Consider the following 57,289-nt stretch of genomic DNA (forward strand, 5'->3'; position numbering starts at 1 on the left):
TGCGGATCTCCGCAGCCGGCGTGACGGAACGCGGTCAACAAGGTGTCGAGCGTGATCTCGACCGGGCGCGCGAGCACCACGTGCCTCCCTCCCCTGGGACGGTGGTGCTACTTCTTCTTCTCGCCGATCACCGGCGGCATCGGCTTTTCGGTGTAGCCACCGAAGGTCTCGTCGGGATCCGGGTTCTGGAGGTACGCCGGAGCCTTCTTCTCCTTGTCCTCCTCGCCCTTTCCGCGGGCGGCTCCGGGCGCCATCGGCATCCCGTTCGCCCCGCCACGACCGCTCGAGCCTGCCGCGCCCGCCGCGCCACGACCGGCCATGCCCTCGCCGGGCATCCCGGCGCCGCTTCGGCCACCCATACCGGGCTGCTGGCCGGGCCCGCCTACTCCACCTGTCCCGCCTGGCCCGCGGAAACCGCCGCCGCCCGGCCCACCTGGTGACCTGACGCCCGAACCCGGGACCCCGGGACCGGTCGTTCCCGGGCCGTACCCGGGCGGGAAGGCGCCGGGCGTGTTGTACGTGGGGTTCGGCTTGCCGGTCGGCCCGAAGTCGGCGTTCGCCGCCGGTGGCACGACCGGAGTGGTCTGGGGCGGCGTGTACGAATTCGCGCGGGTCCCGTCGTCCGGCTGCTGATAGCCGGGATGGTGCTGACCCGGCTGGGGCCCTTGCCCAGGCTGCGGGCCGCTGTCGGCCGCGCCCGGTGCGCTCGGCCCGTTGGGGCCACTCGGCCCGCCGGGACCGCTCGGTCCGCTGGGGCCTCGGTAGGGCTCGCCGACGCCGTATTGGCGTCCGTCGGAGCCGTCGCCGAACCCCCGCGCCGCCGGCTTCCCACCGCCGCCCTCGTCCAGGCTGACGCTGCCACCGGGGTCGGTGAGCTGCGCGTACTGGGCGGGCAGCACGTCGCCGTTGGCGGTACTGGCGGAGTGGTAGCTCGAGAAGGTGTCGATGTTGTGCTGGCTGTCGGCCTGGTAACTCTGGACCTTGCTCCAGTAGCTGACCAGGCCGCCACTCATGGCAGACTTGACGTCCTCGGCCGTCGGGGCGGGCTGCTCGGGCGGAACCGGCTTGACCGAGTTCCTGGCCGTGCCGAACGCGTCCATCTGCGCGCTGATCGCCGACTGCGCCACGGCCACATGCATGGTGTCATCCATGGCGGCTTCGACGAGAGGCTTGGTTGCGGCAACGGCCGCATCGCTGGCACCGCCTTGCCAGCCGCTGGCGGTCTTCTGGCTGAGGGTTGTGATCCTCTGTATGCGCTCCTGATGCCGGGAGGCCAGGCTCAAGGCACCCGCTTGTGCCCTGGACAGCGAGTCGGTGCCTTCACCGGTGGTCACCATTTCGTAGATCTGGCTTGCTGTGAGCGGTCCAGCCGTCATCAGTTGCCCCCGCGAATGGTGGCCAGGACCCTGACCGCGGCTTCACGGGCAGCGTCGCACGGATCCTTCGTGCCGATGTTCGCCGATGACTGCAGCATGGGGATGCCAATCGTCTGGGTGTCGCTGATTCCGAGCGCTACTGAGCACTCGCCTTCAGCACGTTTGTCTTTGTCGCCGTAGGCAGTTACCGGATAGCCCTCAATCGCTTCCAATGGTTCAAGTAGCTGATAGGTCGTGCCCTTGGCCGCGTAGAAGGCAGCGGTACCGCTGTCCGGAATGTCGGGGAAGATCACGTCGATCCGGGGCCTCGTGGTGGAGGGGATGGACCACCTGCAGGCAGGGCCCGCCAAACCCGCCCGCGGAGCGGTCTCGGTGTTGGGGCCGAGGAGCTCTTCGACCTGGTTTTTGGCGAGAGTGGTGCAGGGGTCCTGTTTGAACCGGGTCACATCGATCGGGTGCTCAACCTTGGGAACGCCGGGGGGCGGGCTTGCCGAGGGCGACGAGCTCGGACTGGTCCCGCCACTAGAGGGTTCGGGGGAACCCTTCTGCGGGGTGGAGCAAGCACCAAGAACGAGGGCGGCCAGAGTGACGATGATGATGGTGCGTCGCATCAGAGGATGCCTTTCGGCTGTTGGTTGACGGCGGAGGCGGCACGCTCGTCTTCTGACGCGTATTTGCCGAGGGCAGCGACGTACTTGGCGGCCATGTTCTCGCAGTAGGCAACACGCTGGTCCAGCGCTTCCATGAGGGCTCTGCCGGATTGCCGTGTGATCTCGGCGTTGTCCCCGCTCGCGTACTCCCGTCCCGGAGGCTGGGCCACGGCGATCAGTTCTGCATCGAAACGGTCGTCCTGGTACTCCTTGGCCAGGTCGGTCCACTCTTTCACCAGTTCGTGGAGGGTCGCCTCGTCGTACTTGAACCCCGCGCCCTGTGCGACAGGCGTCCCGTAGGAACCCCCGCTGGGCCGGAAGCGGTCGACCTCGCTCCAACGCAACCCCGGCTCATAGGTCGGCGAACCCTCAGGCACGGCCATGCACCCCCATGGCGCCGAACCGTTCCCCGCTGAATGGCCGAAGCCGCCCCGAAGTCACCGTCGTCATATGCCCCTCCCGTGGCTACAAGGCGCGTGTCCCCGATGCACCCTGCGTAATCCGACGCCGGGAAGATTACCAGGGTTCCCCGCGTGGTGAACCCGCCTGCATAAAGTCCCGCTCCACGCTGAATAGCCTCCGCGATCATGGTGACTATCCGTGAAAATCAATCGTGTGAACCTGCCCTGGAAAACTGGGTTCCACCTGGTGAGCTACCCGGCGAATTCGCACACTCTGTGTAATGAAGTTTGGAAGAGTGATTCTCGGCGCAGTACTCCTCGGGCTGGTGGCGGCTTGTACGGATTCCGTGGATACGGCCCCGCCGCCACCGCAGTTTCCGAAATGGCAGCCGAAGCAACCACGGCCGACGGACCGTGACGAACAGGCTGTCGACGAGGCGCTGGCCGCTCTCGACTTCTGCGAGCTGATCGACCTGGCCGTCTACGACCGCAGGAAGGGCGGCGATACGCGGACTGTGACGCGCGAGCCCAAGGTGAAACACGGCAGGAAGACGTGCACCCTTTTCCGCGCTGGCTACGAGGACCTCGTCTACGTCCGGGACGTGGATCCGGCCCACACGGCGCTCCGCAACGACGGAGCCGTCGTCGACCTCGGCGGCGTGAAGGCCTACCAGGTCGAAACCCGCCGCGAGGGCTCCGTCGACGGCTGCGCGATCACCGTGCCGGTCAGCTTCCAGCGCGCGGTCAAGTTCGAGCTGGGGATCCTGAGCCGGAGCAAGGACTGCGGACTCCTCCGCGACTTCGCCACCGCCGGGGCCGCGAAGCTGCCCCGCGACCTCGTCTACCCGCCGGACGGTCAGGACAGCGCCCGGGTCGGCGCCTGCGCGAACTGGGTTTCCACCAGCAAGGGCGAGACCTGCGATCCGGCGGTCGAGGCTCAGGTGCCCGCGGGTGCCGAGATGATCCTGGCCGCCGGTGCGGCTGACCCGAACGTCGAATGCGCGGTGTTCCGGGATGCGGTCGCGAAGGCCTTCGGGCCGGAGTTCGAGCCGATCGCGACGCCGGGCGCCTGCTACTTCGTCGAACCACGCCATCGGGTGCAGATCGAGGTCGGGGCCACGGCGAACGGCGGACCGCCTGGTGAGTGGCACGCCGACCCGAACGGCACGTTCAAGGACCATCGCCGGCACTCGTTCAGCGGGAATCCGGGAGTCACCCTTCGCAACAAGGGCGAGAGCGATTTCCTCATGTACGTCTCGCCGTTCGGGAATCTCGGCTCGCGCGGGCACGTCCGGCTGCTGATTTCGTCGCAGCGGGAGCGGGGGATCGACGATTGGACACGGTCCAGGGCGCTCCCGGCCGTGGAGGTCGCCAAGGCGCACGCCGTGATGGAGCTCGTGATGGTGACCCACTTTCGGGGGCCCAGGTGACGTCCGCGTCGTCGTAAATGTCCGCGATAGCGGAGCCTTCGGCCAGGCGGGTTCACGCGTATGGTCCCTTTCCGGCCACATCTCGGCTCCGCCAACAGGCATTAAGCTTTCTCCATGTACATCGAGCGGGTCCGGCTGGAGAACATCCGCGGCTTCAGCGGCGCCCGCGCCGTCGACCTCAAGCTTCCCGGCCCGGGCTGGGTGGTGCTCGCCGGGCGCAACGGTTCCGGCAAGACCTCGCTGCTGCGCGCCATCGCGGTCGCGGCGGCGCCCGACGTCGCCTGGGGGCTGCTGTCGGACGCCGGCAGCTGGATCTCGAACGATCAGACGTCCGGGTCGATCGAGCTGTCGGTGATGCGCGAAGAGGGCCCGGCACCGGTCGAGGTCCGCTGGCTCGACTCCGGCCTGCTGCCGATCTCCGGACTTCCGCCCGGCCAGCCGTTCTGCGCGGCGTACGGGCCGTTCCGGCGGCTCGCGGGCGGGAGCGGTGAGGCCGAGTCGTGGATGCGCGGCGCGGGATCGCTGGCGCGGATGGCCAGCCTGTTCCACGAAGACGCCTCTCTCGCCGAGGGCGTCACCTGGCTGATCAACCAGCATCTCCGTGCCCTGGAAGGAAAAGCGGGCGCTCGCGAGCTGAAGGACGCGGCGCTGGAGATCCTCGGCGACGGCCTCCTGCCCGGTGGCTACCGGATCCGGGACGTCGATTCGGACGGGCTCTGGGTCGAGTACCGGGGCGATCGCTTCCCGCTGCGCGAGATGAGCGACGGCTACCGCACGGTGACCGCGCTCGTGGTCGACCTGCTCAAACAACTCGACAGCGCGGGCCTCGACCACGAGAGCCCCGGTGTCGTGATCATCGACGAGGTGGACGCGCATCTCCACGTGTCGTGGCAGAAACGCATGGGATCGTGGTTCAAGGCGCATTTCCCGCGGATCCAGTTCATCGTCACCACGCACAGCCCGTACGTCTGCCAGGCCGCCGACCCGGGTGGCCTCATCCGGCTTTCGGGTCCCGACGAGGACGTCCCGCCGCGTGTGGTCTCCGAGGAGCTGTACGAGCGGGTCGTGTTCGGCTCCGGCGACGACGCCGTGCTCTCCGACCTTTTCGGCCTGGACACGCCTTATTCGCCGCAGGCGGTCGAACTGCGGGAGCATCTGGCCGAGCTCGAGTTCCAGGTGGCTTCCGGTCGCGCGGACGCGAACGGCGTCCGGGAATGGGAACGCCTGCGGGGCATGCTGAGCAGTTCGCCGCCGAGCCGGGTCGACGAGGTGGCCAGGCGGTTCGAGGCCGACGATCGGTGATCGCGATCCGCCGGGTCGCGCTGCCGGAGCGGGTGGTGACCGATCTCGAAGAGCTGACGGCGCGGATCCCACCCGGTGACACGAAAGAAGCCCGGCGGCTTTGGCGGGTTTCGCGCGCTGTACGGCGTTCTCTGCGGGCGGGCCTGGACGTGATGGCCGCCGGCCGCGGCTACTGCATGTACTGCGGCGACGGCCTCGGGTCCACTGTGGACCATTTCGAGCCGATCGCGCGGAATCCGGGGCGCGCGTTCGACTGGCTCAACCACGTCCTCGCCTGCGAGTACTGCAACAGCCACCACAAACGCGACCTCTTCCCGGTGGACGAAGACGGCGGCAGCCTGCTCATCGACCCGACCGCCGAAGACCCGCTGGAGCACCTGTTCCTGGTGCTGTCGATCGGGACCTACCGCGCGCTGAGCGAAAAGGGCGAGCAGACCATCAAGGTGTGCGGGCTGAACCGCGCGCAACTGGCGCGGGGGCGGGAAACGGCGGTCAACCAGGTGAGCGCGCTCGTCATGGGCTGGTGGGCCGCGCGCGAGCTGGGCGACGACGGGAAGCGGCGCGCGATGGTCTGGACCCTGCTCGACCAGCCGCATGCGGACGTCCTGCACGCGATGCTCCGGCAGGCGGGGATGCCGGGAGCCCGAGCCGTGTTCCGCGCGGACGACGAGCTCATCGACCTGCTTCGCGCCCCGGAACTCGCCGAGGACCTTCAGCTCTCCGGCGGCGCCGTGTAGGCGGCCAAGGTGGCGTCGGCGCGGGTGCGGGCGGTGGCCGCGTCCGTCCCGTTGGCGACGTCGGCCTCGTACCAGGCCTCGTTGCTCAGCGACATGAACCGCACGCCTTCTTCGCTGGTCATCCAGGCCATCGCCGCCTCGGGATCGGCGGCTTCGCCGGATTCGAGGTGGAGCGCGAGCCCGTTCAGCATCATGTCCCAGCCGATGCCCACCGCGCCCGGCCCGAACTGGTTCCAGTGCTCGTTCGGCACCGCGGTGTGGTCGAGTTCGAACCGGGTGCGCCCGTCGGCTTCGGGGCTCAGCCGGAGCTCGATCCAGCTGACGTCGCCGCCGTACTCCCAGGTCGCCGCGAAACTCTTCGGCGGATCGCAGCGCTCGACCGTGCCGCCGGCGTTGCCTTCGAGCTGGTACTTGCCGCCGACGCGCAGATCGCCGCTGATCGGCAGGAACCAGCGCGGGATGCGCTCGGGATTGGTGCAGGCGTCCCAGAGATCGTCGAGGCCGGTGTCGTAGACCTGGCTGACGGTGGCCGTCACCGCCTCGCCCGCTTCGACCACGCGCTTGCCCAGCCTGCGCTGGACGGAGTTGATCTGGCTGGTCACGTCGACCATCGGTGCCCTCCTCGGCTCGGCTGCCGACAAGGTATCAGCCTTGGCTTATATAAGCCAGAATGGGAAAGGGGCGCCCGGTGGATCCCGGACGCCCCTTTCCCGGCGGGATGGCTTACGGAGTGGGGGAGCAGGCCGTGCGGCCGACGACCACTTCACCGGTGATGTTCGAGCCCGGGGCGAACTTGATCCGCAGCATGGTCAGCCCGATGCTGCCGTCGCCCGGCAACGTCTGCTCGTTGAAGATCGCTTCGGCGAGCAGGGTGCCGTTGGATTTGGTGATCGGCTTGACGTAGCCGGCCGGCACCGGCGACGGCAGGGTGCCGAGCCCGGTCGCGCCGCCATAGGTCCAGCTCGCGTTGGTGCTGGTCTGGGTCGCCGTGCAGCTGACCGAGTAGGACCTGATCTTGATCCGCGGCCCGCTCGACGAGACCAGCGCCGACAGCTCGAAGTTCTGCCCCTTGGCCTCCGACTTCGTCGTGGTCACGTCGTTCTCGGGGTCGACGACGGTGGTCGTGCACGTCGACGTGCCGCCACCGAACGTGACCCCGGTCCTGGTCACGACCCCGGACGAGTTGCTCGTCGGTCCCTCGACCGCGCATTCGGCGAGCGAGGCGATCGAGATCGGCGCCGAGGTCCCCTTGGTGAAGGCGGCGGAGCCGAGTGAGGCCACGCCCGCGGGGTTCGACGCGGCCGCCGGGGTCACCCCGGCACCGAGACCTGCCAGCAGCAGGGCACCGACAAGGCCTGCCCGGCTTGCGATGGTGATGCGCATTCCACGTCCTCCTCACGTGACGGAGAGCGAGCCGGTTGGCCGTTCTTCCTTTGTCATCACTATCTGCGTGTCGGATTCGCCCGTTGCGTGCGTGACGGTCGTTTCACTCGACCGTGGATCATGGACACCCATTGGATATTCGGATTCGTATCCGGATACAGGTCTGTATATTCGAACGCATGCCGACCTACCGCGTCCTCGTCAACGGCAAGTTCGACCACCCCGACGCCGGCACCCGCGCCCGGCTGCTCGCCGAGCTCGATCGGCATCAGACGATGGGGTTCACCGAGGACGGCCTGCTCACCTACAGCGCGCACCTCGGCGCGTTCACGTTCCGCATCACGCTGCGGGGCGAAGAGGAGCGCGAGGTGCTCGACGAGGCCGAGCTGAAGGTCATGGAGCTGCTGGACGCCAAGGGCTACCCGTACCGCGACGTCGCGGGCAAGGCCACCTGCATGGACGACATCAAGATCCGCCGCCGTCCAGGGTCCTGAGGATCTCCTCGGCCAGGAAGAGCCGAACGCGTCCTGGCGACTGGATTTCCGTCAGTACCCCCGCGTCGACCAGTTTGATCACGTTCTGGGTCGCGGCCCGATGGGTGACGCCGAGTACGTCCGCGGCCCTGTTGATCGTCATCGCTGGTATCTCGAACAGCGCGTCGACGAGTTGGGGGAGCAGGCTGGAAGTGCGGGCAGATGTCGTTCTCGTTCGATAGTCCTGCCGGAGGGAGTGCAGTGCGACGGCGCGATTGCGCGCGTCGATCGCCTGGTTTCCCAATGCCGAGAGGAAGAAATGGATCCAGCCGGTCCAATCTCCTTGGGTGCTGACCGCGAGCAGCCGGGCGTAGTACTCGTCGCGCCGTGGTTCCAAGTACGCGGACAGGTCCAGGAGCGGAGCGGGTAAGAGGCCCCATTCGACGAGGAGCAGGGCGACCAGAAGCCGGCCGACCCGGCCGTTGCCGTCGATGAAGGGGTGTATCGCTTCGAACTGGTAATGCAGGCAGGCGATGGTGATCAGCGGCGGCAGGGTGTGCTCGGCGTGCAGGTACTTCTCGAAGGCGTCGAGGCAGTCCCAGAGCAGTTCCGGTGGTGGGGGAACGTAGCTCGCCGTGTCGAGAACGCAGCCGGGTGGGCCGATCCAGTTCTGTGAACGACGGAACTCACCCGGCGTGGCGTACCCGCCACGGACTCCGGTGAGGAGAACCCGATGTGCTTCACGCAGCAGAGGAAGGCTCAGCGGCAGCCTGCGCTCGGGGTCGAGGACGTGCCCGAGCGCGGTCACGTAGTTGAGTACTTCTTCGACGTCGGAGCCTCGTTGCGAAGCGGTTGGCTGCAGCTCGAACAGCACGAGGTCGGACATGGTCGCCTCGGTCCCCTCGATCCGGCTGGAAAGCACGGCCTCGCGTCGCATCATCGAGTGGGCCAGGAATGCCGCACTCGGCAGGGTGCGGCCGATGCCCGCGAGTTCGCCGACGGCCCGGTCCGCGGCGGAAAGCGCACTCGCCAGGTCGAGGTCGAACTCGACGTCCGGAGGGAGTGGTGGTGGGACGAAGGCGTGGTAGCCGCGCTCCGAACGCACGAGATGGGCTCTCTGGCGTTCCGAAACGGCTGTGATCCGCATTGGTACTAACTTCTCCCACCGGGTCTACTGTGATACTTGAGCTTGAAAAAGTATCACAGTAGACCCGGTGTGCTACTTGGCTCTGATAGCGCTCGCAGATCTCGCAGGGATCCTCGTCGCGCCGGTGTTCCCCCAGTTCGAGCCGAAGCGGGGGGATACTCGGCGGGGGTGTCATATTCGTCACCGTTTCCGCAGGACAGCACGTCAACAGGCCTCAGCGGCTAGCCACTACGCTGGGAGCAACCCCGAACGGTGTCAAAGAGAGCGGAGCCGACGTGTCTGTGTCTTCACCTGCCCCAGGTGGTGCCATCGAGGACCTGCGCGCGTCCGTGGGACTCCAGATCGCCGACGAGCAGCTCCTGCGCACCCTCGCGACCGGTCTCGCCCATGTCGAGACCCTGCTCCGCGAGGTCGTCCGCAGTGACGTCAAGGCCGTCGAGGATGCCGCTTCGCACCTGGTCGAGGCGGGTGGCAAACGTTTCCGTCCGCTGTTCACGCTGCTGGCCTCGCAGTTCGGGCCGAAGCAGGGCGACCAGGTGGTCATCGCCGCGGCGGCGGTCGAGCTGGTGCACCTCGCGACGCTGTACCACGACGACGTGATGGACGAGGCGACGATGCGCCGCGGCGCGGAGAGCGTCAACGCCCGCTGGGACAACACCATCGCCATCCTCACCGGCGACTTCCTGTTCGCGCACGCTTCGCGGCTGGTCGCCGACCTCGGCACCGACGCGGCCCGGATCATCGCGGAGACCTTCGGCGAGCTCGTCACCGGCCAGATGCGTGAGACGGTCGGCCCGGCCGAGGGCGACGACGCGGTCGAGCACTACCTCACGGTCATCGCGCAGAAGACCGGCTCGTTGATCGCCACCTCGGGCCGGTTCGGCGGGATGATGTCCGGCGCGCCCGACGAGTACATCGACGCGCTTCGCCGCTTCGGCGACATCATCGGGACGGCGTTCCAGATCTCCGACGACGTCATCGACATCGCGTCCGCCTCGGACGAGCTCGGCAAGGCACAGGGAACGGACCTGCGCGAAGGCGTCCGCACGCTTCCGATGCTGTACGCGCTGGCCGACCCGGCCACCGACCCGCGCCTGGTGGAGCTGCTGTCGGGCCCGATCTCCGACGACGCGCTCGTCGCCGAGGCCCTGGACCTGCTGCGTGCCTCGTCCGGACTCGAACGCGCACGCGAAACTCTTTCCGACTACGCTCGTCGGGCGCGTGCCGAGCTCGCGGCGCTGCCCGCGTCGCCCGCCCGGGACGCCTGCGAATCGGTCGCCGACTACCTGGTCGCACGAACGCATTGACAAAGGGCAGGTTAGATGTCCATTTTCGGACAGGTTTGGCTGTGGAGTCTGCTGGCGTTCGTCGTCGGCGCGCTGCTCACCTGGCTGGTGCTGGTGCTCCCGGCGCGCAAGCGCATCCGTGAGCTGGAAAGCTCGCTGGCCACCGCGCACGCCGAGACGTCGAGGCTGCCCGCCGGGGTGAGCCTCGGTGCGGGGGCGGCGGCCGTCGCCGGCGGGACCGCGTACCTCGCGAGGCCGTCGCAGGACGAGCTGGACGAGGAGTTCGCGGCCGTCGAGGAGCCGAAGCCCGCGTACCCCGAGACGCTCACCGAGCAGGAACCCGCGCAGCAGTGGACCGAGCCTGCCGAGGAGCCCGCCAGGGACGAGCACGAGGACGTCCACGAAGACGTCCATGAAGACACTGCCGAGGAGCCGGAGCACTCCGCGACGCAGATCTTCGAGCCCGAAGAAGAGTACGAGGCCGAGTACCGCACCGCGCCCCAGCCGGACCCGGAGCCCGAGCCGGATCAGGAGCACCCGGCCGAGCGGACGCAGTACATCCCGGCGGCGTTGCCGGAGCCGGAACCCGAGCCCGAGCCCGAGCCGCAGCCCGAGAACCCGTACGTCGCCGCGGCGACCGACTACCTCCAGCCCGCCTCGAAGCTGGACGTCGAGCCCGAGCCGGAACCCGAGCCGCAGCCGTCCTTGCCGGGCGAGGGGCCGTACCGCTCCCGCCTGGAGATGCAGCTGGACCCCGAAGGCGCCGAGACGCAGCCGGAGCCGGTTTCGCTGTTCAGCCCCGCGTCGCGCGTGGAGACCGAGCAGGCCCCCGTCGAGACCAACTGGTTCGAGCGGGAGGAGGAGCTGCACGAGACGCCCGCGTACGCCTTCGGTTCCGACGAAGAAGCGAAGGCCGGCCTCCTCGACTCGGAGCCCGAGACGCCCGCCGAAGCCACTCAGGTGCTGCCCAAGCGCACGCCGAGGGGTGCGGTGCGCGGTGGTTTCGAGCCGCCGCAGCCGATCCAGCCGTCGATGCGGGCGATCGAACGTCGTGAGCCGGAGTTGTCCGGTGGGCAGAGCGGTTCGCTGTTCGAGCCCGCCGTCCAGCCCGGCGACGCGATGCCCGCTCCGGAGCCTCCGCCCGCGCGGCAGGTCGCCCCGGTGGCGGAATCCGTTCCGCCCGGTCCGTTCGGTCCCGGTTCGGCGATGCCGCGGCCGGGCGGTGGCGCTCCCGCCGACGACTTCGCGGTCAAGGCCAGCGTGACCGCCTTGCGGTACTGCACGGAGGACTCGCCGCAGTTCCCGAAGATGGTCGCTGAGGTCTGGTTCCGTTCGGCCGCCGACGCGGAGCGTGTGGGCTTCCGTCCCCTCACCTGAAGTACATGAAGGCCCCCTTCCTTGCGCCTGGCGCAAGGAAGGGGGCCTTCATGTACTTGTCGCTAGCTGACGACGGTCCAGGTGTCCTTGCCGCGCAAAAGGCCCTGCAGGTCGGGCTTGCGGGCGGCCTGGGCCTCCGCGACCTGGGCGCGCGCCTGGTCGTCGTAGGTGGGCCGCTCGACCTGCCGCAGGATGCCGGTCGGGACGTGGTTCAGGTTCTGGTCGCCGATCCGCGAAAGCGCGAAGGCGTACGACGTGTCCTCGATCGCCGGGTCGTGCACGACGAGGTTCTCTTCGCCGATGTTCGCGACCTTCCCGACCTCCAGGCCGGCCCAGCCGCTCCGCGTGACGCCGTATTCGCCCTGCGGCCCGAACTTGATCGGCTCGCCCGCCTTCAGCGGGATGAGCCGGGTCGCGGCCTCGTCCTTGTCCTTGAGGACGTCGAAGGCGCCGTCGTTGAAGATCGGGCAATTCTGGTAGATCTCCACCAGCGCCGACCCGCGGTGCTTCGCGGCGGCCTCCAGCACCTCGGTCAGGCCCTTGCGGTCCGAGTCGAGCGCGCGGCCCACGAACGACGCTTCGGCGCCGATCGCCAGCGAAAGCGGGTTGAACGGGGTGTCGACCGAGCCCATCGGGGTGGACTTCGTGACCATGCCCGGCCCGGACGTCGGCGAGTACTGGCCCTTGGTGAGGCCGTAGATCCGGTTGTTGAACAGCAGGATCTTGATGTTCACGTTGCGGCGCAACGCGTGGATCAGGTGGTTGCCGCCGATGGACAGCGCGTCGCCGTCACCGGTGACGACCCACACCGACAGATCCGGCCGCGCGGTCGCGAGCCCGGTGGCGATCGACGGCGCCCGGCCGTGGATCGAGTGCATGCCGTAGGTGTTCAGGTAGTACGGGAACCGGGACGAGCACCCGATACCCGAGATGAACACGATGTTCTCGCGTTTGAGGCCGAGCGTCGGCAGGAACGACTGCACGGCGTTGAGCACGACGTAGTCCCCGCAGCCGGGACACCAGCGGACCTCCTGGTCCGACTTGTAGTCCTTGGCCTTCTGCGGTTCGGTCTCGGTCGGCACAAGGTCCAGGCCGCCGAGGGTGGGGATCCCCAGATCGATCGCGGTCACTTCGTCCCCTCCGTACTGGTGATGATCTCCGTGAAGACGCCTTGCAGCTCTTCGGCCTTGAAGGGCAGCCCGGCGACCTTCGTGTACGACTTCACGTCGACGAGGTACTTGGCCCTCAGGAGCATCGAAAGCTGTCCGAGGTTCATTTCGGGGACGACGACGGTGTCGTACGAACGGAGTACGTCGCCGAGGTTGCCCGGGAACGGGTTGAGATGGCGCAGATGCGCCTGCGCGATGGGCATGCCGTCCTTTCGGACGCGGCGGCACGCGGCGCCGATGGGGCCGTAAGAGGAGCCCCAGCCGAGCGCCAGCACCCGTGCCTTGCCGCCGCTCGGATCGTCGACGACGAGGTCTCCGACGTCGATCCCGTCGATCTTGGCCTGGCGCAGCCGGACCATCTTGTCGTGGTTGTCCGGGTCGTAGGAGATGTGGCCGGTCTTGTCGGCCTTCTCCAGCCCGCCGATACGGTGCTGGAGGCCGGCGGCGCCCGGCAGCGCCCACTCGCGGGCAAGGGTCTCGGGGTCGCGTACATACGGCCAGAATTCCCCGGAACCGTCCTCGGCATTCGGCTCGGTGGCGAAATCCACGCGCAGATCCGGCAGATCCTCGACGTCCGGGATCAGCCACGGCTCGGAGCCGTTCGCGATCGCGCCGTCCGAGAGCAGGAACACCGGGGTGCGGTACTTCAGCGCGATCCGGGTGGCCTCCAGCGCCGCGTCGAAGCAGTCCGCGGGGGACAGCGGCGCGACGATCGGCACCGGGGATTCGCCGTTGCGGCCGAACATGGCCTGCAGCAGGTCGGCCTGCTCGGTCTTGGTCGGCAGGCCGGTCGACGGGCCGCCGCGCTGGACGTCGACGACGACCAGCGGCAGCTCGGTCATCACCGCGAGACCGATGGCTTCGGACTTCAGCGCGACACCGGGCCCGGACGTCGAGGTGACGCCCAGCGCGCCGCCGTACGAGGCGCCGAGCGCGGCACCGATCCCGGCGATCTCGTCCTCGGCCTGGAAGGTGAGGATGCCGTAGTTCTTGTGCTTGGACAGCTCGTGGAGGATGTCCGACGCCGGGGTGATCGGGTACGTGCCGAGCAGGATCTGCAGGCCGGACTGCTGCCCGGCGGCGACCAGCCCGTACGCCAGCGCGGTGTTCCCGGTGATCTGGCGGTACGTGCCCTGGTTCAGCTTCGCGGGCGCGACCTCGTACGTCGTCGCGAACGACTCCGTCGTCTCGCCGTAGTTCCAGCCCGCGCGGAAGGCCAGGATGTTGGCCTCGGCGATGTCGGCCTTCTTGGCGAACTTCTCGCGCAGGAACCGCTCCGTGCCCTCGGTCGGCCGGTGGTACATCCACGAGAGCAGCCCGAGGGCGAACATGTTCTTCGCGCGTTCGGCGTCCTTTTTGGACAGACCGGTCTCTTCGAGCGCGCCCCTGGTCAGCGTCGACATGGCCACCCGGTGGACCTGATAGGCCGAAAGTGTGTCGTCGTCGAGGGGGTCGTTGTCGTACCCGACCTTGACCAGGTTCCGCTTCGAGAACTCGTCGGTGTTGAGGATGATCGTCCCGCCCGCCGGGACGTCGGCGACGTTCGCCTTCAGCGCGGCGGGGTTCATGGCGACCAGGACGTCCGGCCGGTCGCCCGGCGTGAGGATGTCGTAGTCGGCGAAGTGCACCTGGAAGCTCGAGACGCCGGGGATGGTGCCCTGCGGCGCGCGGATCTCCGCGGGGAAGTTCGGCATGGTCGACAGGTCGTTGCCGAAGGCGGCCGCTTCGGAGGTGAACCGGTCGCCCGTCAGCTGCATGCCGTCACCGGAGTCACCGGCGAACCGGATGACCACCCGGTCCAGCTTGGCGACCTCGGTGGGCCTGACGGCCGACAAGGAGCCGTTGCCGTTCGCACTCGTGCTCATAGGTCAGGGATTCCCTCTCTCCCGACGTGCGTCGTCCCCGGCCGTGCCGGAGATCGGCGTGCCTCGCCCGGCGATGTCGGCCAGGTCACAGGTGCCATGTCCCGAGGTTAGTCCTCGGAACACTTTCCAGGTTGCCGTAAAAACGGTCTGGACCTACTCCTCGAGTGTCCTGAGCTCGCCGCTGAGCGGGGATTATCCGGTTTATCTGTTACCGATGGTAACGGTCGGCGATGCGGCCCGATTGTGAGCCGTATCTCCTTCCAGCGTAGTGAAGTCCGGTCGAGGAACGGTCATTGGCCGGTCATCGAGGCGCGCAGCTTGGCCAGCCGCTCGGTGAACGCGGGTGCGGTGAGTGACGCCAGCTGCGGCTCGATCTCGGCGTCGACGGCGGCCGAATGGTCGGTCAGTCCCGCGGTGTGCCGGAGCGTGCGCTTCGTCGCCAGAAGGACGTCTCGCGGGGCCCCGACAGCGGGTTTCGCCAGTTCACGGGCCGCCTCGACCAAATCCCCCTCGGCGAGCCGGAGCGCGAGCCCGCATTCGACAGCGGCTTCGGCGCCGACGACTTCACCGAAGAGCGTCATCGCCGCGGCCTTCTGCGGGCCGACGAGCCGCTGGATCATCCACGTCATCCCGCCGCCGGGGTGGATGCCCAGATCGAGAAATCTGGCCACGAATTTCGCCTTCGGTCCCACGATGCGGACGTCCGCGGCGAGCGCGAGGTTCAGTCCGGCGCCCACGGCGGCGCCGCCGACCGCGGCGATCGTCGGCAGGGAACACCGCGCCACCGAGAGGAAGCCGTCGTAGATCGCGCGGAGCCCGTCCTCGCGGGCACTGGCGAGCGTGTCCAGGTCCGCGCCCGCGCAGAACGCCGGCGGTGCGCCGGTGATGACCACAGCGTGGACACCTTCGTCGGCTTCGGCGCGCGAAACGGCCTCGGCCAGCTGCGCGGAAAGGTCGAGCGTCAGGGCGTTGCGGGTCGCGGGCGCGTCGATGGTGAGTACGGCGACGCCGCCGTCGTGGCTGGAGTGGATCTGATCGGTCACGGGGTCGAGGGTGTCACGCTTCGGGCGTCGGCGGGCGTTCCAGCAACCGGGAAAGGACGACGGTGGACACCGTGCGGTCGACGATCTCCAGCCCGCGGAGCCGTTCCAGCGCGGTCTCCAGATGGTGGATGTCCGACGCGCGCAGATGGACGATCGCGTCGGCCGCCCCCGACACCGTGTACGCCGCCACGACCTCCGGCAACGGCTCCAGCCGGGCGCGGATCCGGGCGGGGGTGATGTTGCCGTTGCAGGTCATCTCGACGAACGCCTCGGTGCCCCAGCCCAGTGCCTCGGGGTCCACGACCGCGGTGAACCCGCGCAGGACCCCCGTTTCGAGCAGTCTGTCGACCCGTCGCTTCACGGCGGGCGCGGACAGGCCGACGACCTTGCCGATGTCGGCGTAGCTGGACCTCGCGTTGGCCATCAGGCATGAAACGATTCGCTGGTCGATGGTGTTCACACGCAATGTTTAGCAGGTATACGCGCAGCGAACAGCGATTGATTGCGGAATTAGGTAAGCCTTACCCTTCGGGTATGCCGGAACTGGAGCAGCAGCCCCGTGTACCCACGACGCGCCGCTACCTCATGTGCCCGCCGCGGTACTTCGCGGTGGACTACGTCATCAACCCATGGATGGACCCGTCGGTCGGAGTCAGCGTCGACACCGCGATGGCGCAATGGACCGAACTCCGCGACACCTATCGGCGTCTCGGCCACACCGTCGAGGAGATCGACGCCCAGCCCGGCCTGCCCGACATGGTGTTCGCCGCGAACTCCGGCACCGTCGTCGACGGCCGTGTCCTCGGCTCGCGGTTCCGCGCCCCGCAGCGCACCGCCGAGGCCGAGCACTTCCGCCGCTGGTTCGTCGAGCACGGCTACCGCGACATCACCATGCCCGAGAAGATCAACGAGGCCGAGGGCGACTTCGCGTGGACCGGCAAGGTCCTGCTCGCCGGCACCGGCTTCCGGACCGACCCGGCCGCGCACGCCGAAGCGCAGGAGGTCCTCGGTGTCCCGGTCGTCTCGCTGCGGCTGATCGACCCGAAGTACTACCACCTCGACACCGCGCTGTTCGTGCTCGCCGAGGCCACCGACGCCACGCCGGCCCAGATCGCCTACTACCCGGAGGCCTTCTCGGCCGGGTCGCGGAAGGTGCTGGAGCGGATGTTCCCCGACGCGGTAATCGCGGACCGGGCCGACGCGGAGTGCTTCGGCCTGAACGGGGTGTCCGACGGCCGCAACGTCGTCCTGCCGGTCGAGGCGACCGGTTTGGCGTCGCGGCTGACCGAACGCGGTTACGAGGTCGTCTTCCTGGACATTTCCGAGCTCCGGAAGGCGGGCGGCGGCCCGAAGTGCTGCACCCTGGAGATCCGCAAGTAATCCATTGGTGGACACCTTGCGGGATCATGTAACTACTCCGTTCGCCAACTCGATTAATCGGGAAACAGACTCGGTCCCGAATGAGGCGCGGATGGTGATCCTGGCGATCGGCGGCGTGGGCAAACCCGTGCGCGCGCTGGATCCTGGCGAGAACGAATCCTGGGTGACCGTCGAACAGTTCGAGCGGGTGCTCGACACGGTGGCCGGCCGTGAAGACGTCGGCCTCACCTTCGACGACGGCAACGCCTCGGACGTCGAGATCGCGCTCCCGAGACTGGTGGAGCGCGATCTCACGGCCGAGTTCTTCCCGTTGGCCGGCCGGATCGGGCAACGGGGTTTCCTCGACGCCGACGGCCTTCGCGAGCTGGTCGACGCGGGGATGTCGATCGGTTCGCACGGCTGGGAGCACCGTGACTGGCGGCGGCTCGACGCCCGGAACGCCCGGCGTGAACTGGAAACCGCGCCGAAACTGCTCGCGGAATTGAGCGGGGAACCCGTGCACGCGTACGCGCCGCCGTTCGGCGCCTACGACCGGCGGGTGCTCACCAGGCTCCGGCGCTCCGGCGCGACGAGGGTCTACACGACCGAAGGCGGCGCGGCTTCGCGCGACGGCTGGTTGCGGCCGCGGATCGAGGTCCCGCACGACGTCGACCAGGAGTGGATCGACGGTGTGCTCGGTGAGCGGGAGGGCCTGTACCGCCGAGCGGGACGGTTCATGTCGCGGGTCGCCAGGCTTGCCCGCATTTGACCGGTTTCTTTGTGCAGTGGGAAAATAACCCTTGAATCGAGGCCGTCGGCGACGGCATCCTGAGCACCCTCGATAAAGAAGTTTTATTAACAAAGGGGTGGTCGGTATGCGGAAACTGCTTCTGTTCTCGGCGATGGTGGTGGCCGCCGGCCTGGCTCCAGCGGCGACGGCCGCGGCCGCCCCTTCGGCCCCGACCGCCCAGCAGTTGCTGGCGAAGACCACCAGCTGCAAGCAGGTGTCGAACGGCAAGTACAAGACCGACGACGAAACCGGCCGGACCATCGCGGTCTGCGACGCGGGGAGCGCCGTGTTCTGGAAGGCCGACCTGGACATCGACTGCGACGGGCAGCCGACCGCGCGCTGCAACAAGAACACCGACCCGTGGTTCCAGGACGGTACCGCGTACCCGCGCTCCGACGGCAAGGCGCTGATCGCCGACCAGACACCCTACGTCGTCGTGCCGAGCATCAGCAGCACGTGGAACTTCGAGAAGGCAGGCCTCAAGGGCGCCGGTTCGTGCGCGGTGATCTACAACGACAAGGTGCTCTACACCGTCATCGGTGACACCGGTCCGAAGGACATCATCGGCGAAGCGTCTTACGCGGCCGCGAAGGCGCTGGGCATCAACCCGGACCCGAAGAACGGCGGCGTCGACTCGGGCGTCACGTACATCTGCTTCAAGAACTCGAAGGTGTCGCCGATCGAAGACCACGGGAAGTCGACGTCCGTGGGGCAGGGCCTGGCGGCGAAGTTCGTTCAGTGAGGGTCAGTAGGCGGTGATGTTCCAGGTCCGTGAAGGACTCCTTGAGGGACCCAGAGTCCCTCAAGGAGTCCTTCACGGACAAACCCGGTCTCCCAGGCGTCAGCGCGGCTCCAGTTGCACCCACCACTCCGAGCCGTACGGCGGGGCGACGTGCTGGATGGTCGAGTCGTGGACCGCCTTCCAGGGGCCGACGGCACGGAACTCGTACTCGCCGGCGGCGACATGGGGGAAGGTCACGAATCCCTTGGCGTCGGTCTTGGCGAGCGAAACCAGCCTGTGGTCCTTTGTGGACAACGTGACGGTGGTGTTCGGCAGGCCTTCGCCATCGTCCGGCTGGTAGTTGCGGTTCTTGTCGACCCAGGCCAGCCCTCGGGAATCGGCGCGCTTGCCGGGTACGGCGGCCTCCGCCGACGCCCACGGGCCGCGCAGGTAGGTCTTGCCGTTGAAGCCGCAGTCGAGGACGGTCTTGCCGAAGTATTGCGCCTTCTCCGGCACCTGGCCGGTCAGGGTGAGGGTCAGTCGCTCTCCCGCGGCCAGCGTGCCCGCCTGTGCGGGACCGAAGGCACCCCACTGCTCCTGCGGGATCTTCAGGTCGATATCAGTGCCGCGCGGGTCTCCGCACGTCGCGTAGAGGCCGGAAAGCGGGGACGCGCCGCTGTTCGTGAGAGTGACCGTCACCTTGGCCGTCTCGCCGGGCGCATAGCGCGCCTTGTCGAAGGCGATCTTCGCCTGAAGGTCCTTCTCGAGCGGCTGCCTGCCTTGGACGCTCTGGTTCTGATACTTGCCGCTGCCGTCCAAGCGCATGACGTCGCCCTCCGGGAACAGCCAGCCGTCAGGGTCGTCCCTGAAGTACAACACCCGGATGGCGCCGACCGGGACGGCGTCGAAGGAGAACCGGCCGGCGGCGTCCGTGAGCACCGACAGTTCCGTTGGAATGCCGGGGCCGCCAACCAGGGCCTTGAGCCCCGCCAGTTCCTCGCCGGGGGTGAGCTGACCGTCGCGGTTCTTGTCTCCGTAGACCTGCCCGGCGACGCGTTCGGTGGTCTCGGGTGGGATCACGTTCACCGGGACGTCGACCGAGTTGTCCCCGAAGTCGGTGTCGGCCGGGGTCGCCACGTCGAGTCTCACCACGGGATTGCCCGCTTCGGCACCCCAGATCCGACCGGTCAGGCGGTAGGTGCGGCTTTCGCCCGCCTGGAAGGTCGCTCCGGGTCCGTCGTGGCTCAGCTCTCCCCAGGTGTTCGGGTCGAAGCCGTAGTAGGGGCCGGAGTAGGTACTTCCCTGCGCCTTGACCTCGGTCGCCGTGGCGTCGCCGATGTTGGTGATCGTCAGGTCGATCGGAATCGTGTCGTCCCTCAGCCAGCGCCCGTCCGGCACGGTCGCCGTGACCTTGAGGTTCGGACCGGGATCGGCATACGCGGGCACCGCGGACAGCGTGCCGGCGAGGGTGAAGGCCAAGGTCAGTGCGCCGACGGCGCGAAACGATCTTCTGGACAAGGTTCTACGCATCTGCTCCCCAGGTGTTCGTCGTTGACGAAATCAACCTAGAAGTGCCGTCGACGGCTTGACCAGTACGGAACATTCCGGAGTCGCCGGGAGGCAACCGCGAGATCGTTTCGCGCGTGTACAGCGGATCGAGACGAAACCCTTACGCGACCCTTGTAGCGTTTCGCGCCCTTCGGACGATGAGTAATTCCCTTGCCGCACAGGCATTCCGCCAAAAGCAGGCGACTTCAGGGCAGCGGTAACGAACCCGGCCCCCCGGCCGACCAACGGGCAGCGGAACGCGGCTGGAGGAATTCGTCATGAAGATCAGCGTCTTCGGGCTCGGTTACGTCGGTTGCGTGTCGGCGGCGTGCCTCGCCGGGCGTGGGCACGAGGTCGTCGGGGTCGACGTGAACCCGGTGAAGATCGAACTCGTCTCCAGCGGCAAGGCGCCGGTGGTCGAGGAGCGGATCGGGGAACTGACCGCGGAAGTGGTCGCCGCGGGCAAGCTGAGAGCCACGACCGACGTAAGACAGGCGATCGCGGACAGCGAAGTCTCCCTGATCTGCGTCGGGACCCCGTCGGCGCCGAACGGCAGCCTGTCGACCGCGTTCCTGGAGCGCGTCGCCGAGGAAATCGGCGAAGCACTCAAGACCAAGACCGAACGCCACACCGTCGTCTTCCGCAGCACCATGCTCCCCGGCACCTGCCTGGATCTGCTCGTCCCCATCCTCGAGAAGTCGTCCGGCCGCACCGCGGGCGTCGACTTCGGGGTCGCGGTGAACCCCGAGTTCCTGCGCGAGGGCAGCAGCGTCAAGGACTTCTTCGACCCGCCCAAGACCGTCATCGGCGAGCTCGACGCGGCCAGCGGCGACGTCGTCGCGGCGCTTTACGAAGGCCTTCCCGGCGAGGTCTTCCGCGTCGCGATCCCGGTCGCCGAGATGACGAAGTACGCCGACAACTCCTTCCACGGCCTCAAGATCGGCTTCGCGAACGAGCTCGGCGCCATCTGCCGCGCGCTGGGGCTCGACTCGCATCAGGTGATCGACGTCTTCCTCGCCGACCGCAAGCTCAACATCAGCCCCGCCTACCTCCGCCCCGGGTTCGCCTTCGGCGGCTCGTGCCTCCCCAAGGATCTGCGCGGCCTGGTCTACGCCGCGCACCGCGCGGACGTCGCCGTCCCGATCCTGTCGCACGTGCTGCCTTCCAACGACGAACACCTCCAGCGCGCCTTCGACCTGGTCGCGCGCACCGGGAAACGCAAGGTCGGGCTGTTCGGTCTGTCGTTCAAACCCGGCACCGACGACCTGCGGGAGAGCCCACTCGTCGAACTCGCCGAGCGGCTGCTCGGCAAGGGGTACGACCTTCGCATCTACGACGCCAACGTCAGCCTTTCGCGGCTGATGGGCGCGAACCGCGAGTACATCGAGGGCAGGTTGCCGCATCTCGGCCAGCTGCTCGCCGGCTCCGTCGGCGAGGTCGTCGACCACGCCGAGGTCTGCCTCGTCGGCTGCACCGATCCGGAGGTCCTCGCGGCGCTCCCGGCCGGCGGCGGCCACACCATCATCGATCTCGTCCGCGTACCCGACGCCGACCGGCGCCGGTCTGAAGAGGGATATGTCGGTCTTGCCTGGTAAAGCTCTCATCCTCGTCGAGAACCTGTCCGTCCCCTTCGATCGCCGTGTCTGGCAGGAGTGCCAGACCCTTCGCGACGCCGGCTGGGAAGTCCACGTCATCTGTCCACAAGGGACGAAGCGGGACACCGAAGCCGAAGTCACCATCGACGGCGTCCACATCCTGCGGTACCCGCTGAAGGCCGCCACCGGTGGCCCGGCCGGGTACGTCCAGGAGTACGGCTCCGCGCTGTGGCACACGCTGCGCCTCGCCCGCAAGGTCGGCCGGGTGGACGTCGTGCACGCCTGCAACCCGCCGGACCTGCTGTTCCTGGTCGCGCTGTACCTCAAGCGCCAGGGCGCGAAGTTCATCTTCGACCAGCACGACCTCTGCCCCGAGCTGTACCTCTCGCGTTTCGACCGCGACGAGGACTTCCTGTACCGCGCGGTCCGCGCGCTGGAGCGCCGCACGTACAAGACAGCCGACGTCGTCATCGCCACCAACGAGAGCTACAAGGACGTCGCCGTGAAGCGCGGCGGCAAGTCGCCGGACGACGTCTTCGTCGTGCGCAGCGCGCCGGTGGTCGAGCGGTTCCATCAGGTCCCGGTCGAGCCCGAGCTGAAGCAGGGCAAGCCGCATCTGCTGGCGTACCTCGGCGTGATGGGTCCGCAGGACGGCGTCGACTACGCCTTGCGCGCGCTTGCTTCGCTGCGTGACGAGGTCGGCCGCGATGACTGGCACGCCGTGTTCATCGGTTCCGGCGACGCTTTCGACGCCATGGTGGCGTTGTCCAAGGAGCTGAAGCTCGACGACCAGGTCGAGTTCACCGGCCGGATCTCCGACGAAGACCTGCTGCGCTACCTGTCCGCGGCCGACGTCTGCCTTTCGCCGGATCCCTTGAACCCGCTCAACGATGTGTCGACCATGAACAAGATCATGGAGTACATGGCGATGAGCCGTCCGATCGTTTCCTTCGAGCTGCGGGAGGCCAGGGTTTCGGCCGGGGAGGCCGCCCTTTACGCCCCGGCGAACGACGAGCCGGAGTTCGCCAAGCTGATCGCGCATCTGCTCGATTCGCCGGACCAGCGGGCCGCGATGGGTGAGCTGGGACGGGCCCGCGTCGCCGGCCCTCTGTCGTGGGAGAACTCCCAGAAAGCCCTGCTCGCGGCCTATGCGGCCGCGGTCCGGTGATCGGCTTCCCGGTCGCGGTTTGAACAAGAGTCGGGCAACTCTGTAACCAACGCGGTGGCCGGTCCGACGGGATTCATGCACACCCCCACGCACCGGACGGAGATCCCGGCTTTGACTGACGACACGGTGCGCCTGTCCATGATCGGACAGGTCCTGCGCGGGAGGTGGCGGACCCTGGTGGTCCTCGCCCTCCTCGGCGCCCTGGTCGGCGCGGGATCGTCGATGATCCTTTCTCCCGGTTACCGGACGACGTCCAACGTGCTGTTGCAGGGCCCGCGTGAGGCGGACGAACTGCTGACCCAGGCCGAGGTGGCGACCAGTTCGGTGGTGCTCGACCGGGCCGCCGCCGTCCTCGGCCGCGGCAGCGGCGCCGACCTGCGTGACCGGGTGAGCACCACGGTCGCGCAGGGCAACGTCATCACCATCGCCGCGACCGACGACTCGGCCGAGCACGCGCAGCAGGTCGCCGACCAGGTCGCCCAGGAATTCGTGAAGTACTCGACGCAGGTCCTCGCCAGCACCGGTGACGCCGCGGTCAAGGTGGCGCAGGAACGCCGCGAGACCCTGCGCCAGCAGGTCGCGCAGACGAACCAGCGGATCAGCGAACTGACGCAGAAGGTCTCCGACGGGACGACCTCGGTGGAGACCGTCCAGCTGCGCACCGAGCTGGCCGCGCTGCGCTCGTCGATCGAGCAGGCGATGTCGACCCTCAACGCCACCGACACCACGAGCGGCGGCCTCGGCAGCATGGTCGTCATGGGCGCGGCCCAGCGGCCGACTTCGGCGGCGGCGCCGACCCTGCCGCAGCTCGCCCTCGGCGGCGCGGCGCTGTTCTTCGTGTTCGGCCTGCTCGGTCACCTGTTCGCCGCCCGCACCGACCGGCGGCTGCGGGACGAAGATGAGATCCGTGCGGCGCTTGGCGGCCCTGTGCTGGCCACCATCGATATCCCTGACGTCACCGACGATCCCGAAGCGAACCGGAGCCTGCGGGCGAAGCTGCTGGGCGACGACCGGCCGTGGAACATCCGGCGGATCGACGTCACCCCCGACGAGATCGACGGCGACGTCCACTACCGCCGCCTCGTGTCCCGGCTACCGCAGCGGCGGTTGCTGGTGCTGGTGGCCGAGGGTGATCACGCCGCGCGGACCGCGGCCACCAGGATCGCCGAACTCGCCGGCCGCTGGTTCACCGTCGTCACGGTGGCCCCGGCACGGCCGGTCGTGGCGGATCAGACCGCCGAAGGTGTGCTCGTCGTGCTCGGTCTGGGCACGCGGACCGCGTGGGAACTGGTCGGTGTCGCCGAGGCGTGCGCCGACGCGGGGCTGGCCGTGGTGGGAGCGGCCCTGATCCGCCCCGTCCGGCCCACCCGGCCCCCGAAGCTCGAGAAACAAGCAGGGAAAGATCGACAAGCACTGGCAGGTACTCCGTGACGACCGCCGAAAAAGAGAAGTCCGAGCCGCTCATCGATCTCCAGCGGCTCGTGGTCTCGGTCCGGCGGCGTCGTCGCCTGTGGCTGGCCACCGCGCTGGCCGGGCTGATCGCCGGTGGGCTCGTGGCGACGTTCCTGCCGTCGCCGCCCACGGCCGTGGCGAAGATCCTGGTCGTCCACGCGGACGATTCGCCCAGTGACAGCGGCACGCTGATGGAGACCGACGTCGCCGTGCTGCAGACGACGAAGATCGCCGGCGACGCGCTCAAGAAGTTGAACAGCACGCAGCCGCCCGAAGAGTTCCTCAAGGACTACGCCGGGCTCGGCGTGACGAACAACGTCCTTCAGGTGACGGTCAAGGGCAAGGACGCCGCCGACGCGGTCGCCCGCGCGCAGGCGCTTTCCGACGCCTTCATCGCCGAGTACGTCGCACGCAACCAGGCGGGCGCGGCGGCCGAGCAGAAGGCCTTGCTCGATCAGCGCAACCAGGCGCAGACCGAGCTCGCCGGCATCCAGAACGACATCGTCGCCGAAGAGGCGAAGCGGAACCCCAACCCGGCCCAGCTGGAGCGGCTGTACTCCCGCCGCGCGGAGCTGACGTCCAAGATCTCCGACTACGACGGCCGGGCACAGGAGGCGGGCATCGGCACGCCGAAGGTCGGCGCGGGGACGCAGATCGTGGACGCGCCGCGGATCGTGCCGAAGTCGCTGCTGAAATCCGCCGGCACCGCCGCCGGGATCGGCCTGGTGCTCGGTCTCCTGGCGGGTCTGGTGCTGGCCGCCATCGGCAGCGTGGTGAAGGACCGGCCGGTCCTGCGCCGGGAGATCTCCCGCCATCTCGGCGCGTCGGTGATCGCCCAGCTGCCGAAACCGCCGCGCTGGTTCCGGAAGCGCCGTGCCCTGGAGGAACGCGGACGGGTCGCGAAGACGCTGATCCGCACGATCCGTGAGGACCACGGGACGGTGTCGCTGCTCGACCTCGGCGCGCGCACCACGACGGCCGCCCTCGCCGTCGACATCGCGAACGAGCTCGCGGAGCAGGCGCCGGTCGCGCTCGTCGACGAACTGCCGAGAGCGGGCCTGCGCGCGCTTGCCGCCGGCGGCAAGTTCCGTGTCCTGGAGCGCGACGAGCCCAAGGTGCCGGGTGAACGCCGCATCGGGGTCGGCTCGATCGAGCCGGGGGCCGCCTGGACGGATCTCGATCACCTCGGCGCGGAGGCGATCCTCGTCGTGCGCGCCGGGCAGGCGAACACCGAATGGCTGCACACCGTCGCGCGCCAGCTGGCCGAGCGGCGGATCCCGATCATCGGGGTCGTGCTGGTCGACCCGGATCCGCGCGACCACACCGACGGCACCCTGTGGGACGGCCTGCACACCGCGCTGCGCGGCCGGGCCGCCGAGCCCGCGCCCGCACGCCGTCCGCAGCCGAAGCTCGATCGCACGCCGTACGCGAGGCCCGCCGGTCCGCCGCCGAAGCCGGTCGAGATGTTCCCGGACGACGAGCCCACCGTGCGGCGGCTCGCGGTGGCGCCACCCGAGCCGGCCCCGCGGCGCCCGCCGACGCCGTACAAGCGGGCCGACGGGAACGACGCCGACCAGCCGACCACCCGATTCGCACCGGTCACGCAGGACAACGCCGAAGCCTTGTAAGGGGAGCGAAAGCAGATGTGCGGTATCGCAGGGGCCTACTTCTGGCCGGACGGGGGACCGCTACGGGATCGGCTCACCAAGACCCTCGCCCACCGGGGGCCCGACGGTTCGGGCAGGTACGACCACGGGGAAGTCCATTTAGGACACCGGCGGCTGTCGATCGTCGACCTGACCGAGACCGGCGCGCAGCCGATGGTCTCCGGCGGGCTGGCGCTGACCTACAACGGCGAGCTGTACAACGCGCCGGAGCTGCGGAAGGAACTCGAAGCCACCGGTGTGCGCTTCCGAGGGACGTCCGACACCGAAGTCCTGCTGGAGGCCTGGCGCGCCTGGGGCACCGAGGGGCTGCACCGGTTGCGCGGGATGTTCGCGTTCGGGGTCTTCGACGAGCGTTCCGGCGAGCTGGTCCTGGTCCGCGATCAGCTGGGTATCAAGCCGCTCTTCCTGGTGCGCCGCGGCAAGGGTGTCGCGTTCGCGTCCGAGCTGAAGGCGCTCGCCGCCGAGCTGGGTGGCTCGCTGACCGTCGACGACACCGCGCTCGTCGCGTCCCTGCTCTACTACTGGGTCCCGGACGGCCGTTGCGCGTTCAAGGAGGCCGAGAAGCTGCCGCCGGGCAGCTGGGCGCGGTTCCGGCCGAACGGCGACGTCGAACGCGGCACCTTCTGGTCGCTGCGCCAGGTCGCCGAGGAAGGCGCCGCTCACGAGGGCGACTTCGACCTCAACGCCGTCATCGAGGACTCCACGCGGAAGCACCTGATCGCCGACGTGCCGGTCGCGACGTTCCTCTCCGGCGGGCTCGACTCCAGCTACCTGACCGCGCTCGCCGCGCGCGAGCGGCCGGGGATCTCCGCGTACACCATCGGTTTCCGGGCCGAGGACGCGAAGTTCGAGGCGATGCCGGACGACCTGATGTACGCGAAGAAGGTCGCCGCGAAGTTCGGCGTCGACCTGCACGAGATCGAGATCGCGCCCCAGGTGCTGGATCTGCTGCCGCGGATGACGTACCACCTCGACGAGCCGATCGGCGACCCGGCGGCGATCAACAGCTACCTGATCTGCACCGCCGCTCGCGAGGCGGGCGTCAAGGTGATGCTTTCGGGCATGGGCGCCGACGAGCTGTTCGCCGGGTACCGCAAGCATCTCGCGAACCAGCTCGCCGTCACCTACCAGCGTGTTCCCGGTCTCGTGCGGCGGCCGGTGGAGTCCCTTGTGGACAGACTGCCGGTGGCGACGTCGAAGCGCGGATTCCGGTCGGTCCGGTTCGCCAAGCGGTTCCTCTCGTTCGCGGAGCTGCCCGAGGAGACCGCCTTCCGGCGCAGCTACACGATGTACGACCAGGCCGAACTCGCCGGACTGCTGAACCCGGACCTCGCCGGCGCGGTGGACGACGTGCTCACCGAACACGCGGACACCTACCACGACACCGCGTTGTCGGACTTCGTGAACCGCATGTGCCTCGCCGATTCCCGGCTCTTCCTGCCGGGGCTCAACCTCGCCTACACCGACCGGTCCACCATGGCGGCGTCGGTCGAGGTGCGGACGCCGTTCGTCGACATCGAGGTCGTGAAGGCCGCGTTCCGGATCCCCGGAGACCGGAAGATCGTGAAGCGCCAAGGGAAGATGGCGCTGAAGGAAGCCGCGCTGTCGATCCTTCCCGCCGAGATCGTGCACCGGCCGAAGGGCTTGTTCAGCGCGCCGCTGCGGGCCTGGATGAGCCGCGACCTCGCGCCGCTGGTGCGCGAGGTGACGAACGAAGGCGAATTGGTGAAGGCCGGGTTCCTCCGTCGGGAGGCCCTGCAGAAGCTCGTCGACGAAGACGCGTCCGGGCAGCAGGACCGGTCCAAGCATCTCTGGCACATCCTGACCCTCGAGTACTGGTATCGCGGCGCCGTCACAGCTCGGTCCAGCGGGTCGTGAGTGGCGATTCGGGTTAGAACCCGAATCGCCACTCACGACCAACGGGACCCACGCCTGACCGCCACCCTGATCGCTGAGGAGCGACGTGAAGCAGGTAGTGCAGAACTACAAGAGCGGGGAGCTGGCGCTCCTCGACGTCGAAGTGCCCGCGTGCAAACCGGGGGGTGTGCTGGTCCGCACCGCCTATTCGCTGATCTCCACCGGCACCGAGATGATGAAGGTGTCCGAGGCGAGTCTTTCGCTGGTGGGCAAGGCGAAGGCGCGGCCGGATCAGGTCGCGAAGGTGATGCAGAGCGTCGCGACGAACGGCCTCGGCGCCACGTACCGCAAGGCGATGAACAAACTCGACTCGTACACGCCGCTGGGGTACTCGCTGTGCGGCGTCGTCGTGGAGGTCGGCGCGGGTATCGACGACGTCGCCGTCGGGGATCACGTGGCGTGCGCGGGGAACGAGCACGCGCTGCACGCGGAACTGAACTGGGTCCCCAAGAATCTCTACTCCAAGGTGCCCGACGGTGTCGACCCGCGGCACGCCGCGTTCGGCACGGTCGGTTCGATCGCGATGCAGGGGGTCCGCCAGGGCGAACCGCAGATCGGCGACATCGCGCTGGTCATCGGGCTCGGCCTGATCGGCCAGCTGGTCGTGCAGCTGCTGGTCGCCTCCGGGGTCCGCGTGGTCGGCGTCGACCCGGACCCGGCGCGCTGCGCGCTCGCCGAACGGCTGGGTGCCCTGAAATGCGGGGATCCCGGTTCCGGCGTCGTCGACACCGCGGTCGCCGAGATCAGCTCCGGGCACGGCGTCGACCAGGTGTACCTCGCCGCCGGCGGCAGCACGAACGAACCGGTGGAGCTGGCCGCGAAGCTGGCCCGCGACCGCGGCCGCGTGATCGACATCGGCAAGTGCTCGCTGAACCTGCCGTGGAACGCCTACTACGAGAAGGAACTCGACGTCCGGTTCTCCCGGTCGTACGGCCCCGGCCGCTACGACCCTGAGTACGAACTCGAAGGCCGCGACTACCCGATCGGCCAGGTCCGCTGGACCGAGCGCCGCAACCTCGAATGCGTCGTCGACCTGATGGGCAGCGGCCGTCTCGACGTCGAGCCGCTGATCTCGCACGTCTCGGCCTTCTCCGACGCCGTCGAGACCTATCGGCAGCTGAACGAAGGCGAGCTCAAGGCCGTCGCGGTGCTGTTCGAGTACGAGAAGCGTGCCGCCGCCACCACCGAGCCCGTCACCTCGGTCGCCCTCCCGGAGCCGGTGACTTCCCGCGCGGTGCCGAAGATCGACAGCCTGCGGATCGGCTTCATCGGCGCCGGCAACTACGCGTCCTCGATGCTTCTCCCGCATCTCGTGGAGATGGAGTACCTCGACCTCTTCGAAGTCGTCACCACGTCCGCGCTCTCGGGCGCGAACGCCAAGCGCAAGTTCGGCTTCGCCCGCGCCTCCACCGACGTCGACGCGATGCTCGAAGACGACTCGATCCACGCCGTGTTCATCGTGACCAGGCACAGCTCGCACGCCGAGCTGACCAGGCGTGCCCTGCTCGCGGGCAAGGCCGTCTTCGTCGAGAAGCCGCTCGCGCTGTCGGAGAAGGAACTGGAGATCGTGCTCGGCGCGATCGAGGAATCCGGCAACGACCGGCTGCAGGTCGGGTTCAACCGCCGGTTCGCCCCGCTGCTGAACGAGTCGGTGCGCCAGTTCGGCCCGCGGATCGGCCCGGCCTCCGTGCGGTACCTGGTCAACGCCGGTCAGCTCGACGCGAACAGCTGGTACAACCAGGCCGACAGCGAGGGTTCGCGGTTCGCGGGCGAGGGCGGCCACTTCATCGACACGGTCAGCTGGCTGCTGGGCTCCGACCCGGTCTCCGTGTACGCCACCGCGACGCCCGGGCACCAGGATCTCCAGATCCTGCTGCGCTACCCGGACGGCTCGACGGCGTCGATCGCGTACACCACCAGCGGTTCGTCGGCGTTTCCCAAGGAAACGATCGATCTCACCGCCGACGGCAAGGTGCTGAAGTTCGACGACTTCGCGCGCGCGTCGGTGTTCGGTCGCAAGAAGTGGGCCAGCTCGCGGATCCCCAAGGGCCGGGACAAGGGGCAGGCCGCCGAACTCGAAGCGTTCATCGAGGCGCTGAGCACCGGTGTCTCGATGCCGGTCTCGGTCGAGTCGCTCGTTTCGACGACGCTGGCCACGCTCGCGGTGAACCGCAGCCTGGAAACCGGGATGCCGGTCCGGATCGGACTCGGCTGATGGATCCCACTTGGTACCTCCGGAGACTGTCGCGGATGGGGCCCGCCGAGATCGCGGGCCGGGTCACCGACGTCGTGCGCAAACGCCAGTGGCGCGGGGTCGCGGGGGAGAAGCCGGCCTGGCTGCCGGATCGCCGGTTCGCGACAGGGCCCGGTGAAGACGTCCTCGCCGCCGTTTCGGTTGAGGCCGTGAAGGATCTGCTCGTCACCGCCGACCGGCTGATGGACGGGCGCGCCGAGTACTTCGGCGTCGAACGGGACGACCTCGTCGACCCGGACTGGTCGTACGACCCGAAGACCGGCCGCCGCGCACCGTCCGACGTGTACTCCTTCGACATCCCGTACCGGAGCGAGGACGCCGTCGGCGACATCAAGCAGATCTGGGAGCCGTCGCGGCACCAGCACCTCACCGTGCTGGCCGCCGCGTACGCCCTGACCGGCGAAGACCGGTACGCCGAACGTGTCGCCGCGCAACTGAAGTCGTGGTGGGCGGCCAACCCGCCGATGCGCGGGGTGCACTGGGTCAGCGGGATCGAACTCGGCATCCGGCTGCTGTCGTGGGTCTGGGTGCGGCGCCTGCTGGACGGTTGGGCGCAGGTGTCGTCGCTGTTCGAGGACAACCCCGTGGCGCTCGGCCAGATCTGGCACCACCAGCGCTGGCTGGCGGCGTTTCCGAGCCGGGGTTCTTCGGCGAACAACCACGTGATCGCCGAGGACGCGGGGCAGCTCGCCGCGGCCTGCGCGTTCGCCTGGTTCCCCGAGTCCTGCCAGTGGCGGGAAACGGCGATGGCGTCGCTCGACAAGATGCTGCGGCACAACACCTTCGAGTCCGGGCTCAACCGGGAACTCGCCACGGAATACCACGGGCTCGTCCTGGAACTGGGGCTCGCCGGTGCGCTGGAGGCGAAGGCCGCCGGTGTCACGGTGCCCGAGTCGACCTGGCTCGTGCTGCTCCGGATGACCGACGCCTTGGCGTCCATTGTGGACAACAAGTTGCGCCCGCCGAGGCAGGGTGACGCCGACGACGGCTTCGGGTTGATCATTGATGGCGCTGTTGGTGGCGGCGCGAGCCGATGGGCGTCTCTGCTCGACACGGGATCCGTCCTTTTCGGACGGTTGGACTGGTGGCCGGAGACGCCGGGCGGGAACGTCCGCACCCAGCTCTTCTCCGCGCTGGCCAAGGACATCCGGGTCGACGCGCGGCGTCCGGTGCGGCGGCGGGACGACTTCGCCGACGCCGGGATGACCATCCTGCGCGACGGTGGGATCTGGTGCCGCTGTGACGGCGGGCCGCACGGCTTCCTGTCCATCGCCGCCCACGCGCACGCGGACGCGCTCTCGGTGGAGGTCCGGCACGACGGCGTCGACATCCTCGCCGACCCCGGGACCTACTGCTACCACGGCGAACCGGAGTGGCGGTCGTACTTCCGGTCCACGGCCGGGCACAACACGCTCGAACTCGCGCGTACCGACCAGTCCGTGTCCGGCGGCCCGTTCCTGTGGACGAAACACGCTGTCACCAAGGTGCTCGCGGCGGGCACGCCGTCACGCTGGAGCGCGGAACACGACGGTTACGCGCCGTCGATCCACCGCCGTTCGGTGGAGCTGGAAGGCGACGGGTTGCGGATTCTCGACGAGGTCCGCGGTGAGTCCCGGCCGTGCCGTCTCGCGTTCCACTTCGGCCCGGCCGTCGAGGTCGTCCTCACCGGGGCGACGGCGAAGTTGTCGTGGACGGCCGACGGCCGGGAACGGAGCGCTTCGATGGAACTCCCGTCGCAGCTCAGGTGGTCCGCGCACCGTGGTGAGACCACTCCACCGCTCGGCTGGTACTCGGCGGGATTCGGCCGCCGAGAGCCCGCGTGGACGCTGATCGGCGCCGGGACCGCCTCGACCGAAATGACCACCTTGCTCACCTTCGACCCCGAAGGACCTCCGTTGTGAAGTCCCGACCGCACCGCCTCCTGCCGATCCTGCTGACCGTGACGGCGCTGGCCGCCTGCACCCCGGACCCCGCCGACGAGGCGGGCGCACCGCCCGACCCCGGGCGAGCGCCGTCCAGTGGAGTGGCCCAGGTGTGCGGCAAACTCCCGCCGGGTCCGGCGTCGGCACCGGCGGGAGCGGTGACGGTGGATCCGGCCGTCGCGGGCGATCTCGTGGCGAAGACCAGGGCGAACGGCCCGGGGACGACGTTCTGGCTGGCGCCCGGCACCCACGGGCTCGGCGAAGACCGGTTCGATCAGGTCCAGCCGAAGGCGGGGAATGTCTACCTCGGCGCGCCGGACGCCGTTCTCGACGGCCGGAAGATCAACCAGTACGCCTTCTCCGGCAGTGCCGCCGACGTCAAGCTCCAGTACCTCACGGTGCGCGGATTCCAGGCCCCGCGCGACGAGGGCGTGGTCAACCACGACTCCGCTCCAGGCTGGATCATCGAGCACAACACGGTGCAGGACAACGAAGGCGCGGGCCTGATGGCGGGCGCGCGGCAGCAGGTGCGGGGGAACTGCCTGCGGAACAACGGGCAGTACGGGATCAACGCCTACGAGGGGCGGAACGGGATCACCGGGCTCGTCGTCGAAGGCAACGAGATCACCGGGAACAACACCGGTGACTGGGAGAAGAAGGTCGAAGGCTGCGGCTGCACCGGCGGCGTGAAGTTCTGGTCCGTCGACGGCGCCGACGTCCGCGGCAACTGGGTGCACGCCAACCGCGGCGTCGGGCTGTGGGCCGACACGAACAACAACGACTTCCTGATCGAGGGCAACGTCGTCGAGGGCAACGACAGCACCGGGATCATGTACGAGACCAGCTACAACGCCGTCATCCGCGGCAACACCCTCCGCCGCAACAACGGCGTGGACGGCAAGTCCTACATCGACCGCGGCGACAGCTTCCCGGTGGCGGCGATCTACATCTCCGAATCCGGCGGCGAGCCGAGGGTGAAGGCGCGGACGGACAAGGTCGAGATCGCCGGGAACGTCCTCGAGAACAACTGGAACGGCATCACGCTCTGGGAGAACTCGGACCGGTTCTGCAACAGCCCCGCCAACACCTCGTCCGGCGCGTGCACGCGGCTGGTGCCGGACCACGAGACCTGCGCCCGGCCGGCGATCGCGTCCGGCGCGCTGTTCGACGACTGCCGCTGGAAGACCCAGCGCGTCGAGATCCACCACAACCGGTTCGTCCTCGATCCGGCCGTCGCGGGCTGCGAGAACACCTGCGCGCGGATGGCCGTGCTCGCGAACTTCGGCACGTACCCGGACTGGTCGCCGTACCAGGGCGAAGTCGTGCAGCACGCGATCACCTTCGCCCAGGGCAACAAGTGGCGCGACAACGTTTACGTCGGGCCGTGGAACTTCGTCGCCTTCGAACCGAGCCGGAATCTGAGCATCGGAGAATGGCAAGGCGGCCCGTACAACCAGGACGCCGGATCGGCCTACAGCCGTCAAGGGGGAGGCTGACATGCGGCAGAGAGCCCGTTTCCCGCATCTGCCCCGGGGAGAACGCCCCTCGCAGTCGCCGGAAATGCCGAAGGCGGTCGCCCTCGTGTGGGCGCTGCTGATCCTGAACACGCTGGGCTCCACCGGCGCGACCACGGTCATCCCGATCCCGCGCTCGGTGATCCAACTGGTCACCATGGGTTCGCTCGTGCTGGCGTTCTGCATCGCGCTCGCGCTGAACGCCCGGCTCCGGATCCGGCCGAGCGCGTACCTGCTGCTGCTCAGCATCCTGGTGGTGCTCAGCCTGCTGGCGAGCCTGAACCTCGAAGTCGGGTATGGCGCGCTGTTCCGCTGCTTCCGGTTCGGCGTGTTCGTCAGCACGCTGTGGCTGCTGACCCGGTGGTGGGACGGGGGGATCCGGCTCGTGCGGTACCACATCCGGACGTACTCGGTGGTGCTGCTGACGGTCGTCGTCGGGCTGGCCGCGTCACCCGGGATCGCGCTGGCGGAGGAGTACGGCGGACGGCTGACCGGCACCATCTGGCCGCTGACCCCGCCGCAGGTCGGGCAGTACTCGGCGGTGGTCATCGGGCTCACACTGCTGCTCTGGCTCGGCGGTGAACTCGACCGGCTGAACGCGCTGATCGTCATCGTCCCCGCGATCGGCATCCTGCTGCTGACCCACACCCGCACCGCCACGCTCGGCCTGGTCGCGGGCGTGCTGATCGCGCTGCTGTCCCTCTGGATGTCCAGCGCGCGGGCCAGGAAGGTGTTCGCCGGGGTCGCGCTGATCGGCGCGGTGTCCGCCGTCGTCCTCGGTTCGCTGTTGCAGGCCTGGTTCCTGCGCGGTCAGAGCGCGGAGAACTTCTCCAGCCTCACCGGCCGCGCGAAGGTGTGGGACGCGCTGCTGTCCGACCCGCGCACCCTCGGCGAGTACGTGTTCGGTGTCGGGCTGACGAACAAGTCCTACATCGGCCTGCCCATCGACAACAGCTGGCTCGCGATCTACCACGAACAGGGCTACGTCGGGATCGCGATCGTCGCGGCGTTCATGCTGGTGCTGATCGTGGTCGCCGCGCTGCGGCCGCCGTCGCTGGCCAGGGCGTGCGCGATCTTCCTGATCACCTACTGTGTTTCGGCGTCCTACACCGAAGCTGGCCTCGGTGACGCGTCGCCGTACCTGCTGCACCTGGCGCTGGCGGCGTCGCTGCTGGTGCGGGTGCCTGTCACCGAGAAGAATTTCGTCCCGGCCAAGGAGCCTGCGTGAAGGTCCTCGTGGTCCACAACCGCTACCGGTCCGAGCAACCGAGCGGAGAGAACAACGTCGTCGACCAGGAGGTCGCGCTGCTCGCGGCCGCCGGGCACGACGTCGGCCTGTTCGAACGGCGCAGCGACGACATCTCCGCGATGTCGTTGCCGCGCAAGGCCGTCGTCCCGCTCCAGGTGCCGTGGAACCGGGCGGTGCGTGCCGACCTCGCCCGGCGGCTGGCCGAAGACCGGCCGGACGTCGTGCACGTCCACAACACGTTCCCGCTCCTGTCGCCGTCGGTGCTGGCGGCGTGCGCGGACGCGCGCGTTCCCGTCGTCGCGACCGTGCACAACTACACCCTGATCTGCCCGCCCGGCACCCTGTACCGCGACGGGGACGTGTGCACGGACTGCGTCGGCCGGACACCGGCGCCCGCGGTGCGGCACGGCTGCTATCGCGGGTCGGCGCTCGCGACCGTGCCGATGGCGGCGAGCCTGATGCTCAACCGGCGTCGCTGGTGGTCCGGGGTGTCCCGGTTCTTCTGCATTTCGAAGGCGCAGCGCGAGGTGCTCGTCGCCGCCGGGATGCCCGCCGGACGGCTGGGGGTGAAGTACAACTTCGTCGCCGATCCCGGCATCCGGCGCTCCGGTACCGGCGAGCACGTGCTGTTCCTCGGCCGGATCACCGCGGAGAAGGGAATCGGCCTGCTCATGACGGCCTGGGACCGGATCGCCGCGTCCGGCGGGCTCGGCATGCCGCTGGTCATCGCGGGCACCGGCCCGATGCAGGACGAGGTCGCCCGCTGGGCGGAAGGCCGCGACGACGTCCGCTACGAAGGACTGCGGAGCAAGGCGGAATGCGCCGAGCTGGTCACTCGCGCGGCCGTGGCCGTGGCGCCGTCGGAATGGCTGGAGACGTTCGGGCTGGTGGTCGTCGAGGCGATGGCCGCCGGGGTCCCGACCGTCGCCGCCGCGCACGGCGCTTTCCGGGAACTGGTCGAAGACGGCGTGACCGGGCTGCTGCACGAACCCGGCGACGCCGAGTCGCTGGCGCGGCGGCTGCGGGAGATCGTCGGCGATCCCGGCCGGAACCTCGAATTCGGCAGGGCGGCGCGGCTGGTCTACGAGCAGGAATTCACCCCCGCGGTCGGGTTGGAGCGGCTGATCGGCGGCTACCGGGACGCGATCGGGCGGGTGGCCGCGGAGTGAAACCGGCCCTGCCGCCGGTGCTCCGCCCGGCCGCGTTCGTCCTGGCCGGGGCCGGCGGGCTCGGCGCACTGGTGCTGGGTCTGGTCTACGCCGGGACCTCCGGGCCGACCGGGCCGGACGCGACACTGGTGAACGCGCTCGCCTGGTCCGGCGATCCCTGGTGGACGATCGCGACCGTGATCGACTTCGTCGGCGAGCCCGTCGGCGCCATCGTCACCATGGTCGTGTTCCTCGGCTGGTGCCGGTATTCGCGGCGGCCACGCACCGCCGTCACCGGGGTGGTGGCCGCGGTGGTCACCGTCGGCCTGACGAGTGGGCTGAAACCGCTCACCGGCCGGTACATCCACGGTGAATTCCTGTCGTATCCCAGCGGGCACACGGGTTTCGCCACCGCGTTGACCCTCACCGCCGCGCTGGGCGTGCTCGGCGGGCTTCGGCGCTTCCCGGCGTCGGTGCTGCTGGTCGTCGCGGTTTTCGTCGCCGGGGCCGCGATGGGCTGGGCCCAGGTAACGATGGGCGCGCACTACCCGACTGACACGCTGGGCGGCCTCGGTGTGGCGCTCGCGGTGGTTCCGGCGACCGCGCTGCTCACCGACAAAGGGGCGACCCGGCGAACGCCGTGAACGGAATTCCTCCGCACAGCGAAAGGAACGGTTCCCATGCCCCTCATCGATGCCGCCAAGAAGATCGCCGCGCGGGCCGAAGACCTCGGCCAGCGCGCGCTGGCGACGGTCGGCGCCAAGCAGTCCGAGTCCGCCATCTCGGCCGACGCGCAGGGCTATTGGAACTCGCCGGACGAGAAGAGATGGAAGGACAATTCGCACTGGCGCGAGTCCGACACCTTCGACGGCAACGACCTCTGGTCCGAAATCGGGAAGCGGCACCTCGACATGTTCGAAGGCGGGGCCCGGTTGGCGGGCTTCGACCGGCCGTGGAACCGCGTCGTCGAATGGGGCTGCGGCGGCGGCGCGAACGCCATCCATTTCGCCCCGCGCGCCCAGGAATTCATCGGCGTCGACATCTCCGCCGAGACACTCGCCGAATGCGAGAAGCAGGTTTCCGGCGTCTGTGACACCTCGTTCCAGGCCGTGGAGATCGACGTCGCGAATCCGGAAGCCGCGCTCCCTCTGGTGAAGGAACCCTGCGACGTCTACGTGAGCTTCTACGTTTTCGAGCTGATCCCGACGCCGGAATACGGCGAACGCCTGCTCCGCATCGCGCGGGAACTGCTCGTCCCCGGCGGGCTCGCGCTGATCCAGGTCAAGTACGACCCCGGCACGTGGCGGACCAGGCCGCGCCGTCGTTCGTACCGCTCGGGGCTGGCGGCGATGACGACCTACCGCGTCGATGCCTTCTGGCAACTGGCGGAGCGGTGCGGGTTCACGCCCCAGGCGATCCAGCTGGTACCGAAGAACGAACTGGACGAGCGATACGCCTACTTCTTCCTGACGAAGCCCTGACGTCCGCATTCAGCCGACTAATTGCGTGACCGAAAACCTAACTCGCGTGATCAGACGGACGACACATGTGTCCAGACGGACGACACATGTGTCCAGACGGACGACACGCGTGTCGTCCGCCCAATCACGCGTGTCGTCCATCGGATCACGCGTGTCGTCCGTTCAAGCACGTGAGTTGCGGCTTCAAGCACGTGAGTTACGCCTTCAAGCACGTGAGTGCGGCGTCTGATCACGCGAGTCGCGCATCAGGTCACCGGGCCGGGCAGCCGCCGGCACCGTCGAAGGTGCTGCAGCGGTCCTGCCCGTAGGGAGCCGCCCGCCAAGCGGCCACGTCCAGCGACCGCGACGCGTCATGCGCCACGAACGACCAATGCCCGACGTAGGTGTTCGAGAACCACTCGTTGTCCTGATGGAACGTCACCGCCTCGGACACGACGTTCCCCTGGTACGGCGACCAGGACGGGTAAGTGCCGTAGTTCGACAGCACCGCCATGCGCCCGCACAGCCCGGTGCAGCCGGGCGCGCTGCGGAAGACGTTGTCGTGCACGTTGACCCGCTGGGTCTTCCATCGGCAGTCGTCGTACGCGGGTTGCCGCGCGATCGTTTCGGGCGCGCAGTCCGACGGCGAGGCGACGACCCGGGTGCAGGTCCCGGTCGAGGTGTTCGAGGGGCTGTTGCAGAACCGGTCGGCGTTCTCCCACAGGGTCAGGCCGCCCCAGTTGTCCTCGAACACGTTCTCCGCGATCTCGATCATGTCGGTCCGTGCCCGGATCCGCGGCTCCCCGCCGGATTCGCTCAGATACACCGCGCCGATCGGGAAGTTGTTGCCCCGCGCGGCGAAATCGCGCCCCAGCACCAGGGCGTTGCGGCGGAAGGTGTTACCGCGGATGATCAGGTTGTAGCTGATCTCGTAGAACAGCGCCTCGGCGTCGTTGTCCTCGATCAGGTTGTCCTCGATGACGAAGTCGTTGTTGTTCGTATCCGCCCAGAGCCCGGCGCCGTGGTTGTGGTGCACCCAGTTTCCCCGGATGTCCGCCCCATCGACGGCCCAGAACTTCGCCCCGCCGCTGCATCCGCAGCCGGGCACCTTCTTCTCCCAGTCGTCGGTGTTGTTCCCGGCGATCTCGTTGCCCTCCACCACGAGCCCGGTGATGCCGCCGCCCGCGCGGTAGGCGTTGATCGCGTACTGCCCGTTGTTCCGCAGGCAGTTCCCGAGCACCTCCTGCCGCGGCCCGGCCATCATCGCGGCGCCGCGGTTGTCCTCGATGACGTTGCCCTCGATCACCCAGTGTTCGCCGGAATCGTGGTTCACCACGCCCTGGTCCTGCGGCGCCGCGAAACCGCGGATCGTCAGGCCGCGGATCACGACGTCCTTGGCGTGCTGGGTGAACGCCGCCCGGTTGATCCCGCGGCCGTCCAGCACCGCGCCGGTCCCGCCGAGGTAGACGTTGCCGTCCTTCGGGATCACCTGGCCGTACGGGTCGTCGGCGAGGGTATGCCTTCCGCCCGGAAGCCAGAACGTCGTGCCCGGCGGGTGTTCCGACGTCTTGGCCGACAACGGGACACCGGGCTCGACGACGACGGCGTGCTCCGGCTTCGGGGTACTCGCCGGGCCGGACGCGCAGACGGCCGACACCTCGGTCGCCGCCGCCACGGCGGTGAAGGAGCCGGCCGTCAGGACCACCGACAGCGCGAACGCCGTCGTTCTCGCCCAATTCATACGATTCAAGGTAAGTCACCGCGCACCGCGGAGGAGGGACACGAACGAGTGGTCCTCAGACGTACTTGCGGAATACCGGTTTCACCGGACGGCCGCCCGTCCACGGCGCCGGGTCCTGGAATTCGAGGGCCTTCCGGTACGTGGTGCAGGCCCGCGCGACGACGTCGATCGTCTTGTCGATGTCGGCCTCGGTCAGCCCGGCGCTGACCACGAACGAGGGCCCGATCACGCCGCCGGTGATCAGTTCCCGCAGGAACAGCGTCCGGTACGGCTGCGACGGCTCGCCCTTGTCGTCGAGCGTGGCGAAGACCAGGTTGCTGGCCCTGCCGCGCACGAGCACGTGGTCACCGACGCCGGCGCTCGCGGCGACCTCGCGGACGCCCGTCGCGAGCCGGTCGCCCAGTGCGTGCAGCCGCGCGGTGATCCCCTCTTCGGCGTAGGTGTCGAAGACGGCGATCGCCGCGGCGAGGGAATGCGTCTCGGCGCCGTGCGTGGTCGAAAGCAGGAAGACCCGTTCACGGTGATCGCGCAGCCCACCGAGCTCCATGTACTCCCGCTTGCCCGCCAGCGCCGACACCGCGAAACCGTTCCCCAGCGCCTTGCCGAACGCCGAGAGATCCGGCGTGACGCCGTACAGCCCCTGCGCTCCAGCGTCCGACCAGCGGAAACCGGTGATCATCTCGTCGAACACCAGCAGACAGCCGTACCGGTCGCACAGGTCTCGCAGCCCGGCGAGATACCCCGGGGGCGGCTCCTGCTGGTTCGCGGGTTCCAAGACGAGGCAGGCGACCTCGTGCGTCCGCAGCAGCTCTTCCGCGGCCGCGAGATCGCCGTAGGGGAAGGAAACCGTCAGTTCTGTCGTCTCGCCGGGGATCCCGGCGGCCATCGGTGTGGTCCCGATGAACCAGTCGTCGGTGGAGAAGAACGCGTGATCGCGGCAGATCGCCACCAGCGTCCGTCCGGTCGCCGCCCGCGCCAGGCGGATGGCGGCCGTGGTCGCGTCCGAGCCGTTCTTCGCGAACTTCACCATCTCCGCGGTCGGCACGGCGGCGAGGAACCGCTCCGCGGCTTCGGCCTCGATGATGGACGGCCGGACGAAGTTGCCGCCCTTCTCGATTTCGGTTCGGACGGCCTCCAGCACCCGCGGGTGCGCGTGCCCGAGGCTGACCGCGCGAAGCCCCGAGCCGTATTCGATGTATTCGTTGCCGTCGACGTCCCACACGTGGCCGGCGAGGCCGCGCGCGATGACCGGCGAGTAGTCGTCGGGGTACTGGTCCTGGCCCTTGGCGTAGGTGTGCGCGCCACCGGGGATCGCCTGGTGCAGTCGTTCGTTCGCCTGGTCGGAGCGTGGCAAGGGGCGGTTCACGGGATCACCTCGTGGTCGTCAGTGCGGCGGCTAGAGGGGGAGCGTGAGCGTCACGTTCGGACACCGCGCTGACCGGGAGCGGCCACGGGATGGCCAGTTCGGGATCGGCGTACGAGATCGCGATGTCCTCGGCCGGATCGTGCGGCCGGTCGATGCGGTAGGAGATGTCGGCGGGGTCGGTGAGCGCCTGGAACCCGTGCGCGCAGCCCGCCGGGATGTACAGGGAGACCTGGGTCTCCCCGGACAGTTCGAACCATTTCACGGTGCGGAAGGTGGGGGAGTGCGGCCGCAGGTCCACGATGACGTCGAAGATGGCCCCGGACGAGCAGCGGACCAGCTTGGCCTCGCCGCGTCCGCCGCGCAGATGCATCCCGCGCACGACTCCCTTGCGCGACCGCGAAAGGGAGTCCTGTGCGAAGCCGCCGGGGTCGATGCCGACCGACGCGACGACCTCGCTGTCGAAGGTGCGGCTGAAGAACCCGCGCTCGTCGGCGAACGGTGTCGGCGTGAAGAGGTAGGCGCCTTCGATTTCGGGAACCGGTTCGACCTTCATCGGATCTCCTCGGGCGTACGGAACAGCGTCTTGTCGAGAACGTCGTACTGCTTCTCCAGCAGTTTCCCCTTGGCGGCGCTGCGGTCTCGCAGGCGCTGCCAGAACTCCTCGGGTTTGGCCTCGAGTTCGGCGAGCTGCCGGACGAGCAGGTCGACGTCGACGGCACGGGCGGACTGGCAGTACTCCGCCAGCCCCATGTTCGCCATGATGCTGTCCATCTTCTGCGAATAACTGATCGAGATCGTCGGCTTCGCGAGCTTCAGCGAGCACAGGACGTTGTGGTAGCGCGTCCCGACGACGGCGCCGAGCGCGGCGATCTCGGTGATGAGGTCGCCGAGCGTGGGCAGTTTCGCCGCCGTCACCCGGTTCGGTTCGAGGTCGGGCCGATGTTCGCGCAGATCGGCGAAGATCTCCTCGACGACGGGGTCGTCGATCTCGTCGCCGGTGAGCAGCCGGATCTCGCGCCCGTCGTCGACCAGCCTGCGCACGAACCGCTTCATCGCGTCCACATAGGACGAACGGATCTGCTCGCCGCGGCGCCGGTCGTCGTTGCCCCCGTGGAATTCCATGACGCCGACCCCGACGACGTCCGACGGCCGCCCGGCGGGGATCGGCAGCGCGAACGCGAGGTCCGGGTAGAGGTCGTCCTTCGCGGTGTCGAGACCCATCTCGCGCCAGGCGTCGCGGGACAGCTCGTCGCGGAAGGACCGGTAATGCGCGGAGCGGGCGGCGATCCGGTAGAGCCGCCGCGTGGTCCGCTGGCGGATGACGTTCGAGCCGACGTTGAGCAGCGCGACCTTGGTCCCCCAGAGCCTGCCCGACACCCCCAGCAGTGCCATCGCGTACGGGAAACCCCAGGGCCGCAAGGGAAGCGTTGTTTCGAGGACGCCGGCGCCGGGCACGATCACCACGTCGCACCGCCGGGTCCAGGAGAGGATCTTGAGCGTGTCCGCGACCTTGCCGACGACCTTCAGCAGGGGCGCGAGGAATCCCGCCGCGTCGCGGTTGCGCGAGTAGTACCAGAGCAGCGACTCCGCTTTGACGCCGTATCGCGCCTCGACCAGTTCCGGTCCGGAGCAGAGGCAGCTGAGTTCCGCCTCGGGATGTCGCTGCCGCACGTACGCGAGTACGACTTCGAGTGATCCGTCATTGCCGATGTTCCCTGCCCCCAGCAGACCGAAGAAGCCGACCCGGGGATGTCTTCGCTTTCTCGCTCCGGAGCGAGAGGTCACGACGTCCTCCTCTGCCGTCCAGGGACCACGGCGTCGATGTTCATTCCGTCGATTTCGGGTTCGGCGTCCTCGGCGCGGTCCTCGTTCCGGCCGCGGGACCGGTCGGCCAGCCAGGACGCGAGGTGCCGGTAGCACTCCCGCCGGTCCGCCGAGGAGAGCGGCGCCCGGCGGATACCGCCGATGAAGCCGCCGATGTACTCGCCGATCAGCCGTGGCATCGGGTTCCGCACCGGGTCGGCGCGCCGCGGGTCGAGGTTCGAGCAGCGCTTCCGGATGCTGGGGTTCGCCCGCTCGGCGCGGCCGGGATGGTCGCGGCGGAAGTATTGCACCTCGGGCACCTGGTGGAACGGGCCGTGGAGGCTCAGTTCGGCCACATAGGTGCGGTCGGCGTGGTGGTAGCTGTCGAGCGGTTTGACCCGGCGGAGCACGTTCGTGCGCATCACGCCGTAGAAGTCGTCGCCGCCGGTCTCGAACAACAGGCTGCGGAACCGTGCCGGCGCGTGCGGCGAGTCCGTGGCCAGTGGATATTCGAGTTTGTGGGTCACCGCGCCGTGGTCGTCGATAATGGCCTGCCAGCTGTGGGCGACGATCATGTCCGGCCGCTCGTCGAGCGCCTCGATACACAGTTTCAGCAGGTCACGGCCATAGAGATCGTCATGCGACGCCCATTTGAACAGCTCGCCGCGGGCTTCGTCGAGGACCCGGTTGTGGTTCGGGGACGCGCCGACGTTCTTCGGCAGCCGCAGATACCGGATCCGGGCGTCGCGGCGCTCGTAGTCCCGGCAGATCTCTTCCGTGCCGTCCGTCGAAGCGTTGTCCGAAATGACCAGCTCGAAGTCGTCGTAACTCTGGCCCAGCAGGGCGTCGAGCGATTCGGACAGGTACTCCTCGCCGTTGTAGACGGGCAGACCGATGCTGAGCCGCGGAATCCGGTTCATACCATTCCCACCTCTTCGTCGTTGATGCGTGGCGCGGCCGGCCGGTACTCGCGATACGCGGCGCGGAGCTGGTACCACCACATCGCGGCGCCCAGCCAGACCGAGAGCATCGAGCCCCACGCGGCACCTTCGGCGCCGTCGACGTAGGCGCCGACGATCCCGAAGACCACGTAGCCCACCGAAGCGACCAGCTGGGCACGGAGGCTGCGTTTGGCGTTGCCGAGGGCACGCAACCCGGCGGCCGCGCCCGCGGTGAAGCCCGCGGCGGTGACCGACAGGGTGACCGGCAGGATCAGCGGCTCAGCCGCGTCCCACACCGAGCCCATGATCCAGCGCCCGACGTCGTGCGGCACCAGGATCAGCAACCCGAGTCCCCACAACAAGGCCGCCCCCGCCTGGCCGCCGCCGAGCACCACGCAGAAATGCTTCAGCCGGTGCGGGGCGCGCTGCAGGACGCGGGCGCCTTCGGCCACCGTCGTGAGCGAAAGGCCCATCAGCAGGGCGAGGAATGGCCCGAGCAGCTGCTCGGCACCGCGGACCGCGCCGACCGCCGTGATCCCCGCGATGGCCCCGAGCCCGTAGGCGCGCAGCTGCGACGAGCCGGCGTTGCTGACGTTTTCGATCAGGTAGCGCACGCTCAGGTCGCGCTGCTCCTTCACCCAGCCCGTCATCTCCGAGAGCCTCGGCACGATGCCGGTCTGGAACATCCCGTAGACCGCCGCGACCGCGCCGGCCAAGCCCCAGGCCAGCACGAAGGCGACCACGGTGCCGAAATGCGAGGCGATGCCCAGTGCCGGGATCAGCACGACACCCCACACCGTGTCGTTGACGAAGGCCTTCTTGCCGTCGCCCTTGGCGAACAGCGCGAACCGCCACGCGTCCTGCAGCATCAGCCCGGGGAGTACGACGCCGAGCGCGACGAACACCCCGCCCAGCGGCTGCACGGCGAGGAAGCCGACGAGCACGCTGATCAGGCCGGTCGCCAGGCCGACCCCGATCGCCGTCCCCGCCGCCCTCGACACCGCCCGGCGCCAGGCTTCTTCCGACACCGCCGAGAAACGCACCATCATCGGGTCGGTGGCCAGGCCACGCGAGAGGTTGAGCACCACGCCGTAGGTCACCCACGCGAGGCTGAACATGCCGAAGGCGAAGGTGCCGAGCGAGCGCGCGACGAACAGCCCGACCGCGAAATTGGTCAGGCTCGAAACGGCCTGGTCGCCGAGGCCCCAGCTGAGCCTGCCCGCCATGGCGCGTACGGCCCCGGAGGCCAGTGTCGCCCGATGTCTCCCGCCTGCCACCGGCGTCACTCCTTCAGCAATCCGGCGCCCTGCAGCGCGTGAGCGGCGGCGACGACGGAATCGAAAGGGAGACCGGATCGCTGGGCGACATCGAGCAGGCTGTGCTCGCCGTCCGAAAGGTTGAGCACCCAGAGCATCGCCATCTGGGCCGCCTTGGCGTCACTGCGGCCGCCGAGGGAGTCGTAGAGCCCGCGTTTGCCGAGCTGCGGCTCGCCGTACGGGCTCAGGTTGACGTAGCGGCGGTTCCGGTCCAGCACGGAGAACGCCTCGCCCAAGGTCGCGAGGGTGTCCTCCATCGCCTCGGTGGACACGAAATCCAGGTTGTCCGCCGAGGTGTGGTACTCGGGATAGCCGGCGTACGGCGTCCTGGTCAGCGAGCCGACGCCGAGGTTGAACCCGGGCGAGCAGAACTGCCGTTCGTCGTAGCCGTACGGCGAGAAGTCCAGGACCTTGTGCGGTTTCCCGGCGAGGACGAATTCGAGCACCTTGTCGATCTCGGCGTCCCCGCGGCGGCTTCGCTTGTAGGTCAGCGATCCGGGGTCGCCCGCGCAGGCGAGCACGATCCCGGCCCTGACCTTGCCGAGCCGTTCGGTGTTGCGCGCGAGCCAGGTGATCGCGCCGATCGTGCCCGGCATGAAGAGGAACCGGTACGTGAAGTGCGGTTTCCCCGCGGCCAGCCGCTGCGCGAGCGCCGCGGCGACGGCGATCCCCGCGAGGTTGTCGTTGGCCAGCGACGGATGGCAGGTGTGGCACGACACCAGCACCTCGTCGGTGACCTCGCCGGGGACCACGTGCTCGGCGTAGGTCAGCTGCCCGTCGTCCAAAGTGGACTCGATCCGGACCTCGTAGTCGCCTTCCGGCAACGCGTCGAGAGTGTCCTGCGCCAGGCAGAAACCCCACGTCGGCGCGTAGTAACTCGTGCGGTACGGCACGAGAGACGGCTGCTCGGGCAGCGTGTGGAGATGCTCGCGCAGCTCAGCCAGCGGCAACTTCTGGTGCACGGGCACGCTGTAGCCGACGACGTGCAGGTTCGACTCCCGGAAGTCGACGACCTTTCGCCCGGCCGGGTCCTTCACCCAGGCGTCACGGATGTTCCACTCCTGGGGAACGGTCCAGTCGAGCACCTGGGTCCCGGTCGGCACCTCGTGGACGTCGAGCGGGATGTACTCGCCGAGGATCCCCAGCGTGGCGCGGACGCCGTCGCCGGTGATGCTGCGGCAGAGCGGATACAGGCGCTCGACCAGCTCCCGCAGGCCGGCGCCCGTCTCCAGGTGTTTGCGCGTCATCACCGTCGCCGCAGGGTTTCGTCGATCTCGCCCGCGGCGGTCCGCGCGTTGAGCGTGGCCAGCCTGGTGAAGGTGTTCGTGAAGTCGTGCCCGGTCAGGCCATGCGTGCGGTAGGCGTAGATCAGGTCGAGCGCGCCGTCCTTGACCGACCAGTCGCATTCGAAACCGGGGATCGCCTCGCGGAAGCGGGAGAAGTCGACGCGGTAGGAACGCGGATCGCCCGCGGACTCGCCGGTGATCCGCAGTTTCGCGCTGGGGACCGCCTCGACGACCTGCTGCGCGATCTCGGCCACGGTCACGTTGTTGCGTTCGGTGCCGATGTTGAACGCCCTGTCGTGGACGGCGTCCTTGGGGGCGACCAGCGCGGCCTCGAAGGCGCGCGCGATGTCCTTGGCGTGCACCAGCGGCCGCCACGGCGTCCCGTCCGACAACACCAGGATCTCGCCCGAGACGTGGGCGTGGGCGGTGAGGTTGTTCAGCACGATGTCCGACCGCAGCCGCGGCGAGAAGCCGAACGCGGTGGCGTTGCGCATGTACACCGGGGTGAAATCGTCGTCGGCGAGTTCGTGGAGGTCGTCCTCGACCCGCACCTTCGACTCGGCATACGGCGTCACCGGGCGCAGCGGCGCGTCCTCGTCGACCAGCCCGTCGCCGCCCGAAGCGCCGTAGACCGAGCACGTCGAGGCGTAGAGGAACCGCTTGACTCCGGCGTCCTTCGCCAGCTTCGCGAGCTTGACGGAAGCGTGGTGATTGATGTCGTAGGTGAGCTCCGGCGCCAGCGATCCCAGCGGGTCGTTGGACAGCGCGGCGAGGTGGATCACCGCGTCCACCCCGGTCACGTGCTCGGCCGTGACGTCGCGGAGGTCGACTTCGTAGCCCTTGGGATCGTCGGGCTTCGGGCCCAGCACGCAGGTGTCGAAGAGACCGGAGTCGAGGCCGACGACCTCGTGGCCCTCGGCGGCCAGCACCGGGGCCATCACCGTGCCCAGGTAACCCTTGTGCCCGGTCAGCAGCACACGCATGGCTTTCAGCCTTTCGGAGTGAGGTCGAGCGTCAGTTTCTTGAGGTCGAAGGCCTCCGCGTAGCGCTGCCCGCATTCGATTCCGCGAATGCGGGCGAGGCCGAGGAAGGCTTCCCGGTCGTACCAGGGCCGGTGCCGCTGAGACGCGTAGTGCTCCTGCAGCAGCCGCACCTTCTCTTCGGCGAGCTCGGGGGTGAGCGGCACGTACGCGGTGGGTTTGGCGAGGTCGCCGTCCCATTTCGCGATCTCGTACTCCAGCTGGAGATGGGTGCGGAACACCGTCGGCACCAGCGTCGCCAGCCCGCGGTGGTCCTGGTGCGCGTCGGCCGTGCGCGGGGAGAGGACGAGGTCCGGGTCGGTGCGGCGGCGCAGCCCTTCGAGGGCGTTCTTGGCCTCTTCCCAGTGCGCGGGGAATCGGCCGTCGGGCAGTTTGAGCACGGTGACCTCGACGTCGGCGCCGGGGCAGAAGGCGGCGAGCGCGGCCCGCTCCTCGGCCTCCCGTTCGGTGCCGCCACCGGAAAGGACGAGCGCGTCCACCCGGACACCCGGGTTGGCGGCGCAGAGCGTCAGCAGTGTGCCGCCCGCCCCGATGGCGATGTCGTCACAATGCGCGCCCAGCGCGACGATCCGCTCGATCCCGCCGGTACCGAGTCCGATCACGCCGTGCTCGCCGCTTCGCGTTCCCAGCGTGCCCACGGACGGTCGCCGTGCGCGTAGGCGTCGTCCAGCTGGACGCGTTCCTTGACCGTGTCCGTCGGCTTCCAGAACCCGCGGTACGGGTACGCCAGCAGCTTGCCCCGCTTGGCGAGTTCGCCGCAGCCGTCGGCCACCAGGTCGCCGCCCTCGGGGATGTGGTCGAAGATCTCCTGGCGCAGCACGAAGTATCCGCCGTTCTCCCACAGCGGCATCTCGCTGACCGGGGTCAGCGCGCCGATGCGGCCGTCCTCGCCCAGCTCGACGCAGTGGAACGACGACTGCGGCGGTACGACCATCATCGACGCGCCGGCGTCGGATCCGGTGAACCGCTCGATCATCTCGGGCAGCGGGGCGTCGGTGAGGACGTCGGCGTAGTTGGCGAGGAACATCTCGTCGCCCTGCAGGTATGGGCGCACCCGGCGCAGGCGCTCGCCGATGGCCGATTCGAGACCGGTCTGCACGAAGGTGATCGACCAGTCCGCGATATCGGTCGACAGCAGTTCCGCCTTGCCGTTGCGCAGGACGAAATCGTTGGAGGTGGTCTCCTCGTAGTTGAGGAAGAACTCCTTGATGTGGTGTGCGCCGTAGCCGAGGCAGAGGATGAACTCGGTGTGCCCGAAATGCGCGTAGTACCGCATCACGTGCCAGATCAGGGGTCTGGGGCCGACCATGGCCATCGGCTTCGGCACGTCGGACGCGTCACCGTTGCGCATCCGCATGCCGTAGCCGCCGCAGAAGAGGACTACCTTCACGACTTCACCTCGACGATTTCCAGGTGCGGGATGGGGAAGACCAGTTTCCCGCCCCATTTGTCCACATAGGACAGTTGGGCGGTCAGCTCCTTCCGGAGGTTCCACGGAAGGACGAGCACGTAATCGGGTTTGTCCGCCTCGATGCGTTCCGGCGGCAGGATCGGGATCCGGGTGCCGGGGGTGAACCGGCCGTGTTTGTACGGGTTCCTGTCGACGGTGTAGCGCAGCACGTCCGGGCGGATACCGCAGTGGTTCAGGAGCGTGTTGCCTTTGCCGGGCGCGCCGTAACCGACGACGGTCTTGCCTTCGAGCGCGGCGTCGGTGAGGAATTTGTTCAGGTCGAGCCGGACCTTGGTGACCCGCTCGGAGAATTCGGTGTAGCCGGACATTTCGTGCAGCCCGGCGGCCTTCTCGGCGTCGAGGACCTGGGTCATCCGCTCGCTCGGCTCACCGGCGACGGCCTCCGGGCGCGCCCACAGCCGGATCGAACCGCCGTGGGTGGGCAGGAGTTCGACGTCCACAACGGACAATCCGCCGCGCGCGAGGGCCCGGCGCGCGGATTCCACCGTGTAGTACTGGAAATGCTCGTGATAGATCGTGTCGTACTGGTTGTCCTGGATCAGCGTCAGCAGGTGCTGGACCTCGATGCTGACCCAGCCGTCGTCGGCGACCAGTGCGCGGAGTCCGTGCGTGAAACCGACGATGTCCGGGATGTGTGCGTAGACGTTGTTCGCCACGACGAGGTCGGCGGGACCGTGCTCGTCGCGGACCTCTTGCCCGGTCTCGGGGCCGAGGAAAGCGGTCTTCGTCGGCACGCCGGCGTCACGCGCGGCTTGGCCCACGTTCACCGAAGGTTCCACACCCAGACAGCGGATCCGCTGCCCCACAACGTGTTTGAGCAGGTAACCGTCGTTGCTGGCGACCTCGACGACGAACGAGGACTCGTCGAGCCCCAGCCGCTCGACGGCGCCGTCGACGAACGTCTTCGCGTGTTCGACCCAGGAAGCGGAATATGACGAGAAGTACGCGTATTCGGTGAAAGTCTCTTCCGGGGTGATCAGCGGCGGGATCTGCGCGAGCCAGCATTCGGTGCAGACCTGCAGGTGCAGGGGGTACGTCGGCTCCGGCTCGCCGAGCTGCTCCGCGGTCAGGAAACGTTCGCACGGCGGTGTCGCCCCGAGGTCGACGACACTGGCGAGATGGGCCGAGCCGCAGAGTCGGCAGGTGGTCATCGAGAGGCTCCTTGGCTCGCGTCACGTATCCCAGACGTCGGCACCTCGGGTCGCCTCGTTACATGCCTTCCAGAGGTCTCACGCTTCCGTCTCACAACCGAAACCTGTCGTCTCGGCCATCGGCGCAGACCCCTCCGCCATCCGGGCGCGGGCAACGCCGCCGGATCGCGTTTAGCCCGCTAAACGCAGGTCGCGGGCGCCCCCTCGCCCCGCCCGACTCGCGTTTAGCCGACTAAACGCGGCCCGCGAGCTCCCCCGTCCCCACCCGCGTCGCGTTTAGCCCGCTAAACGCAGGTCGCGGGGGCCTCTCGCGCTGGGCCAGATCGCGTTTAGCGGGCTAAACGCGACCCCCCGAGCCGCGTGAAGGCCCCCTTCCCTCGGCTCAGCCGCGGGAAGGGGGCCTTCACGCGGATTGGGGGGAGCCCAACCCGCCGGCGGCATCGCGTTTAGCGGGCTAAACGCGATGCGGCCGGCGGCGCACCGTCAGGAGACCACCAGGGCGTAGTCGGCGTCGGTGGCCGACGTCTCCGGGTGACCGTCGGCGTTCACCTGCGTCGCCACGACCTCCACCGTCCACGTACCCGCGGCCGGCTTCTCCAGGATGACGTTCTCCACCGTGTCGACCGTGTTCGGCGACCCGCCCGCGGTCGAGAAGTTGCCCGCCTTCAGCCCGTTGTTGCCGTAGTAGACGGTCCCGTTCGGCGCGGTGACCTTCAGGGTCAGGTCGTTGACCCTGGCGACCGACGCGCTCGGCGAGCCCGCCGGGTCGGTGTAGGCCAGCGTCGCCTTGAACTGCTTCGTCCCGTTCACCGCGACCGTGTACTTCTTCGACTGCCCGGTGCCCAGCAGGTCGGTCTCGTTCACCAGCACCGGCAGTTTCCACCCGTTCGCCTTGGCCTGGTCGTGCAGGTACCGCACGTTCGCGGTGCCCCAGCCCTGATGCGTCCTGGTCATGTCGTGCGACGTGCCGCTGAACGCGAATTGGTCCGCCCCGTTGACCAGCAGCGCCTTCGCGGTCGCCGCGTGCGGCCGGCTCGTGAAGACGTCGCGGGCCTTGCCGGGGCCGCCGTCGAACACGCCGTCGGCCCACATCTGGAACAGCAACCCGGCGTTTCCGCAGGTGATCGGGGTCGCGCCGCTCGTCCCGCCGAACGATGTCGTGTACGAGGTGTCACTGCTCGAAGACGTGGTGTCGATCCGGTCGTAGTAGTTCGACAGTTCCGGTTTGATCCGGCCGTCGGCGGCCGGGCCGATGCTGGCGCCGCCGCTCCACTTGTCGTCGGTGCGGCCCAGTGTGTTGTAGTGGTACTGCCCGCCCACCGAGAGCACGTTCTTCGACCAGGCCTGCGGCCGCGACTGCTGGGTGCCCGCGTTGCTCTGCGACTGACAGATCAGCAGGTCGTGGTCGAAGACGATCTTGTCGAGCTCGGCGGAGACGGAGTTGTAGGCCGTGGTCAGCCCGCCGCCCCAGCTGTTGCTCTGGAACACCGCGCGGTACTTGCCGGCCGGGTCGACCAGTTCCTTGGTGTGGGCGTAGCGGTCCGGCTTGTTGTAGGTGGCGAAGATCCCCTGCGCCTCGGGCAGCAGCCCACGCCGCGGCGCGCTCACCCCGGACGCGAAGATCTGGCCGTAGGTCGAGGTCCCGTGGCCGGTGCTGGTGGAGTTCGACCCGTGCATCACCGTCGGCCGCGCCTTGAACTCCTGGTGCGTGACGCGCAGCCCGCCGTCCATCACCTCGCCGCGGACGCCCTGCCCGCGGTAGCCGCCGACACTCTCGATGTAGTTCGCGCCCCCGCTCTCCCTCGCGTTGGCCATGTCGGTTTCGGGAGCGGTGATCGCGCCGACCGCGAGCACCTCGGCCCCCTGCGCCACGGTGGCGGCCTGCCCGGAACCGAGTTTCGCGACGATGTGCTGCCCGCTCTGCGAAATCGCTTCGATGCCGCCGCCGAGCCGCAGGATCCGCTCGGCCACGGCGCGCTGGTCTCGCGCGTCAGGTTCGACCAGCGTCACCAGGTGACTACCGGCCGAGGCGGTCGAGATCTCCATCTTGTCGTCCGCCCGGTATTCGCCGAGCCAGCGGACGAAAGCCAATTCCGCCACCGATTCGCGGTTCTCCGGCTTCAACCGGACCACGTAGGCGAAATCGGGAATGTAGGTCCCGATCCGCACGCCGAGTGAGCGCAATTTTCCGCGCTGCGCGTCGGTCAGCGCGCTTCGGACCTGGAGCAGGTATGCGCCCTTCCAGTCCTGGCTCGCCGCCGTGCGCTGGCTCAGCGGATCGAAGGTCCTGCTGGCCAGGCGGATGAACTGGGGGTCTTCGGCGGCCGGGGCGGCGACGGCCGCCCCGCTCGTCAGTAGCATCGCGCCGATCAAGGGCGCGAGGAAGCGGACAGACTTCGGCCGTGGCATGAAATACCTCCGGGGAGCTCTGCAGGGGAGAGGTCTTTCGAAGGTACCGGCCGAAAAGTGTGATGATCAGCCGCTGAACGGCCCAGCCGTTTTCCGGTATTGCGGGAAATGGAGCATAAACGGTTAAAAACTGATTCAGGAGATCTCGTCGATGGCCCCGCTGAACCGCGTCAGCCGCTCGCGTTCCTCTACGTCGAGCCTCCGCGTACAGCCCTCGGGCAGGGTGCACGCGACCCAGATGGTGCGGCAGCGCGCGTAGACCGCCCGTTCGTCGCGGAGCCTGCTGTTCACCACGACGTCGCAGGTCCCGATCCGGCCGACCACGGTCTCCACCTCGACCGGGTTGTCACGGAAGGTCAGCCTGCGCAGGTAGCTGACGTTGTGCTTCGCGATCAGATACGCCGGTCCCTTGGCCTGGAAAAGATGCTCGCGCCGCGGGTCGAGCAGCGCGATCTGGGCTTCCTGGAAGTACTCCAGCAGCCGCACGTTCCCGACGTGGCCGAGACAGTCCAGGTCGGCGACACGCAGGCGATGGCGGTGGAGGTGGATCTCGGGAGCGGGACGCGCACTGGTCGTCCCCAACGGATGTGCGTGCACGAAGTGGATCTTCAACGATCGTGCGGTGTTCCGGCCGCGCGGCGCAACGGACACCGGCCCGGTTCACTCCATCAGGGCTTCGGAAAGCTCGCGGATCGCGGCGGTCTCGGCGGTGTGGATGTCCCGGATCAGGGCGCCCATCGTGCCGAAGAGTTCACGGGCTTCGCCGTCGGTGAACGGTGTTTCGTCGTTGTAGTGCGCGCGCAGTTTCCACATTTCCGCACCGGCCGCCGCGGCGGCGTCCTGCCCCGCGTCGCCCTCCCGGACACCCGCCGACACCGCGCTGACCAGCCCGCGCACCCAGGCGAACTCCGAGTTCGACGCCGGGACGGCCGTCTCGGCCAATTCGGCCCAGCGCTCGCCGATGCCGCGCCAGACCGGCGCCTGTTCGGCCAGCGCCGGCAATTCGAGCACGGCGGCGGCTTCGGTGAGCGCGTCGGCGAACAGCCCGCGCAGGTGCCCGCCCTCCATCCCGGCCGGGGTGACGCTCTCCCAGACGTTGAACAGCGCCCCGACGAGCCCCCGCCGCTCGCCGAACGCGCGCGGCCAGCCCTTCGGGTCACGTTCGTCGGTCATCGCCTTCGCCCAGCGCCCCCAGGCGGGCAGCGAGAACGACTTCGACGGCGCCGAGAGGTTCCGGGCGCAGTCCGTGAGCCCGTCGCGCACGGCCGTCCGCCAGTCGGGGACCTCGCCGGGCTGAAGCGTCGCGAGCAGGTTCTTGTAGGAACCGACCCGGCCGCGCGCGGCGTCGAACGTCTTCCGGTCGACCGTCAGCGGGGCGAGGTTCCGATCGTCGACGAGCACCCGGCCGTCCTCCTCGCCGTACGCGACGACGAAGTGCCCGCCACCGCCGGACAGCTCCGGCGGCAGGTGCCAGTAACCGAGCGACTCGCGATCGGGCAGGACGATGACCGGCCGCCCCGCTTCGAGGTCGGTGGTGAGCCGTTTCGCGGCGGCGCGTTTGCCGCCGGTGGTGTGGAGATCGATGCCGAGCCCGAGACGGTCCACTGTGGACTTGAGCCATTCCTGGGGATACTGCCAGCGCGCGCGGAAACCGAACACGATCGTCGACATCGTTTCGTGCGCGAAGTCCCACAGGATGTAGCCCGCCCCGATCCCGCCGGACACGGCGAAGACCAGCGCCTCGCCCGGCGCCTTCCCGTCCGGCCCTTCGACACCGTGATGCGCCAGTACGGCGGCCACGGCCGAGACGTCCGGTTGCAGCCCGCCGCGCAGTTCGTACTCGCTCACCCCGCCATCATGCCCGCTCCGGCGTCAGAAGTCCCGGATCAGGGAAACCCTGCCGCGCAAAGGATCCGCGACGTACACCGTCCTGGTGCGCTGGTCGATCGCGACGGCGCCGGGGTTCACGCCGAGTGACAGGTCACCGGTGAGCAGGCTGGTCCTGCCGTCGATCCTGGCGAGGCCGTTCGGTCCGCCGTTGGCGTAGACGGTGTTCGATCCCTCGTGGACCGCGAGCGCCGACGATTCCGAGCGCAGCAGCACGGTCGCCTTCTCCTTGCGCGCGCCCATGTCCACGATGGACAGATGGTGGATCGCCGAGTTCGCGACGAACACCGTCCCGGACGCGCTGTGCACGGCGACCCCGGTCGGTGACTTGCCGACCGGGATCCCGCCGGAGAACCTGCCCGCGCCGATGTCGAAGACCTCCAGGGAGTCGGAGGCCGTGCTGGTGCAGTACGCGAGCTTGCGCCCGCTGTCGACCGCCGTCGACGACAACCCCCGCGTGGGGCCGGGGACGAGGTCGAGCAGGCGGCAGCCGACGCCGTCGATGACGGCCAGCGTCCCGGTGAGGGCGCTGGCCGCGTAGATGCGGTTCGCCTGCTCGTCGACGTCGACACTGGACGCGCCGGGGCCGGCGGGCACCACGCTGACGACGTCGTTGGTCCGCCCGTCCAGGACGATGACGGTCCCGCCGGGCGGATTCGCGGCGAAGATCCTGTTCGTCACGGTGTCCACGGCCAGCCCGGCGGGCTCGCCGCCGACCGGGATCACGTCGCCGACCGTGCCGGACCGCGAGTCGACGACGACGATCGTGCCGGTGGACGGGTCGGAGACGTACGCGAAGCCGGTGACGGAATTCACCGCGACCGCCTCCGGGGTGCCTCCGACCTCGACGAGAAGCACTTTTTCGGCCCTGGCCGCCGGCGCGAAGGCGACCGCGGAGGCGCCGGCCGCGGCCAGCGTGAGCAGGGCTCGGCGGCTCAGTTCGGGTCCTCGCACAGGCGCCTCCCGATGATCGTCCCGAGGTTCGACGATAACCCGCGAGCCGAGCACGCGAAGGAACTTCGCGTCCCCCGATCGCGTTGTTTCCGATGAGTAACCCCCACCCCGGAGAAAGGAAGGAGCAGGACGCCGTGCACAAACACCAGAACGGGCTCAAGACCGTCGTCCTGCTCGGCCTGCTGTCCGCGATCATCGTCGGCATCAGCGGTTTCTTCGGGCGGGGCGCGCTGGTCATCGGGCTGGTGGTGGCGCTCGGGGTCAACGCGTACGCCTACTTCAACTCCGGCAAGCTGGCGCTGCGGGCCATGCGCGCCCGCCCGATTTCGGAGGCCGAGCACCCGGCGATGTACCGGATCGTGCGGGAGCTGGCGACCACCGCGCGGCAGCCGATGCCGCGGCTCTACGTCAGCCCCACCCAGGCCCCGAACGCCTTCGCCACCGGCCGCAGCCCCCGGCACGCGGCGGTGTGCTGCACCACCGGCATTCTCGACCTGCTCGACGAACGCGAACTGCGGGCGGTGCTCGGGCACGAGCTGTCGCATGTCTACAACCGCGACATCCTGATCTCGTGTGTCGCGGGCGCGCTGGCGAGCGTGATCAGCGTGATCGCCAACATCGCGATGTTCACCAGCGTCTTCGGCGGCGGCAACCGCGAGGACGACGACAGCCCGCTGGTCGGGCTGCTCCTGGTCGTGATCGGGCCGATCGCGGCCGCGGTGGTGAAGCTCGGCGTGAGCCGCTCGCGGGAGTTCCAGGCCGACGCGTCGGGTGCGGAACTCACCGGAGACCCGCTCGGGCTGGCGTCGGCGCTGCGGAAACTCGACCAGGGGACGCGCGCGGCGCCGCTCGTGCCGGAGCCGAAGCTGGTCTCGCAGTCGCACCTGATGATCGCGAACCCGTTCCGGCCGGGCGGCGGCCTCACGAAGCTCTTCTCGACCCATCCGCCCATGGCCGAACGCATCCGGCGCCTGGAAGAGATGGCCCGCCACCCCCGCTGACCAGCCGGATCGCGTTTAGGGGGCTAAACGCAGGTCGCCCGCCGGATCGCGTTTAGCCCGCGAAACGCGATCCCGCTCGGACCCACACCCCCGTTGTCCCCAATGCGGCATCGGGGTCACTCAACGCCCCCACTGCCACATTGGGCGCGCTGACCAGCCGGATCGCGTTTAGCCCGCGAAACGCAGGTCGGCCCGGGCGTCCCACCCCATGGGAGCGGGAATCGGGGCAGGAGGGCGCGAGTTCCCCGGGCATGGGTTCCGCACAGCAGTTGCACCTCGGGGTCGCGCTCGACGGGGCCGGCCGGCATCCGGCCGCCTGGCGGGTCTCCGACGTCCGCCCGGCCGCCTTGTTCACCGCCGCTCACTACCTGGCCCACGCGAAGCTCGCCGAAGCGGCTTCGCTCGACTTCGTCACCCTCGACGACACCCTCGCGCTCCAACCCGGTGGCGAGGAGGTCGTCCGCGGCCGGCTCGACGCCCTGCTGACCTTCGCCGCGATAGCCCCGTTGACCAGCCGAGTCGGCCTGGTCCCGACGGTCACCACCACACACACCGAGCCGTTCCACATCTCGACGGCCGTCGCTTCGCTCGACTTCGCGAGCCGCGGTCGCGCAGGCGTCCTCCCGGTGCCTTCGCGCACCGAAGCCGAGGTCGCGCACTTCGGCAGGCGCACCCTCCCGTCCGAGGCCGACGCCGAAGCGGAGAACGCCGAGGTCGTCGACGTCATCGCTCGCCTCTGGGATAGCTGGGAGGACGACGCGATCATCCGCGACGAACCGACCGGCCGCTTCATCGACCGCGAGAAGCTCCACTACGTCGACTTCGAGGGCCGCTTCTTCAGCATCAAGGGACCTTCGATCACGCCGCGCCCGCCGCAAGGGCACCCCGTCGTCGCGGTGTACGGCGACTCGCCGTACGCGCACGGCGCCGACGTCGTCCTGATCGACGAGCCTCGCGGCGCCCGCGAGCGTTTTCCGGACGCCAAACTCCTGGCCGGGCTGACGATCGTGCTCGCCGAGACCGAGCAAGCGGCCCTCGACCGCCGTCGCGCGCTGGAGACCTTCGCGCCCTTCCCACCCGGCCAGAGCTTCACCGGCACCCCCGCCGGCCTCGCCACCGAACTGCCCCGTCTCGCGGCGTCCAACGATCTCGACGGCTTCCACATCCGGCCCGCGGTCCTGCCCGACGACCTGGCGCTCTTCACCGCCGAGACCGTCCCCGCGCTCCAGGCCGCGGGCGCGTTCCGTCAGGCCTACGACGGCACCACCCTGCGTGACCATCTCGGCCTCGGGGTCGCCGCCAACCAGTACGCGGAGGCGTGACAGATGCCCAAGCAGGTCAAACTCGCCGCACACTTCCCCGGCGTCAACAACACGACCGTGTGGAGCGACCCGCGTTCGGGTAGTCAAATCGACTTTTCGTCCTTCGAGCATCTCGCCCGCACGGCCGAGCGCGGCAAGTTCGACTTCCTCTTCCTCGCCGAAGGCCTGCGCCTGCGCGAACACGCGGGCAAGATCCTC

Annotated in this window: 51 protein-coding genes (2 of these 51 only partly in view); 24 read left to right on the forward strand and 27 right to left on the reverse strand. The window is 68.8% G+C overall.

Annotation, left to right across the window (positions count from 1 at the left end):
* The 4 genes in view from ACZ3HL_RS19670 to ACZ3HL_RS19685 are tightly spaced (at most 27 nt apart) and all read right to left on the reverse strand, a layout consistent with a single transcriptional unit that may run on beyond the window.
* Positions 1–80 carry the start of an ESX secretion-associated protein EspG gene (locus ACZ3HL_RS19670; RefSeq protein WP_465415568.1) on the reverse strand. 673 nt of this gene lie to the left of the window's left edge, so only the first 80 of its 753 coding nucleotides appear in the window; the start codon lies at positions 78–80; its stop codon lies beyond the left edge, outside the window.
* 27 nt (positions 81–107) lie between these two features.
* Positions 108–1,376: a PPE domain-containing protein gene (locus tag ACZ3HL_RS19675; RefSeq protein ID WP_465532664.1), complete on the reverse strand. Its 1,269-nt coding sequence runs from the start codon at positions 1,374–1,376 to the stop codon at positions 108–110.
* Positions 1,376–1,987, reverse strand: a complete 612-nt coding sequence (locus tag ACZ3HL_RS19680) for a DUF3558 domain-containing protein (protein WP_465532666.1) — start codon at positions 1,985–1,987, stop codon at positions 1,376–1,378. The genes ACZ3HL_RS19675 and ACZ3HL_RS19680 overlap by 1 nt, the downstream gene beginning before the upstream one ends.
* Positions 1,987–2,409, reverse strand: coding sequence for a hypothetical protein (locus ACZ3HL_RS19685; RefSeq protein WP_126733259.1), 423 nt, complete (start codon positions 2,407–2,409; stop codon positions 1,987–1,989). The genes ACZ3HL_RS19680 and ACZ3HL_RS19685 overlap by 1 nt, the downstream gene beginning before the upstream one ends.
* A gap of 299 nt (positions 2,410–2,708) precedes the next feature.
* Between ACZ3HL_RS19685 and ACZ3HL_RS19690 the strand changes: the two genes are divergently transcribed.
* The 3 genes from ACZ3HL_RS19690 (at position 2,709) to ACZ3HL_RS19700 (ending at position 5,896) form a co-directional block, all read left to right on the forward strand.
* Complete coding sequence (locus tag ACZ3HL_RS19690) at positions 2,709–3,857, forward strand: hypothetical protein (protein ID WP_465532668.1); 1,149 nt, start codon at positions 2,709–2,711, stop codon at positions 3,855–3,857.
* 114 nt (positions 3,858–3,971) lie between these two features.
* Positions 3,972–5,159, forward strand: coding sequence for an AAA family ATPase (locus tag ACZ3HL_RS19695; protein WP_465415557.1), 1,188 nt, complete (start codon positions 3,972–3,974; stop codon positions 5,157–5,159).
* A complete protein-coding gene (locus tag ACZ3HL_RS19700) occupies positions 5,156–5,896 on the forward strand; it encodes an HNH endonuclease (RefSeq protein ID WP_465415555.1) in 741 nt (246 codons plus the stop codon). The genes ACZ3HL_RS19695 and ACZ3HL_RS19700 overlap by 4 nt, the downstream gene beginning before the upstream one ends.
* Here ACZ3HL_RS19700 and ACZ3HL_RS19705 read toward each other — a convergent pair.
* Both ACZ3HL_RS19705 and ACZ3HL_RS19710 read right to left on the reverse strand, forming a co-directional pair.
* Positions 5,872–6,507, reverse strand: coding sequence for an SRPBCC family protein (locus tag ACZ3HL_RS19705; RefSeq protein WP_465532670.1), 636 nt, complete (start codon positions 6,505–6,507; stop codon positions 5,872–5,874). The genes ACZ3HL_RS19700 and ACZ3HL_RS19705 overlap by 25 nt on opposite strands.
* 112 nt (positions 6,508–6,619) lie before the next feature.
* Entirely contained in the window at positions 6,620–7,279 is a 660-nt protein-coding gene (locus ACZ3HL_RS19710) for a hypothetical protein (protein ID WP_465532672.1), read from the reverse strand.
* Positions 7,280–7,458: 179 nt separating this feature from the next.
* On the opposite strand from ACZ3HL_RS19710, the gene ACZ3HL_RS19715 reads away from it, so the two are divergent.
* Positions 7,459–7,773 carry a DUF6204 family protein gene (locus tag ACZ3HL_RS19715; RefSeq protein WP_465532673.1) on the forward strand — a complete coding sequence of 105 codons (315 nt, stop codon included), beginning with the start codon at positions 7,459–7,461 and terminating at the stop codon, positions 7,771–7,773.
* Here the strand turns inward: ACZ3HL_RS19715 and ACZ3HL_RS19720 are convergent.
* On the reverse strand, positions 7,745–8,899 hold the full coding sequence (locus ACZ3HL_RS19720; RefSeq protein ID WP_465532675.1) for a Fic family protein: 1,155 nt from the start codon (positions 8,897–8,899) through the stop codon (positions 7,745–7,747). The genes ACZ3HL_RS19715 and ACZ3HL_RS19720 overlap by 29 nt on opposite strands.
* A gap of 281 nt (positions 8,900–9,180) precedes the next feature.
* On the opposite strand from ACZ3HL_RS19720, the gene ACZ3HL_RS19725 reads away from it, so the two are divergent.
* Both ACZ3HL_RS19725 and ACZ3HL_RS19730 read left to right on the forward strand, forming a co-directional pair.
* On the forward strand, positions 9,181–10,206 hold the full coding sequence (locus ACZ3HL_RS19725) for a polyprenyl synthetase family protein (RefSeq protein ID WP_465532789.1): 1,026 nt from the start codon (positions 9,181–9,183) through the stop codon (positions 10,204–10,206).
* Between the two features lie 15 nt (positions 10,207–10,221).
* Complete coding sequence (locus tag ACZ3HL_RS19730; protein ID WP_465532677.1) at positions 10,222–11,562, forward strand: sunset domain-containing protein; 1,341 nt, start codon at positions 10,222–10,224, stop codon at positions 11,560–11,562.
* 62 nt (positions 11,563–11,624) lie between these two features.
* Here ACZ3HL_RS19730 and ACZ3HL_RS19735 read toward each other — a convergent pair whose 3' ends face one another.
* From ACZ3HL_RS19735 to ACZ3HL_RS19750, 4 genes are all read right to left on the reverse strand, one after another.
* Entirely contained in the window at positions 11,625–12,692 is a 1,068-nt protein-coding gene (locus tag ACZ3HL_RS19735; protein WP_034310725.1) for a 2-oxoacid:ferredoxin oxidoreductase subunit beta, read from the reverse strand.
* On the reverse strand, positions 12,689–14,596 hold the full coding sequence (locus tag ACZ3HL_RS19740; protein ID WP_465415541.1) for a 2-oxoacid:acceptor oxidoreductase subunit alpha: 1,908 nt from the start codon (positions 14,594–14,596) through the stop codon (positions 12,689–12,691). Before ACZ3HL_RS19740 ends, ACZ3HL_RS19735 begins: the two co-directional genes overlap by 4 nt.
* 290 nt (positions 14,597–14,886) lie before the next feature.
* Positions 14,887–15,639, reverse strand: coding sequence for an enoyl-CoA hydratase (locus ACZ3HL_RS19745; protein WP_465532679.1), 753 nt, complete (start codon positions 15,637–15,639; stop codon positions 14,887–14,889).
* Positions 15,640–15,652: 13 nt separating this feature from the next.
* Positions 15,653–16,099 (reverse strand): Lrp/AsnC family transcriptional regulator, encoded by a 447-nt coding sequence (locus ACZ3HL_RS19750; protein ID WP_005151923.1) that lies wholly within the window; start codon positions 16,097–16,099, stop codon positions 15,653–15,655.
* A 74-nt stretch (positions 16,100–16,173) separates the two neighbouring features.
* Here ACZ3HL_RS19750 and ddaH point away from each other — a divergent pair, with 74 nt between their 5' ends.
* The 3 genes from ddaH (at position 16,174) to ACZ3HL_RS19765 (ending at position 18,530) form a co-directional block, all read left to right on the forward strand.
* Complete coding sequence (gene ddaH / locus ACZ3HL_RS19755) at positions 16,174–17,019, forward strand: dimethylargininase (RefSeq protein WP_465415535.1); 846 nt, start codon at positions 16,174–16,176, stop codon at positions 17,017–17,019.
* 91 nt (positions 17,020–17,110) lie between these two features.
* Positions 17,111–17,767, forward strand: a complete 657-nt coding sequence (locus tag ACZ3HL_RS19760; RefSeq protein WP_465532681.1) for a polysaccharide deacetylase family protein — start codon at positions 17,111–17,113, stop codon at positions 17,765–17,767.
* A 106-nt stretch (positions 17,768–17,873) separates the two neighbouring features.
* Entirely contained in the window at positions 17,874–18,530 is a 657-nt protein-coding gene (locus ACZ3HL_RS19765; protein WP_465532683.1) for a glycoside hydrolase family 75 protein, read from the forward strand.
* Positions 18,531–18,629: 99 nt separating this feature from the next.
* On the opposite strand, the gene ACZ3HL_RS19770 is transcribed toward ACZ3HL_RS19765, so the two are convergent.
* Positions 18,630–20,039, reverse strand: coding sequence for a hypothetical protein (locus ACZ3HL_RS19770; protein ID WP_465532685.1), 1,410 nt, complete (start codon positions 20,037–20,039; stop codon positions 18,630–18,632).
* Between the two features lie 296 nt (positions 20,040–20,335).
* Here ACZ3HL_RS19770 and ACZ3HL_RS19775 point away from each other — a divergent pair, with 296 nt between their 5' ends.
* The 12 genes from ACZ3HL_RS19775 (at position 20,336) to ACZ3HL_RS19830 (ending at position 37,424) form a co-directional block, all read left to right on the forward strand.
* A complete protein-coding gene (locus tag ACZ3HL_RS19775) occupies positions 20,336–21,652 on the forward strand; it encodes a nucleotide sugar dehydrogenase (RefSeq protein ID WP_465415527.1) in 1,317 nt (438 codons plus the stop codon).
* Positions 21,633–22,820 (forward strand): glycosyltransferase family 4 protein, encoded by a 1,188-nt coding sequence (locus tag ACZ3HL_RS19780; RefSeq protein WP_465532686.1) that lies wholly within the window; start codon positions 21,633–21,635, stop codon positions 22,818–22,820. The genes ACZ3HL_RS19775 and ACZ3HL_RS19780 overlap by 20 nt, the downstream gene beginning before the upstream one ends.
* A gap of 138 nt (positions 22,821–22,958) precedes the next feature.
* Positions 22,959–24,251: a YveK family protein gene (locus tag ACZ3HL_RS19785; RefSeq protein ID WP_465532791.1), complete on the forward strand. Its 1,293-nt coding sequence runs from the start codon at positions 22,959–22,961 to the stop codon at positions 24,249–24,251.
* Positions 24,248–25,900: a Wzz/FepE/Etk N-terminal domain-containing protein gene (locus ACZ3HL_RS19790; RefSeq protein ID WP_465532688.1), complete on the forward strand. Its 1,653-nt coding sequence runs from the start codon at positions 24,248–24,250 to the stop codon at positions 25,898–25,900. The genes ACZ3HL_RS19785 and ACZ3HL_RS19790 overlap by 4 nt, the downstream gene beginning before the upstream one ends.
* 15 nt (positions 25,901–25,915) lie before the next feature.
* A complete protein-coding gene (asnB, locus tag ACZ3HL_RS19795) occupies positions 25,916–27,817 on the forward strand; it encodes an asparagine synthase (glutamine-hydrolyzing) (RefSeq protein ID WP_465532690.1) in 1,902 nt (633 codons plus the stop codon).
* Between the two features lie 85 nt (positions 27,818–27,902).
* On the forward strand, positions 27,903–30,071 hold the full coding sequence (locus ACZ3HL_RS19800; RefSeq protein ID WP_465532692.1) for a bi-domain-containing oxidoreductase: 2,169 nt from the start codon (positions 27,903–27,905) through the stop codon (positions 30,069–30,071).
* Positions 30,071–32,011, forward strand: a complete 1,941-nt coding sequence (locus tag ACZ3HL_RS19805) for a heparinase II/III family protein (protein WP_465532694.1) — start codon at positions 30,071–30,073, stop codon at positions 32,009–32,011. The genes ACZ3HL_RS19800 and ACZ3HL_RS19805 overlap by 1 nt, the downstream gene beginning before the upstream one ends.
* Entirely contained in the window at positions 32,008–33,528 is a 1,521-nt protein-coding gene (locus ACZ3HL_RS19810) for a right-handed parallel beta-helix repeat-containing protein (protein ID WP_465532696.1), read from the forward strand. Before ACZ3HL_RS19805 ends, ACZ3HL_RS19810 begins: the two co-directional genes overlap by 4 nt.
* 64 nt (positions 33,529–33,592) lie before the next feature.
* Entirely contained in the window at positions 33,593–34,774 is a 1,182-nt protein-coding gene (locus ACZ3HL_RS19815; protein WP_465532793.1) for an O-antigen ligase family protein, read from the forward strand.
* Complete coding sequence (locus tag ACZ3HL_RS19820; RefSeq protein ID WP_465532698.1) at positions 34,771–35,964, forward strand: glycosyltransferase; 1,194 nt, start codon at positions 34,771–34,773, stop codon at positions 35,962–35,964. The genes ACZ3HL_RS19815 and ACZ3HL_RS19820 overlap by 4 nt, the downstream gene beginning before the upstream one ends.
* Positions 35,961–36,587: a phosphatase PAP2 family protein gene (locus ACZ3HL_RS19825; protein ID WP_465532700.1), complete on the forward strand. Its 627-nt coding sequence runs from the start codon at positions 35,961–35,963 to the stop codon at positions 36,585–36,587. The genes ACZ3HL_RS19820 and ACZ3HL_RS19825 overlap by 4 nt, the downstream gene beginning before the upstream one ends.
* A 36-nt stretch (positions 36,588–36,623) precedes the next feature.
* Positions 36,624–37,424, forward strand: coding sequence for a class I SAM-dependent methyltransferase (locus tag ACZ3HL_RS19830; RefSeq protein ID WP_465532702.1), 801 nt, complete (start codon positions 36,624–36,626; stop codon positions 37,422–37,424).
* 250 nt (positions 37,425–37,674) lie between these two features.
* Here ACZ3HL_RS19830 and ACZ3HL_RS19835 read toward each other — a convergent pair whose 3' ends face one another.
* From ACZ3HL_RS19835 to ACZ3HL_RS19905, 15 genes are all read right to left on the reverse strand, one after another.
* The gene (locus tag ACZ3HL_RS19835) at positions 37,675–39,144 is read right to left on the reverse strand and encodes a right-handed parallel beta-helix repeat-containing protein (protein ID WP_465532704.1); all 1,470 of its coding nucleotides are present in this window, start codon (positions 39,142–39,144) and stop codon (positions 37,675–37,677) included.
* Between the two features lie 55 nt (positions 39,145–39,199).
* Positions 39,200–40,510 carry a glutamate-1-semialdehyde 2,1-aminomutase gene (locus tag ACZ3HL_RS19840; protein ID WP_465532706.1) on the reverse strand — a complete coding sequence of 437 codons (1,311 nt, stop codon included), beginning with the start codon at positions 40,508–40,510 and terminating at the stop codon, positions 39,200–39,202.
* Positions 40,511–40,514: 4 nt separating this feature from the next.
* Positions 40,515–41,063 (reverse strand): dTDP-4-dehydrorhamnose 3,5-epimerase family protein, encoded by a 549-nt coding sequence (locus tag ACZ3HL_RS19845; protein ID WP_465532708.1) that lies wholly within the window; start codon positions 41,061–41,063, stop codon positions 40,515–40,517.
* Entirely contained in the window at positions 41,060–42,295 is a 1,236-nt protein-coding gene (locus ACZ3HL_RS19850; protein ID WP_465532710.1) for a polysaccharide pyruvyl transferase family protein, read from the reverse strand. Before ACZ3HL_RS19850 ends, ACZ3HL_RS19845 begins: the two co-directional genes overlap by 4 nt.
* Positions 42,292–43,233, reverse strand: a complete 942-nt coding sequence (locus ACZ3HL_RS19855; protein WP_465532712.1) for a glycosyltransferase family 2 protein — start codon at positions 43,231–43,233, stop codon at positions 42,292–42,294. Before ACZ3HL_RS19855 ends, ACZ3HL_RS19850 begins: the two co-directional genes overlap by 4 nt.
* The gene (locus ACZ3HL_RS19860; RefSeq protein WP_465532795.1) at positions 43,230–44,480 is read right to left on the reverse strand and encodes a hypothetical protein; all 1,251 of its coding nucleotides are present in this window, start codon (positions 44,478–44,480) and stop codon (positions 43,230–43,232) included. The genes ACZ3HL_RS19855 and ACZ3HL_RS19860 overlap by 4 nt, the downstream gene beginning before the upstream one ends.
* A 56-nt stretch (positions 44,481–44,536) precedes the next feature.
* A complete protein-coding gene (locus ACZ3HL_RS19865; RefSeq protein ID WP_465532714.1) occupies positions 44,537–45,817 on the reverse strand; it encodes a DUF4910 domain-containing protein in 1,281 nt (426 codons plus the stop codon).
* Entirely contained in the window at positions 45,817–46,839 is a 1,023-nt protein-coding gene (locus ACZ3HL_RS19870) for an NAD-dependent epimerase/dehydratase family protein (protein ID WP_465532716.1), read from the reverse strand. The genes ACZ3HL_RS19865 and ACZ3HL_RS19870 overlap by 1 nt, the downstream gene beginning before the upstream one ends.
* Positions 46,840–46,844: 5 nt before the next feature.
* A complete protein-coding gene (locus ACZ3HL_RS19875) occupies positions 46,845–47,498 on the reverse strand; it encodes a PIG-L deacetylase family protein (protein WP_465532718.1) in 654 nt (217 codons plus the stop codon).
* Positions 47,495–48,286, reverse strand: a complete 792-nt coding sequence (locus ACZ3HL_RS19880; protein ID WP_465532720.1) for a glycosyltransferase family protein — start codon at positions 48,284–48,286, stop codon at positions 47,495–47,497. The genes ACZ3HL_RS19875 and ACZ3HL_RS19880 overlap by 4 nt, the downstream gene beginning before the upstream one ends.
* A complete protein-coding gene (locus ACZ3HL_RS19885) occupies positions 48,283–49,518 on the reverse strand; it encodes a class I SAM-dependent methyltransferase (protein WP_465532722.1) in 1,236 nt (411 codons plus the stop codon). The genes ACZ3HL_RS19880 and ACZ3HL_RS19885 overlap by 4 nt, the downstream gene beginning before the upstream one ends.
* A 483-nt stretch (positions 49,519–50,001) precedes the next feature.
* Positions 50,002–51,927: a S8 family serine peptidase gene (locus ACZ3HL_RS19890; RefSeq protein ID WP_465532724.1), complete on the reverse strand. Its 1,926-nt coding sequence runs from the start codon at positions 51,925–51,927 to the stop codon at positions 50,002–50,004.
* A gap of 135 nt (positions 51,928–52,062) precedes the next feature.
* On the reverse strand, positions 52,063–52,524 hold the full coding sequence (locus ACZ3HL_RS19895; RefSeq protein ID WP_465532725.1) for an acyl-CoA thioesterase: 462 nt from the start codon (positions 52,522–52,524) through the stop codon (positions 52,063–52,065).
* A gap of 63 nt (positions 52,525–52,587) precedes the next feature.
* A complete protein-coding gene (locus ACZ3HL_RS19900; protein WP_465532726.1) occupies positions 52,588–53,775 on the reverse strand; it encodes a BtrH N-terminal domain-containing protein in 1,188 nt (395 codons plus the stop codon).
* A gap of 24 nt (positions 53,776–53,799) precedes the next feature.
* Positions 53,800–54,768, reverse strand: coding sequence for a YncE family protein (locus ACZ3HL_RS19905; protein WP_465415479.1), 969 nt, complete (start codon positions 54,766–54,768; stop codon positions 53,800–53,802).
* A gap of 134 nt (positions 54,769–54,902) precedes the next feature.
* Between ACZ3HL_RS19905 and htpX the strand changes: the two genes are divergently transcribed.
* The 3 genes from htpX to ACZ3HL_RS19920 all read left to right on the forward strand — a co-directional run.
* Positions 54,903–55,769, forward strand: a complete 867-nt coding sequence (htpX, locus tag ACZ3HL_RS19910; RefSeq protein WP_465532727.1) for a zinc metalloprotease HtpX — start codon at positions 54,903–54,905, stop codon at positions 55,767–55,769.
* Between the two features lie 251 nt (positions 55,770–56,020).
* A complete protein-coding gene (locus ACZ3HL_RS19915) occupies positions 56,021–57,091 on the forward strand; it encodes an LLM class flavin-dependent oxidoreductase (protein ID WP_465532728.1) in 1,071 nt (356 codons plus the stop codon).
* A gap of 3 nt (positions 57,092–57,094) precedes the next feature.
* Positions 57,095–57,289, forward strand: partial view of an NtaA/DmoA family FMN-dependent monooxygenase gene (locus tag ACZ3HL_RS19920; RefSeq protein ID WP_465532729.1) — the beginning only. 1,122 nt of this gene lie beyond the right edge of the window; the window shows 195 of its 1,317 coding nt (coding positions 1–195); the start codon lies at positions 57,095–57,097; the stop codon falls past the right edge of the window.

This window comes from Amycolatopsis sp. NPDC000009, assembly GCF_055563465.1.

Excerpts from the sequence above, each read along its gene's own strand:
- ACZ3HL_RS19865 (WP_465532714.1), bottom strand. The coding sequence starts at position 45,817 with ATGACGCGCAAACACCTGGAGACGGGCGCCGGCCTGCGGGAGCTGGTC.
- ACZ3HL_RS19740 (WP_465415541.1), bottom strand. The coding sequence starts at position 14,596 with ATGAGCACGAGTGCGAACGGCAACGGCTCCTTGTCGGCCGTCAGGCCC.
- ACZ3HL_RS19815 (WP_465532793.1), top strand. The coding sequence starts at position 33,593 with ATGCCGAAGGCGGTCGCCCTCGTGTGGGCGCTGCTGATCCTGAACACG.
- ACZ3HL_RS19675 (WP_465532664.1), bottom strand. The coding sequence starts at position 1,376 with ATGACGGCTGGACCGCTCACAGCAAGCCAGATCTACGAAATGGTGACC.
- ACZ3HL_RS19695 (WP_465415557.1), top strand. The coding sequence starts at position 3,972 with ATGTACATCGAGCGGGTCCGGCTGGAGAACATCCGCGGCTTCAGCGGC.
- ACZ3HL_RS19915 (WP_465532728.1), top strand. The coding sequence starts at position 56,021 with ATGGGTTCCGCACAGCAGTTGCACCTCGGGGTCGCGCTCGACGGGGCC.
- ACZ3HL_RS19805 (WP_465532694.1), top strand. The coding sequence starts at position 30,071 with ATGGATCCCACTTGGTACCTCCGGAGACTGTCGCGGATGGGGCCCGCC.
- ACZ3HL_RS19830 (WP_465532702.1), top strand. The coding sequence starts at position 36,624 with ATGCCCCTCATCGATGCCGCCAAGAAGATCGCCGCGCGGGCCGAAGAC.
- ACZ3HL_RS19730 (WP_465532677.1), top strand. The coding sequence starts at position 10,222 with ATGTCCATTTTCGGACAGGTTTGGCTGTGGAGTCTGCTGGCGTTCGTC.
- ACZ3HL_RS19835 (WP_465532704.1), bottom strand. The coding sequence starts at position 39,144 with ATGAATTGGGCGAGAACGACGGCGTTCGCGCTGTCGGTGGTCCTGACG.
- ACZ3HL_RS19715 (WP_465532673.1), top strand. The coding sequence starts at position 7,459 with ATGCCGACCTACCGCGTCCTCGTCAACGGCAAGTTCGACCACCCCGAC.
- ACZ3HL_RS19770 (WP_465532685.1), bottom strand. The coding sequence starts at position 20,039 with ATGCGTAGAACCTTGTCCAGAAGATCGTTTCGCGCCGTCGGCGCACTG.
- ACZ3HL_RS19710 (WP_465532672.1), bottom strand. The coding sequence starts at position 7,279 with ATGCGCATCACCATCGCAAGCCGGGCAGGCCTTGTCGGTGCCCTGCTG.
- ACZ3HL_RS19785 (WP_465532791.1), top strand. The coding sequence starts at position 22,959 with ATGATCGGACAGGTCCTGCGCGGGAGGTGGCGGACCCTGGTGGTCCTC.
- ACZ3HL_RS19775 (WP_465415527.1), top strand. The coding sequence starts at position 20,336 with ATGAAGATCAGCGTCTTCGGGCTCGGTTACGTCGGTTGCGTGTCGGCG.
- ACZ3HL_RS19705 (WP_465532670.1), bottom strand. The coding sequence starts at position 6,507 with ATGGTCGACGTGACCAGCCAGATCAACTCCGTCCAGCGCAGGCTGGGC.
- ACZ3HL_RS19685 (WP_126733259.1), bottom strand. The coding sequence starts at position 2,409 with ATGGCCGTGCCTGAGGGTTCGCCGACCTATGAGCCGGGGTTGCGTTGG.
- ACZ3HL_RS19860 (WP_465532795.1), bottom strand. The coding sequence starts at position 44,480 with ATGGCGGGCAGGCTCAGCTGGGGCCTCGGCGACCAGGCCGTTTCGAGC.
- ACZ3HL_RS19760 (WP_465532681.1), top strand. The coding sequence starts at position 17,111 with ATGGTGATCCTGGCGATCGGCGGCGTGGGCAAACCCGTGCGCGCGCTG.
- ACZ3HL_RS19765 (WP_465532683.1), top strand. The coding sequence starts at position 17,874 with ATGCGGAAACTGCTTCTGTTCTCGGCGATGGTGGTGGCCGCCGGCCTG.
- ACZ3HL_RS19780 (WP_465532686.1), top strand. The coding sequence starts at position 21,633 with ATGTCGGTCTTGCCTGGTAAAGCTCTCATCCTCGTCGAGAACCTGTCC.
- ACZ3HL_RS19720 (WP_465532675.1), bottom strand. The coding sequence starts at position 8,899 with ATGCGGATCACAGCCGTTTCGGAACGCCAGAGAGCCCATCTCGTGCGT.
- ACZ3HL_RS19890 (WP_465532724.1), bottom strand. The coding sequence starts at position 51,927 with ATGCCACGGCCGAAGTCTGTCCGCTTCCTCGCGCCCTTGATCGGCGCG.
- ACZ3HL_RS19885 (WP_465532722.1), bottom strand. The coding sequence starts at position 49,518 with ATGACCACCTGCCGACTCTGCGGCTCGGCCCATCTCGCCAGTGTCGTC.
- ACZ3HL_RS19870 (WP_465532716.1), bottom strand. The coding sequence starts at position 46,839 with ATGCGTGTGCTGCTGACCGGGCACAAGGGTTACCTGGGCACGGTGATG.
- ACZ3HL_RS19845 (WP_465532708.1), bottom strand. The coding sequence starts at position 41,063 with ATGAAGGTCGAACCGGTTCCCGAAATCGAAGGCGCCTACCTCTTCACG.
- ddaH (WP_465415535.1), top strand. The coding sequence starts at position 16,174 with ATGCCGGAACTGGAGCAGCAGCCCCGTGTACCCACGACGCGCCGCTAC.
- ACZ3HL_RS19855 (WP_465532712.1), bottom strand. The coding sequence starts at position 43,233 with ATGAACCGGATTCCGCGGCTCAGCATCGGTCTGCCCGTCTACAACGGC.
- asnB (WP_465532690.1), top strand. The coding sequence starts at position 25,916 with ATGTGCGGTATCGCAGGGGCCTACTTCTGGCCGGACGGGGGACCGCTA.
- ACZ3HL_RS19680 (WP_465532666.1), bottom strand. The coding sequence starts at position 1,987 with ATGCGACGCACCATCATCATCGTCACTCTGGCCGCCCTCGTTCTTGGT.
- ACZ3HL_RS19690 (WP_465532668.1), top strand. The coding sequence starts at position 2,709 with ATGAAGTTTGGAAGAGTGATTCTCGGCGCAGTACTCCTCGGGCTGGTG.